This is a genomic window from Yersinia massiliensis CCUG 53443, assembly GCF_000312485.1.
Classification (GTDB): Bacteria; Pseudomonadota; Gammaproteobacteria; order Enterobacterales; family Enterobacteriaceae; genus Yersinia; species Yersinia massiliensis.
This window is the reverse complement of the sequence record NZ_HE997652.1, coordinates 1-57671: the sequence shown is the minus strand read 5'-3', so window position 1 is coordinate 57671 and position 57671 is coordinate 1. Positions and strand designations below refer to the sequence as shown.

Sequence of the window (57671 nt, the reverse complement as noted above, 5' to 3'; positions counted from 1 at the left end):
GTATTTACCGGTCAACGCATGCCCGCCAACGCCATTGGCAAAGCCACGCGCCAGCACTCGATCCAGCCACTCCTTCAGTAATGCAGGGCAACTGTAGGTATAAAGGGGGTGTTGGAAGACGATAATTTGATGCTCACGCAGCAATTCTTGCTCATGGTGAATATCAATAAAGAAATCCGGATAGTGTGCATAAAGATCGTGCACAGTGACATGCTCTAACTGCTGCACCGGTTGCAGCAAAACTCGGTTAGCGACCGAGTCCTGTGATTCCGGATGGGCATACAGCAGCAAAACCTTCGGTGGCTGCGACATCATTCCCCTCCAAAGCGTCGTCAGGGTCCGGTTTTTCCGTTACCATGCTTCGCAAAGACTAAAAAAGACTAAGATTTATACCCAAAGCGATTGGTGTTGCAGTCAGGCAAAACGCGCTAACCCCGATGAACAGTGGCTCGGGTGAATGAGCGCCGCGAATGCCCCTACAACGTCAAGGACGAAGGGGATAACAATTTAACATACTCTAAACATACGGCACTCTGATGATTGTTTTTTCTTCGCTTCAAATTCGACGTGGTACTCGCGTCTTGCTGGACAACGCCACTGCCACGATTAACCCTGGCCAAAAAGTTGGGTTAGTCGGCAAAAACGGTTGCGGTAAATCCACTCTGCTGTCGTTGCTCAAAGGCGAACTGAGCGCCGATGGGGGCAACGCTACTTTTCCTAGCAACTGGGCGCTGGCTTGGGTCAATCAAGAAACCCCCGCATTGGATATTCCGGCGATAGAGTATGTTATCGACGGTGACCGTGAGTATCGTCAATTGGAAGCTGAACTTCAGGTCGCCAATGAAAAAAATGACGGTCATGCCATTGCCACCGTCCACGGCAAGCTCGATGCCATCCATGCTTGGACTATCCAGCCACGCGCCGCCAGTTTGCTCAACGGGTTAGGCTTTTCTCAAGATCAATTGCAACAACCGGTGCGCTCATTTTCGGGTGGCTGGCGCATGCGCTTGAACTTGGCACAGGCGCTGCTTTGCCGTTCTGATCTACTGCTGCTCGATGAACCGACCAACCATTTAGATTTGGATGCCGTTATCTGGCTGGAAAAATGGCTGAAAAGTTACACCGGTACACTGGTGTTGATCTCCCATGACCGTGATTTCCTTGATCCTATTATTGATAAGATTTTACACATTGAACAGCAGACGCTGAATGAATATACCGGCAACTATTCATCCTTCGAACGCCAACGCGCCACTAAGCTGTCGCAACAACAATCGATGTATCAGCATCAACAAGAAAAAGTCGCGCATTTACAAAGTTATATCGACCGTTTCCGCGCACAGGCAACCAAAGCAAAACAGGCCCAGAGCCGAATCAAAATGCTTGAGCGCATGGAGCTTATCGCCCCTGCTCATGTGGATAACCCATTCCACTTCAGTTTCCGCACGCCTGAGAGTCTGCCAGACCCCTTATTGCGGATGGAAAAGGTCAGCGCAGGTTACGGCGATAAAACTATTTTACAGTCCATCAAGCTCAACTTGGTGCCAGGATCGCGTATCGGCCTGCTGGGCCGCAACGGTGCCGGTAAATCCACGCTGATCAAGTTACTCGCCGGCACGTTGGAACCACAAAGTGGCGAAATTGGACTATCCAAAGGCATTAAGCTGGGTTACTTCGCTCAGCATCAACTTGAATTCTTACGCGCAGATGAATCCCCGCTACAGCATATGAGTCGCTTAGCGCCTAAAGAGCCAGAACAGCAGTTGCGTGATTACTTAGGTGGCTACGGTTTTCAGGGCGATCAAGTAACCGATCCTACTGCTCGCTTCTCTGGCGGTGAAAAGGCGCGATTGGTCTTGGCACTGATTATCTGGCAGCGCCCTAATCTGCTGCTGCTGGATGAACCCACCAACCACCTTGACCTCGATATGCGTCAAGCCCTGACGGAGGCGCTGATTGATTTCGAAGGTGCCTTGGTGGTGGTTTCCCATGACCGTCATTTGCTGCGCTCTACCACCGATGATCTCTATTTGGTGCACGATGGCAAAGTGGAACAGTTCGATGGCGATCTAGAGGATTACCAGCAATTTTTGGTGGATGTACAACGCCAGCAAAGCCAGCAAGATAGCCCTGCCAAAGAGCTTTCGGGCAATAGCGCTCAGCAGCGTAAAGACCAAAAACGCCGTGAAGCTGAATTCCGCAGCCAGACCCAACCATTACGTAAGCAGATTATGACGCTGGAAAAGCAGATGGATAAGCTCAGCACAGAATTGGCTGCTATCGAAGAACAGCTAGCAGATTCTGCCTTGTACGACATTGCCCGTAAGGCCGATTTGACCCAATGTTTACAGCAGCAGCTACAGGTGAAGTCCAAACTGGAAGAGACAGAAATGCAGTGGTTGGACGCGCAGGAACAGCTGGAAAACATCACCAAGCTATTTGAGGCGGAGTAAAGCGCATGGCATCCATCGACGTCAGCATCATTGTTCCGGTTTATAACTGTGAAACGTATCTCGCCGAATTACTGGACTCATTGAGAAGCCAACAGGGCATTTCATTTGAAATCATCGCCGTCAATGATGGTTCGACCGACTCCAGTCCGGAGATGCTCGCCGACATTGCCCACGATGACAGCCGCTTGGTGATTATCAATCAGGTGAATCAAGGGTTATCAGCGGCACGTAACGCGGGTATTGCGCAAGCAAAGGGGCAATGGATTGCCTTTGTCGATGGCGATGACTGGCTCGCACCCGATGCGTTACACCGCTGGCTCACACAAGCCAAGGAGCAGTCGTTAGATTTGCTGATAGGCAATGGTTATCGATTCACCAGCAATCCTGCGGTACAAGCCGAGCCCCCATTGCTGCATAAGCAGCCTTGGGGCGAGGTATTGGACGGTCAACAGTGGGTTATTCGCAGTGTTGAGCAAGATGAGTGGCCTCATTTTGCCTGGCTACAACTGATTCGTCGTGATGTTATCGTGGATAATCACTTGGCCTTTATCCGCGATATGGTTCATGAGGACATTTTGTGGACCACCCAACTGGCACGAGTCGCCAAGCGGGTTGGATTCTGCCAGCAACCGTTTTATGGTTACCGCACCAATCCTGAATCCATCACCAATTCCCCATCGCCTCAAGCGTTACAGCGCCGCGCGAATAGTTATCTTGATATCATTCACGGGCTAGTTGAGATTGCGGCGAATAGCCCACCGGCGTTACGTAAAATACTGCTGCGCCATGCCAACCGCGAAAGTGGGCATCTGTTGGGGTTGATACGTAAAAAGATTACCGACCCTCTAGCCCGTCGCACATTAGCGAAGCGATTTTTTGCCCTTGGCTTACCTGCTGCGCTGTTCCAAGGTAGCACCACGTTCAGCGAGTATTGGCGAGCTTTGCGTTGCAATCTCACGTTGGGTCTTTACACCAAAAAGTAGTGCATCAAGGCCGATAAACGGGCTTATCACCTAAAATTGTCGCACGGTGCATCACCCGCCGCTGCGGCAAATAGTCGGCATTCGCATAGTGTTGGGTGACACGGTTATCCCAAATCGCCACATCATCTTGCTGCCAACGCCAGCGCACTTGAAACTCGGGCTTAGTGGCGTGAGCGAAAAGAAAACGCAGTAATGCATCGCTCTCTTTCGCACTCAGATCAACGATACGAGTGGTGAATCCTTCATTGACGAACAATGCCTGACGCCCAGAGACCGGATGCGTTCTCACCACGGGATGCAATAACGGCGGATTCTTCTCTTTTGCCAATAGCCAACGCTGATGCTCTTCCGGCGTCGCGCGATTTTTGTGTTCGGGGAAGGAGTGAGTGAAATCGTGCTCTGCCCGCAACCCTGCCAACAACTGCCTAAACGGCGCAGATAGCGCTTCATAAGCAGCAATACCGCTGCTCCACAAGGTATCCCCACCCGTAGCGGGTAACTGTTTAGCCGCCAATATCGCGCCCAATGGCGGGTTCTCGATAAAGGTCACATCGGTGTGCCAGTTGTCATTATCGGGCGGATTATTATCGTGGGTATCCAGCACGATAATCTCTTCGCACTCTTTGGTGTGCGGATAAACCGGATGAATATGCAAATCACCAAAACGCCCCGCCAACTCTCGCTGCTGTAATGGCGTGATAGGTTGATCGCGGAAAAAGAGCACTTGATGCTTGAGTAATGCGTGATAAAGCTGCTCAAACTGGCCATCGCCCAATGGGCGGGCAATATTGATATTTTCTACTCGCGCGCCAATATGCGGCCCTAATGGGGTGACGACCAAACGTTCATTCATTGCTGTGCTCCATACCAAGGGGTTAAGCGGCGCTGAATCGCCCGCAAACTTAATTCCATCCCAAAAGCAATTATGGCGATCACGCTAATACCGGCAATCACCACATCTGTCGCAAGAAACTCACCGGCAGATTGCACCATAAAGCCCAACCCGCGCGTGGCTGCGATTAACTCTGCTGCGACGAGGGTTGACCAGCCAACGCCCAGCCCGATGCGAATACCGGTTAAAATTTCAGGTAACGCGCTTGGCAATACCACAAAGCGTAAAACCTGCCAGCGGCTGGCCCCTAATGCGCGGGCTGCCCTAACGCGTACCTGCGCCACACTGCGAACGCCCGCCACGGCGGCCAATGTCACAGGGGCGAATATCGCGAGATAAATCAGTAAGATTTTTGAAGTTTCGCCGATGCCGAACCAGATAACCATCAGCGGTAAATAGGCTAACGGCGGTACGGGGCGATAGATTTCAATCAACGGGTCTAAGATGGCACGGACTCGGCGGCTGAGCCCCATCGCAATGCCAGTCGGCACACCGAGCGCCACGGCGGCGAATAAGGCAACCAGAATGCGCCCTAAGCTGGCGGATAGATGCTGCCATAGCGTGGCATCCATAAATCCTTGCGCGCTAGCAATCACCCGTAATTGATGTAATACCTGCTGCGGCGCGGGCAAGAACAGCGGACTAATCAGTTGTAATGCCGTAACCGCCCACCACACCGCGACTAAGATAATCACCGTGCCAATGCTGAGCCACAGTCCATTGACAGCTTGCCCATTGCCAGCCGCTCGCTTGACCGCTGCACTGCGATGGCGAAGCGGTTTCTTAGCGACTGAGTGCACCACTGATGCATCTGAGGCTGTTTGCTGCGGCAACGCGGGATCGCGTAAAGCACTGCCACCTAACGTACTGTCGCGTAATGTTCCGTGTAGACTCATACCAGCGCCTCCCGCTGTTGGAAGACTTTGCCCAACACGTATTCGCGGCGGGCGATAAACTCAGGATCAGATTTAATGCTGCGGCACGCTTCGCCTTCGGCATAGCGCTGACCAAAATTCAGGGATAATCGCTCAACTACCTGACCAGGCCCCGGTGACAGCAGTAATAGCTCGCTGGCCAAAAATACGGCTTCTTCAATATCGTGAGTAATCAGCAGGATTTGTTTACCGGTATCGCGCCAAATGGTCAGTAGCAGTTCTTGCATCTGCTCGCGGGTGAAGGCATCCAACGCCCCAAAGGGCTCATCCAACAGCAATAGGCGCGGATCGACAGCCAGCGCGCGGGCAATGCCCACCCGTTGACGCATACCACCAGACAACTGCCAAATGTGGTGATGTTCAAAACCCGCCAGCCCCACACGATGCAGCATTTTCAGGGCTGTGGCCCGTCGTGCAGACTGACTGACACCCGCTAATTGCAGGCCAAACTCCACATTGCTGACCACATCACGCCACGGCAACAACCCCTCATGCTGGAATACCACGCCCCGTTCCGCACTCGGGCCATCAACCGGTTGGCCATCTAGCGTGATGCTGCCCGCGGAAGGGGTCATAAACCCTGCAATCAAATTCAATAATGTGGTTTTGCCGCAGCCCGATGGCCCCAATACCACGACCAACTCTCCAGATGCGATTTGTAATGACACATCTTGTAAGGCAGGTTTGCCCTGATATTCGGCCCACAGGCCGCGCACGTTTAGCATGTTGGCTCCTAAGACTGTGGCGTAGCCTGAACATCTTTCACAAAGCGGTCCGTGACAAAAGCACGATAATCGCTGGCCACTTGCGGGATCTTGCCTTGCTGCTTGAGGAATTCGGCAGTGTCACGGATGGCCTGATCCACCGGCTGGCCCAGTTGCGTGACTTGTTCAGCCACCGGCAGATAAGTGTTGCCCTTCACCAGTTCAGGCACTTGATCAGCGGATACACCACTGAGGCGCGCTAACTGATTTAGATTCTGTTCGTTTTTAAGCCACTGTTCAGGTTGCGCCAAATAAGCACCCTGTGCGGCTAAAGCGCTGCGGGCAAAGGCGGTGACGACTTCAGGATGAGCTTGGGCGAAGTCTTTACGTACTACCCAGACATCCAGCGTTGGTGCGCCCCACTGGCCCACTTGCGCGGAATCCGTTAGCACCGTACCGGTTTTTGCGAGTTCGTTAACGGCAGGTGCCCACACATAAGCACCATCAATATCCCCACGCTGCCAAGCGGCGGCGATAGCCGGAGGTTGTAAGTTGAGAATGGTGACCTGATCCGGCTTGATGCCCCAATGTTTGAGGGCGGCCAGTAGGCTGTAATGGGTGGTGGAGATGAATGGCACGGCAATGCGTTTGCCGATGAGATCTTGTGGCGTCTTAATTTCTTTTTTCACTACCAGTGCTTCAGAGCTGCCTAACTGTGAGGCCAGCAGGAAGACTTCAATCGGGACATTTTGGCTTGCGGCCACCGCCAGCGGACTCGAACCGATATTACCAATTTGTACATCGCCGGACGCTAGCGCCCTAACCACGCTGGAACCGCTATCAAACTTGCGCCAATCGACCTTAGCACCAGACAGTTTAGCGAAACTGTTATCTGCCTGAGCGACTTTGGCCGGTTCAGCGGAGGTTTGGTATGCCACGGTCACATCGACGGCATGGGCACTGGTCGCGGTTAATGACAGTGCCAAGAGTGCGCCCGTGGGCCGTAAGAAACGACGAATTGCGGGGGCAAGACGCGTTGAAGAAAAGGTTATCGCCATGGGTTGACTCCGCTCAGTTGACTGTCTCATTCGCTGTTGTTGCGACCCGAAGCGCGCTCGGCGCGCTGAGATGACAGTGTTACCTGAAGGAGCAATATGACAAAAGGAATAAAAAAATCTTCTTTATTCCTTTTGGCGATAACAAATTGACCAATAAATGAATCCTTATTGGCAACAAACAGTTAACTAAAGTGTAATTTCCCCTTTGAGGAAAATATGGGATTCACCGGCGATTAAAGTGCGATCGCCCGCTAACGTGCAAAAAAGCTCGCCACCCCGCGCGGATATCTGGCGAGCATGCAGTGACGCTCTGCCCAGTCGAGCAACCCAATAGGGCATCAATGTGCAATGCGCCGAACCGGTAACCGGATCCTCCGTGCTATCGAGGGTAAAATAGCGCGAGACAAAATCCACATTATCACCGGGTGCCGTCACAATCACACCTCGGCCCGTATAGGCAATCAAAGCCGCGATATCGGGTTGTAACTGCCGTACCTGCTGTTCACTTTCCAATACCACCAGCAAGGATTTCGCCTGCCACACCTGCTGGATTTCAACGCCAAGCAAGCGATTCAACTCAGCCGGAATCGCGATTTGCTCAGGGGGCAATGAGGGAAAATTCAGCGCCAATCGGCCAAAGTTTTCGCTATCACGTTTGACGTACAAATCACCACTGGCGCTGCGAAAGCAAATATCCTGCAAACCCGGATTCACCATGCTGAACATGACATGTGCCGCAGCTAAGGTGCCGTGACCACATAAATCAACCTCACGTTCAGGTGTAAACCAGCGAATCGCCGACTTGTCCCCTTCATCCCAGACAAAACTGGTTTCCGGCAGATTGATCTCGGCGGCGATACGCTGCATTTGTTCAGCAGACAACGGTTGTTTCAGCAAATAAACGCCAGCGGGGTTACCGGAAAGCCCCGCCCCGACAAACGCATCAACATGAAAATAGTTATTGGACATCAATAAGCTCCGGTGATTGATTAATGCCAAATCAACAACACACAGGCCGCCGTCAGTAAGCCCATTGAGATGTTAAACGTAAACCAAGCACGGCGGCTGCGCAGCAAGCGGCCAATGAGGGTGCCGAATCCGAGCCAAATAATGCCCGCCACCAGATTCACCATAAACATCCCTAAACTTATCATGACGATAGAGTGGTTATAAGCGGCACCTGCCATGCTAAAACTGGCGACTGAACCTAACCCCATCAACCACGCTTTAGGGTTAAGAAATTGCAGTAACCAGCCTTGATACAAACGCAGCGGTTTTGGCGGCGCCACGTTAGTTTCTAATTTCTCGTAGGCAGAAGTGGCAATTTTCCATGCCAGCCACAGCAGATACAAGCTACCTAAAATTTTTAATATCAGGTGAAGAGAAGGGTAGACCAGAATCAGCCCGCCGACGCCAAAAGCGACCAGCAGCAGCATGCTCTGCATCCCTAACATAATACCCAACATCAGCCAGATAGAGCGCATAAAACCAAAGTTGGCCCCTGCGGAGGTGAGTAACATGTTATTCGGGCCAGGGGTAATAGCAGCAACCCAGAGAAAACCTACCATTGAAAGAAATAAACTCAGTTCCATGAGACGGGTGCCTCTCACCCAAAATGATGCGCGATATACCCACGAAGCTAACAGTGTGCTATTGATCAAACAAGAACAACAACATGATTTATATTCACCTTATGCATGAATCGTTCCGACCACTGGCTGGAGCCAGTAATCCACATCTACAAACGCTGCTGCCGAGGCTGGTCAGGCGGCGCGTACAACTGCAACCTTTTTGGCAACGGCTTGAGTTGCCCGATGGTGATTTTGTCGATTTAGCTTGGAGTGAAAATCCCGCGTTAGCACGAGAGAAGCCGCGAGTGGTGCTTTTCCATGGTCTGGAAGGAAACTTTTACAGCCCCTATGCACACGGCTTACTGCGCGCATGGCAAGCGGAAGGTTGGCTGGGCGTCGTCATGCATTTTCGTGGTTGCAGTGGAGAGCCGAATCGTAAATCGCGCATCTATCACTCCGGTGAAACCGAAGATGCACGATTTTTCCTGCGTTGGCTGCGTGAAACCTATGGCCAAGTGCCAACCGCGGCAGTAGGCGTCTCATTAGGCGGCAATATGTTGGCGATGTATTTAGCGGAGCAAGGGCAGTTAGCCCAAACAGGGCAGGACAGTTTATTGCAAGCCGCTGTGGTGGTGTCAGCCCCCTTGATGCTAGAGCCTTGCGCCAATCGGATGGAACACGGTTTTTCACGGGTTTATCAGCGCTATTTACTTGATCAACTCAAGTTAAATGCCACCCGTAAATTATTACGTTACCCCGGTAGTTTGCCATTGGCGCTGCCACAATTGAAAGCGTTGCGGCGCGTCAGGGAGTTCGACGATGCGATCACCGCGAAAATCCATGGCTTTAATGACGCGCAAGATTATTATCGCCGTTGCAGCGCCCTTCCCCTGTTGCCGCAGATTAAGATTCCACTACTGATCATTCATGCCAAAGATGATCCCTTTATGACCGACGAGGTTATTCCTAATCTCAATACATTACCGAGTAATATTCATTACCAGTTAACTCAGCATGGCGGCCATGTTGGCTTTGTCGGCGGCTCATTGAAGCACCCACAAATGTGGCTGGAACAACGCATTCCTGCCTGGCTCTCCCCTTATTTGGAACAACATTTATGATCATTCCTTGGCAACAAATCGACGCTGATACACTGGATAATTTGCTAGAAGCCTTCGTGCTACGTGAAGGCACGGATTACGGCGAGCATGAACGCTCATTGGCACAAAAAGTGGAGGATGTTCGCCGCCAGTTAGTGAGTGGTGACGTGGTTTTGGTGTGGTCCGAGTTACACGAAACCATCAATATTATGCCCCGTGGTTCATTCCGCGCGGATGCAGAAGAACACCTATAATCCTCGTCTGACGATGAGAATTTTTGATGAAAATCAAGATGACAAGCCAGACGATTTGCCCTAAAAATAACCATTGTCGATAAAAACACTGGCAAATGCCGCTCGGCCACTGAGGCGCTTACCCCATGGAGTTACCGTTAATATGTCAACTAAACATCCGGTTATAGCCGTTACCGGCTCAAGCGGCGCAGGGACGACCACCACCAGTTTGGCGTTTCGTAAAATATTCCAGCAGTTGAATATCCGCGCGGCAGAACTCGAAGGTGACAGCTTCCATCGCTATACTCGCCCTGAAATGGATGCCGCCATCCGTAAAGCGCGGGATCAAGGCCGGCATATTAGCTATTTTGGTCCAGAAGCCAATGATTTCGGTCAGTTGGAGCAGAGTGTGTCGGAATACGGCAAACACGGCACAGGCCGTTCACGGAAGTATTTACACACCTATGATGAAGCCGTGCCTTATAACCAGATTCCCGGCACATTTACGCCGTGGGAACCCTTACCTGAACCTACTGATGTACTGTTTTATGAAGGGCTACACGGCGGTGTCGTGACTGAACATCACGATGTGGCAAAGCATGTCGACTTATTGGTGGGTGTGGTGCCCATCGTCAACCTAGAATGGATTCAAAAACTGGTGCGCGATACCGGTGAGCGTGGCCATTCGCGTGAAGCGGTGATGGATTCCGTTGTGCGCTCCATGGATGATTACATCAACTACATTACGCCACAGTTCTCACGCACCCATATTAACTTCCAGCGCGTGCCGACCGTCGATACCTCCAACCCCTTTGCCGCGAAAGCCATCCCGTCGCTGGATGAAAGTTTTGTGGTTATTCATTTCCGTGGCTTGGATCAGATTGATTTCCCCTACTTGTTAGCAATGCTACAAGGCTCGTTTATTTCCAATATCAATACATTGGTGGTACCGGGCGGGAAGATGGGGTTAGCAATGGAGCTGATTATGGCCCCTTTGGTGCAGCAACTCCTGGAAGGCAAAAAAATCATTTAAGACTGTACGTAGACATCGTGGCTTTACGTATCAATAACGATTGGAACTGCAAGGCGGCGACAAGCAGACTTATCCCGATGAACTGACCTCAGTCAGTGATTGGGGTGAGCGGATGCAGCCCCTTGCAACTTCAAGGACGAAAATGACGTTTAAGCGACGTCACGAATTTCAAAACTGTGAGTAATGGTCGCGGCCTTGCCTAACATCAGAGAAACAGAACAATACTTCTCTGCTGATAATTCCACTGCACGCTCAACAATTTTGTCGGTGAGACCCTTACCGCTGACGATAAAGTGCAAATTAATTTGTGTAAACAGACGCGGCGCTTCTTCACGGCGCTGAGAGGTGAGTGTCACCTCACAATCGCGCACATCATTACGCCCTTTTTGCAAAATAGAGACCACATCTATCGCGCTACAGCCACCGGCTGACATCAGCAACATTTCCATCGGGCTGGGTGCCTTATCACCGGCATTACCGTCCATCAAAATCTGATGCCCTGACGCTGATTCACCCAAAAATGTCAGCCCCTCAACCCACTTTACACGTGCCTGCATAACGCTCGCTCCCAGTTAAATTTTCTGATCCAGACTACCCTTTCATTTATAAAGTCGCAATGTAACCCGATGTTCATCATGCTGAAGCGATACAACACAAGACACTGACCTCATCCTGTGCTACAAACAGAACCGAAAGTATTGTTTCTAGAATTAAATTGGGTAGTGATCGATACTCAGTGTAAGGTTTCTATCCAGTACGTATCTTGGCTATACCTTTCGGCAGTTGAGCAAATTAATATGCTATACCCAATAGACGTCAAGATGGTGGGTATAAAGAAAGTGTATTTTATAAGCACGCCGTACAGGGAACTCTGAGCCCTGTTTAGTTAGGCTGCGATAACAACAGAGGATAACAGCGAATGGTTCTCGGCAAGCCACAAACAGACCCGACTCTCGAATGGTTCCTGTCTCATTGCCATATTCACAAATACCCATCGAAGAGTACGCTGATTCACCAAGGTGAAAAGGCCGAAACGCTTTACTACATCGTGAAAGGCTCCGTTGCGGTGCTTATCAAAGATGAAGAAGGTAAAGAGATGATTCTCTCCTATCTAAACCAAGGGGATTTCATCGGTGAACTTGGATTATTTGAAGAAGGCCAAGAGCGTAGTGCTTGGGTTAGAGCAAAAACTGCCTGCGAAGTGGCTGAAATTTCTTACAAAAAATTCCGTCAGCTTATTCAGGTCAACCCAGATATCTTGATGCGCCTGTCTTCGCAAATGGCGAACCGCTTGCAGATTACATCCGAGAAAGTGGGTAACCTTGCTTTCCTTGATGTGACTGGGCGAATTGCACAAACACTGCTTAATCTGGCAAAACAACCTGATGCCATGACCCACCCCGATGGGATGCAGATTAAAATTACCCGCCAGGAAATTGGTCAAATCGTTGGCTGCTCCCGCGAAACTGTGGGGCGGATACTAAAAATGCTGGAAGATCAAAACCTGATCTCCGCACACGGTAAAACGATTGTCGTTTACGGCACTCGTTAATTCCCTCAAAACCGGTGCCGAAACCCTCGGCACTGGTTTTCTCACGCAGGTTTGTAAACCATAAATTTCTGGGGCCGACATGAAATGGCAACGGGTTATTTATCATCCTGAAGTGAACTACGCGTTACGCCAAACATTGGTGCTTTGTCTTCCCGCCGCCCTCGGGTTTGCCCTTGGCGATCTGCGGCTCGGATTGATGTTTGCTCTGATCCCTGCCTGCTGCAATATTGCGGCGCTGGATACCCCCCATCAACATTTTTTCCGCCGTCTGATTATTGGTGGCGCACTCTTCACGTTGACCAGCTTCCTGACACAGCAATTACTGCTGTGGCATATTCCCCTGCCGTGGATCATGTTAGGGCTGGCGCTGCTGCTCGGTGTTAATGGCGCGATCAGCCCCCTCCACGGCCGCTTATTACCTGCCGCGTTAATTGCCGCCATTTTCAGCCTCAGCATGGTGGACCGTGCACCTATCTGGCAAGCGCCACTCCTGTGCGCGGTAGGAACGCTCTGGTACGGCGTCTTTAATTGGTTGTGGTTTCGGCTCTGCAAAGACCAACCCATCCGCGAGCCCCTAAGCCAACTGTATGATTTACTGGCAGATTATTGCGAATCGAAATATAACTTTTTATCACAGCATCTCGAGCCAGAAAAAGCACTCCCGCCGCTGCTCGATCGACAGCAAAAGATAATGGATAAAATTAATCAGCTTTATCAACAATTTAATCTTATAAGCAATGCGACCAAGAAAGAGCAAAAACGACTGTTGGGGCTATTTCAGATGGCGCTCGATCTACAAGAACATATTACTGCGGCGCTGAATCAGCCGGAGAAAGTACAAGCGCTGGTGGAACACAGCCAAATTGAAGCCGTACTGAGCCGCAATGCCCAAGTTATCTCAACTCAGATGCGCACCATTGCTGATGACATTCTCTATCACCATCATGCGACAAACCATTTCACCACCGGCGATGCGCTCATTGAGCTAGAGGAGATCGCCCAGCAGCATCCCGATAATCCAGTGGCACAATTTTGCTACTACCATATCCGCCAAATTGACCAACTTCTGAGTAATCGACGCCCCCTGTACGATCGTGAGTTGATGTCAGGCCAACAGCAGCAACCCTTGTGGTCCGCGATCGTCAGCTATCTGTCGTTTAACTCCACAGCATTGCGCGATGCCGCCCGATTAGGCGTCACATTGGCAGCCGGCAGCTATATTGGGGCTTTGATACAGTTACCAAAACCTTACTGGATTTTACTTACTGTGATGCTGGTGACGCAAAACGGTTATAACGCCACAAGAGTCCGCATCCATCATCGTGCTCTCGGCACATTGGTCGGGCTGATCTTAGCCGCGGGCTTATTGCATTTGCGTATGCCGGAAGGGGCGACACTGAGTGTTATGCTGCTCATCACCTTGGCGGCGACGCTTGTTCAACGTAAGAACTACGGGCTTTCGGTCATCGGTAGAACCATCACTGCGGTATATATTTTGCAACTGCTAACGGGCGAGGGAGCTGACTTTTTAGTCCCGCGTCTACTGGATACGTTAATCGGGTGCGCACTGGCCTTTGCCAGCGCATTATGGCTGTGGCCTCAGTGGCAAAGTGGGTTGCTGCGCAAGAATGCCCATCAAGCACTGAGCGCTTATCAGAATATCCTACGTTTACTGCTGACGCCGACGCCGCCAGACGTTGCGCAGCTCTCTTATGATCGTATTCAGGTCAATAAAGCCAGTAATGCCGTGCTCAGCTCGCTGAGTCAGGCGATGCGAGAACCGGGGTTTAACTCTCAATATTTGGCTGATATGCAGCTATGGGCAACCCATAGTGAGCTGATTGCGGCCCATATCAATGAGATGACTATCTTGACGCGAAAACACCTCTCCATTGAATCCACGCCATCTGCTGGCACCCCTCATTTGATGATGAGCACCAAACAGGCCACGGATTATTTGCAGTTATGCGAGATGGCGATTCAGCAATGCCAGCAGCGGTTGGAATCTGACAGCCTGGGTGGAGACACTGACTTTGTTCAATTACCTGAAGTAGCTTCTGATACACAACTTACTGAAATGGAACGTAATTTGCGGCGGATACTCGTGCATCTCAGTGTCATGCATACGGTTTCAGCCATGGCTTGGCAGCGGCAACCGCATCATGGTATTTGGCGGAGTAAGAAGTTACGCGATACCGCGTGAGCAGAAAGAATGGGAGGCCAAATACCTCCCATTGATAGCCTGACTAAATAGTGAACTCAGCCCCCATTGACCAAACTCGCGATTGCTTTCTCTAAACGCGCCATGCCTTGCTGGATATCCTCCAGCTCAACCACCAGCGAGGGGGCTAACCGCAGCACATCTGGGCCGGCATTGAGGATCATCAGACCATTGGCTGCCGACGCCGTCAGGAATTCACGGGCACGACCACGGTATTGCGGCGTTAATTCCGCGCCAATCAGTAACCCCATGCCGCGGATATCACTGAACACCTTGTACTTGCGGTTAATCGCTTGTAATGCCTGCACAAACAACCCGTGGCGTTGTTCAATTCCATCAAGAACCTCGGGGGTATTAATCACATCTAACGCCGCCTCGGCGACGGCACAAGCCAGAGGATTACCGCCATAGGTAGTACCATGAGTCCCCACAGCCATCACCGAGGCAATTTCTTCGGTGGTCAGCATCGCGCTGATAGGGAAGCCTCCTCCTAATGCTTTCGCCGTGGTGAGAATATCCGGTGTCACGCCATAATGCATATAGGTAAACAGCTTGCCACTACGGCCCATCCCACTTTGCACTTCATCGAACACCAGCAGCGCCTTGTATTGGTCACAAAGCTCACGCACACCCTGCAAAAACTCTGGGGTCGCAGCAGTGATCCCACCTTCCCCTTGGATAGGTTCCAGTACGACGGCGCAGGTATGATCATCCATCACCGCTTTCACTGCGGCTAAATCATTAAATGGTACATGGATGATATCCGCCGGTTTCGGGCCAAAACCATCGGAATACTTGGGTTGCCCGCCCACCGAGACGGTAAACAAGGTCCGACCGTGGAAAGCATTGTGGAAAGCAATGATTTTGGTTTTATACGGACTATGGCGCTCAATGGCGTAATGACGGGCCAACTTAAAGGCAGCTTCGTTAGCTTCTCCGCCTGAATTGGCGAAAAACACCCGATCAGCAAATGTCGCCGCGATCAGTTTTTGTGCCAAACGCAGAGCGGGCTCGTTGGTAAAGACATTACTGGTATGCCATAACGTCTCACCTTGCTGATGCAACGCCGCGACCAACGCCGGATGGCAATGGCCTAGCGCAGTAACCGCAATACCCCCCGCAAAATCAATATATTCGGTCCCTTGCTGATCCCAAACACGGCTTCCTTTCCCTTTGACAGGAATGAATTGTGCTGGTGCATAAACAGGCAAAATAACCTGATCGAATGTACTGCGACTAACTGCTGGTTTATCTGCCATGACACTGCCCACCTTTAAAGACCCATTGAGCCGCCAACCATTGGCGAAGTGAAATTATAATCACAAAATATGCATAAAAAATCACAAGCAAGCAAACAAAAAGATCACATAATGGAGAGAGTCAGCTTAACGCATTAATTTTTAAGGAAATTCGCTAATAATTGATGGCCTTGCTCACTGAGGATACTCTCCGGATGAAACTGCACGCCCTCCAGCGGCAGTGTCCGATGGCGAATCCCCATGATCTCATCCATCTTCCCCGCTTGCTCAGTCCATGCGGTTAATTCAAAACACGCAGGCAGTGACTCTGCGTCAATGATTAATGAGTGATAGCGGGTCACCGTTAGCGGCTGATTAAGCCCTTGAAAAACCCCTTGATTGCTATGACAAATGGCCGTGGTCTTGCCATGCATGACTTGCCGCGCCCGCACAATGCGAGCACCAAAAGCCTGCCCAAGTGCTTGATGGCCCAAGCAAACCCCCAAGATCGGCAATTTGTCAGCAAAATGGCTGATCGCCGCCAAGGAAATCCCCGCTTCATTCGGTGTACAGGGGCCGGGGGAGATCACCAAATGTGAAGGCGATAATGCTTCAATATCAGTCAGTTGTATTTCATCATTACGCTTCACCACCACCTGCGTACCCAGCTCACAAAAATACTGATAGAGGTTGTAGGTAAATGAATCGTAATTATCAATTAATAACAGCATGGATAACCTAACTTACTCAATGAACAGATTGTCATAAACCTTAGTCACAAGATGATTTAACACAACACGGAGCATTAGCGCTTACGCCCACCGGTAATAGACCCCAGCACGCCACGTAGAATTTGTCGGCCGAGATCACGAGCCATACTTTTCGCGGCAGTTTGGACAATACCATCGCGTTTGCCGCCACGCGGGCCAGTAGAGCCAAACAGTAAATCATTTAGCCCGCCCATCAAGCCACCGCCGCCGTTATTGTGTTGTTCAGCGGGCTGCTCAGAGTCTTTTGCTTCCCCTGATGCAGCATCGCCTAGAGTGGTAAAGCCGCCTGCAGATAATTTCTCATAGGCCGATTCGCGATCGACCATCTCTTCATAGCGGCCATAGAGTGGGGAATGATTGATCGCATGATTACGCGCAGCCGCATCCAGTGCGCCCATTTTTGATTGCGGCGCGATAACCATGCCACGTTCCACCACATTTGGCCGCCCTTTCTCATCGAGGAAAGAGATCAGCGCTTCACCCACAGCCAATTCAGTAATCACTTGTTCAGCACTAAATGCCGGATTGGCTCGCATTGTTTGCGCTGCCGCTTTCACGGCTTTTTGGTCACGTGGCGTGAAGGCCCGTAACGCATGTTGCACGCGATTGCCTAATTGGCCGAGGATCTTATCGGGAATATCCAGCGGATTTTGCGTCACGAAATAAACACCGACCCCTTTTGAGCGGATCAGTCTGACCACTTGCTCAACTTTATCCACCAATGCCGTGGGCGCATCAGTGAAAAGCAAATGGGCTTCGTCAAAGAAAAACACCAGCTTAGGTTTATCGACATCACCCACTTCCGGCAGTTGCTCGAACAGCTCCGACAATAGCCAAAGCAAAAAAATGGCATATAACTTGGGTTGATTGATCAGCCGATCTGCCGCCAGCAGATTGATAATCCCCTGCCCGTGACGGTCAGTTTGCATTAAATCGTGGATATCCAGCATCGGCTCACCAAAGAATTGATTGGCACCCTGCTCTTCTAAGGTCAGCAAACCACGTTGAATGGCACCAATAGAGGCTGGCGTAATATTGCCGTATTGGGTGCGATACTGTTTAGCGTTGTCACCCACAAATTGCACGATGGCACGCAGGTCTTTCATGTCTAGCAGGAGTAGGCCGTTATCATCCGCAATTTTAAAAACGATCTGCAACACGCCGCTTTGTACGTCATTCAAATCAAGCAATCGACCCAGTAGCAAGGGACCAAGGTCAGAGATGGTCGCGCGGATCGGGTGACCTTTTTCGGCGAAAATATCCCAAGGAATAATCGGGCATGCTTGAGGTTGCCAATCAGTGACATTTATCGCCGCCAGACGGGCTTGCAGTTTCTCGGAAGTGACGCCTTCTGCACCAATGCCAGAGAGATCCCCTTTTACATCGGCCAAGAAAACCGGCACGCCAATGCGAGAGAATTGCTCAGCCATTTTTTGTAAGGTGACGGTCTTACCGGTTCCCGTTGCACCAGTAATCAAGCCATGGCGGTTTGCCAGTGCCGATAAAATCACCAAATCTTGCGCTGGCAATGCTTTCCCGATCAGTAATGTTTCGCTCATAAACCACTCACCTCAACGTCGCTAGATAATTGATTATAAGCTTGCTCTTTGGGGGCACGGATTAATTTATGACAGAAATGGGATTTTAGAGGCGTTAATCAGCCCTCAAGAAAGAAGGCTGATCGTTCGGCGATTAAGGCAACACTTTCGCGGACAAGATAGTGATGGGTTTGACTGGCACGTTTTGATACGGCCCAACATTTTCGGTTTGGACTTGGGAGATTTTATCCACCACATCCATGCCTTTGACCACTTTACCGAACACGGCATAACCGAAGTCACGCTGACCATGATCGAGGAAAGCGTTATCTGCCACATTAAGGAAGAATTGGCTGGTGGCGCTATCTTTATCTGCGGTACGGGCCATCGAGATGGTGCCACGCAGGTTACGCAAGCCGTTATCCGCTTCGTTTTTGATTGGCGTTTTAGCGGTCTTTTGTTTGAAATCAGCGGTGAAACCACCACCTTGCACCATAAAGCCCGGAATGACACGGTGGAATATGGTGTTGTTGTAGTAGCCGTTGTTGACGTAATCAACGAAGTTTTGTGTTGAGACTGGGGCCTTCTGACTATTGAGTTCCAACTCAATATTCCCAGCAGACGTCGTTAACAACACATGAGGCTCACCCGCCGCTAAAGCAGCAGGTACCACGGCGCTAAGAGAGCAAAGTGCGACGAAGGTCACTAAAGTACGTTTAAACATTAACGGTTCCTTTCTGTAGGGTGCAAACAGCGGAAAAGCGCTTCGATTCTAGAGAGCTAACCCACGCAATGCCACCCATTTACGGATATTTACGTAACAAAATGCGCATTTTCGATGAAAACCCGCCGCCCCTGTGATCTGGCAGCATAATCGCAACTAATTAATCAAATTAACCCATCAAGACATGCCAGTTCAACAATGGAATTCTGTAAGCGAGATCACGTCTTACAGATCTTCTTATCCATGACCTGCCATTTTTGCGAGAAATATCCCACTTTGTTTTTGGTTTAGCGTTAATCTGCCTACAAATGAGAGCGCTCTCATTTCTAATTCACCCATTTTGAGGCCAGATGATGAAATCCTTTAAAATTGCCATTATTGGTGGCGGTAGTAGTTACACCCCTGAGTTGGTTGACGGTCTGATTCAGCGCATTGACCAGTTACCCGTCACTGAGTTGGCATTGGCAGATGTAGAATTAGGGCGCCAAAAAGTAGAGATTATTGCCGCGCTAACGCGAAGAATGCTGGATCGACATGGGTTGGAGCAAGTCAAAGTAAGTGTTCACTTCTCGCTGGAAAGTGCTATCGAAGGGGCTAGCTTTGTTCTCACTCAATTCCGCGTCGGCCAGCTCCCTGCACGGGCGGCTGATGAACGTCTGGGGCTGAAATATCAGATGCTAGGGCAGGAAACAACAGGGGTTGGTGGCTTTGCTAAAGCCTTACGTACCATTCCTGTCATGCTAGATATCGCCGCAAAAGTTGAACAACTGGCGCCTGACGCTTGGATCATTAACTTCACCAATCCCGCGGGGATCGTCACTGAAGCGGTGACTCGTTATAGCAAAGCAAAAATTATTGGCTTGTGTAACGTTCCTATCAGCATGCACCATATGATCGCCAATTTACTGCAAGCGCCGTATGAAGATATCCAACTGCGCTTTGCTGGCCTAAACCACATGGTGTGGGTGCATGAAGTCTTACAGCGTGGTAAAAATGTCACCGGCGACGTGATGGATATGCTGTGTAACGGTGCATCGCTGACCATGAACAATATTAAAGAAGCACCATGGCCGCCTGAGTTCTTGCGAGCAATGGGAGCGATTCCTTGCCCGTACCACCGCTATTTCTACCAGACGCAAGATATGCTGGCTGAAGAAATGGCCGCCGCTGCCGAGCGCGGCACACGCGCAGAACAGGTGATGCAGGTCGAAAAAGAGTTATTTGATTTGTATGCTGACCCACACCTCGACAGCAAACCCGAGCAGCTCAGCTTCCGTGGTGGATCATTTTATTCTGAAGTTGCATTAGAACTTATTCGTGCTATTTATAATAATTTGGGCACTCAATTAGTTGTGAATACGACAAATCGCGGGGCGATTCGCGGTTTATCTGACAACTCTGTGGTAGAAACCAACTGTATTGTTGATGCACAAGGTGCTCATCCACTCACTTTCGGCCCCCTACCCGTGTCAATGCATGGGTTGACGCAGCAAGTAAAAGCCTATGAACGTCTGACCATTGAAGCGGCAGTCCACGGTGACCGTCAGAGTGCCTTGTTGGCATTAGTGACTAACCCGCTAATTGCAAATGCCAGCGTCGCTGAGTCATTGCTGGAAGAGGTTTTACAGGTCAATAAGCCTTACTTGCCTCAGTTCGCGGATTTGTAGTATTAACAAATTTTATCTCCCAATTGATTGGCGTTGCAGGTCGGTAACAAGCAGCGGCCTCGAAGAGGCAAGGCCCATGGATGGGGCCAAATAACGCGTGTAACCAACACAAACTGTAATTTGAAAGACTGATGGGTATAGGGGAATCAGAAATGGTCACACTGGAAGATGTCGCGGTATTAGCCGGGGTTTCTCGCGCTACGGTTTCCCGCGTGGTCAACGGTGATACCAATGTCAAACCCCTCACGCGCGAGAAAGTCGAACAAGCGGTGGCGGTGTTAGGTTACACCCCAAACCCAGCCGCGCGCGCCCTGGCTTCCAGCCAAAGTAATACCCTCGGGCTAGTCACGACCTCCTATCGCGGCGGTTTCTTTGGTGCGCTAATGGATTTTGTGCAAACAGAAACTGAGTCTCAGGGTAAGCAGCTATTAGTCACTCAAGGGCGGGATAATGCAGAGAAAGAGTGGCAAGCCATTCAGCGCCTATATAACTTACGTTGTGACGGGTTAATCCTCCACGTCCGATTTCTCAGTGACGAAAAGCTGCGTCAATTGGCTGCCGCAGGGCGTTCATTCGTCTTACTTGACCGATTAGTCCCTGGCCTCGAAGCGCGTTGCGTGACCTTCGATCACCGCCGTGCTAGCCAAATGGCAACTCAGGTGCTTATCGATGCGGGCCACCGACGTATTGCCTGCATCAGTGGCGCGGCGCAACGTCATTCCAGCGGGTTACGCCGAGAAGGGTTTATCGATGCCATGCAATCGGCGGGGTTAGACCCTGTCGCCTGCGTGGAAGGTGTGTATGATCTGGAAAGCGGTTACCAACGCGCTGACGAGATCCTCAATCTAGCGCAGTTACCGACCGCCATCTATTGTTGCAATGAAGAGATGGCCATTGGTGCGCTGCTCGCGATCAACAAGCATCACTTACAGGTACCGCAAGATATTTCGTTGATTTGCTACGACAGTGGAGAGCGCGCGCCTTTTGTGTCCCCTGCGCTCACAAGCCTACATTTCCCCATCGTAGAAATGGCGCAATACGCCACACAATTATTGATTAACCCGCAGACTCCCCCTGCTAGCTTCTCACCGTCAATTATCATGCGTGAATCGGTGATGCCGCCACGTGAGCGCGATTAATCGCAATAATGATTAATCGCCATAATAATAAGTGGGCAAGTAATAGGTTTGGTAAGTAATAGGTTTGGTAAAGAATAAATGTGGCAAGCGACCGCCTACCACAGTGTTTTATGCCTGAAGTTTAATGTCATTAGCATTGCCGAGCGAGATAGTGGCAATGCCATGAGAGGCTCGCTTAGAACGTCACATTTAATTTGGCCCACAATGTGCGGCCCGGCTCATTCAGCGGTGTATTCACGGAATAGCCAAATCCACTATTACCGGCCAGATTGAGATGCTCGCTGTAGGTTTTGTTCAGCAAATTATCGATGCCACCACTGACTTTCACTTGCTTAGTCACTTTGTAGGCCACATTGGCTGACAGCACACCGAAGCCCGCGCTGTCGGCAAAATCTTTACCCACCACGTTCCCCTCGTTGATCGCCACCCGATGCTGGCTACTGACCAATCGCCATAATGCCGTGCTGCTCCAGTCACCCGCTTCAAAGGTCAACCCTAACCGTGCTTCAAGAGGGGGTATTTGTGGCAGAGGGCGGTGGTTACTGGTGTTCTCGCCCCAAGCGTAAGCTAGGCTAGCATCGGCTTTCCAGTGGTCATTGAAGGCATAACCTGCCCCCATTTCGCCCCCCATAATGGTCGCATTGATATTATCGGCCTGACTGATACGTAAGTTATTGGGATCATATTTGAACAGAATAAAGTCATTCACTCGGCCCAAATATGCGGATACCCAGCTATTTAACTGCTTGCCGCTGTATTGCGCGCCAATATCAATTTGGGTGGTTTTTTCACTCTTCACCCCATCAAAAGCACTGGTAGACCCCGTTGGCCCGAATGTTGGTGAAAATAGCTCCCAGTAATCAGGGAAACGTTCAGTATGGCCTAATCCGGCATACCACATCACAGGTGCATCGGCCAAATTATGCTCAAAACGCATGAAACCTGCGGGGAGAGTGGCAGAACGGCTGGGTTCATCGGCGCGAGTGTAATTAGTCACCTGATTATGGTCCAAACGGGTGCCGGTAATCAGTTTATCCTGTTCACTCATCGTCCACGTCAGTTCACCAAAGAGGCCATAATTCGCAAAGCTGGCGTCTTTTTGCCACGTATTTTGTTTGTTCTTACGATGGGTATTGGTTTGCAGGTCAGTGCCGGCCTCTAACTTCAGATCCTCCCACAACCACGTCCCCATCACTCGGCCCCCAATGGTGCGCCGATCGAGATTGCTGGACATCGGCATCATTGGTGGGGTGCGTAACGTATTGTTATCCATAATATGGTTGACGTAATTGTAGTAAACCTTAGCTTCAATTTTATCCAGCACCTCACCAATATTGGTTTTCTGAAACCGCGCGCCCAAGCTTTCTCGTAAAAACTGAGAGCCGTCCATGCCGCGGCCAGCATAACTCGCCTCGCCATCGCCCTTACCTGCCGTGAATTCAAGTAAGGTATCGGTATCTGGTGTCCAACCTAACGCAATATCGGCATTCCATTTGTCCCATTTTGAAGGGACGCGTGTGCCGTTGCCATCTTTATAATTACCGGCTTGAGACTGGTTCCCCATCATGCGCAAATAGCCTTGTTCGTTACCTAGACTGGTATCGAGGTTTTTGTCCCAACGCCCGTTGGAACCCACCAGCAAGCTGGCATTCCCTTTCACCCCCGCTTGTTCAAAACGGGGTTGTTCGCGTTCAAATAAAATCGTCCCCGCAGAAGCCCCCGGTCCCCATAATACGGATTGCGGCCCCTTCACGACTGTCAGCAGATCAAAACTCTCCGGCGAAATATAAGAGGTCGGTGCATCCATCCGTGATGGGCACGTCCCCAGCGTTTCGGCACCATCCGTCAGAATCTTGATTCGTGAGCCAAACATGCCACGGAAAACCACATCACCATTAGTACCGCCATTACGGATTTGCGAAAAACCGGGGATAGTTTTCAGGTAGTCCGCGCCATCACTGGCAGGGACGGGTTGGCGCGGCGTTTTAGGCGAGGTGACGATGGTGAGTGGCGAATGCTGTGGGGCGGTAACCGTAATCACTTCGGCATCATGGGTTTTTTTATCACTGTTATTAACCGTGCTGCTATTTACCGCAGGATTAGCCACTGCCGAATGATCATGCTCCGCTGCTGAAGCATTTAAGGCTATAACAGAAAATGCAGATGTGATGGCGCACGCTAATAATGTTTTTTTACAGCCGTTATTCTTCCCAGACATATTTATTCCTTGGGCAATAGAAAATACTCCGGTGATTAATACGTCACACCGGATAATTCACATTAAAAAATCCATACCAAATAAATGGTTATTATTGAATTTCAGGAATAAAAGGTCGGGGGGGCACGAGGTTGGTATTCGCAATAACGGTCATTAACAACTTGTGTTGGAATCAGTCGCGGTGGTGAGGGTTCAGCGAGCAGGAGTGCAGAACGGATATCCGCTTTAAATGCAGTATTGAGCAGGGGAAGATGTGTCAGCAAAACACAGTATCCGCAGGCGGCATGATTCATCATCATGCTGTCATGGTGGCTCCCATGCTCATCAGTATTCGTGGTTTTAGCCTGACTATGCGCGCCATCAGGAGGGCCATCATGCCCACCACCGTGATGACTATACGTAGCCATCTCATGATCAGCCACGACGCGATCAGTTTTGATGTCATCAGTCATCACACCGTCAGCCATCGCGCAATCCACCATCGTGATAGCCGACGTATTTTGCTCGTTAGAAATCGCCAGCGAAACTGAAATCACCGGGGCGATAAATAACATGAGAATTGCAGCTATTCCGAGCCAAGCCGAATAGTGCCTTCTGCGATGAATAAGCTGACTCAGTGGCACCAGCGTACCAAGAGTATTAACGCCGTCGCAGGATGACTCATCACGATAGTTTCCCTTTATCTTAATGACTGAAAAATAAAAAATTATTTATAATTATCTGTTTTTAATTATGCTTCACTATTGCCTGCGATTTCTGCCAAGCGTACTGATCGATTTTTCACCAAAAAAAACGGTGAGAATTATACCTCGAGCACCTTAAATCCAGCCTAAATTTAATTGAATTAAGAATCTTTATCATTTGCTTCAAGTCGCAATATGTGACGGCTCACTATTAATCTCTATCAGATTTCATGCATTGCATTAAAAATTGAATGTAAGTCACAAAAACCCTCAATGCCTGTGCTAGGATCCGCCGCCTGAGTACTGAAGGGTTTTGAACCCTTTTCGATGTTCTTACTTTCGATGTTCTTACTATGGTTACATTAACTATGGTTATATTAACGCTATGCTGAAACAGGCCCCATCTATGAATAACAGCAATCGCCTCCGGCTCACTTGGATAAGTTACTTTTCTTACGCGCTTACGGGTGCGCTAGTTATTGTCACCGGGATGGTGATGGGGAATATCGCGGAGTATTTCAATCTGCCTATTGCCAGTATGAGTAATACATTTACCTTCCTTAACGCTGGTATTTTGATCTCCATTTTCCTGAATGCTTGGTTGATGGAAATCATTCCATTAAAACGTCAGTTAGTATTTGGTTTTATTCTGATGCTAATTGCGATTGCTGGATTGATGGTGGGCCACAATCTGATGGTCTTCTCCATCAGCATGTTTATTCTCGGCGTGGTCAGCGGGATCACCATGTCGATAGGGACCTTCTTGGTTACCCACATGTATGAAGGGCGTCAGCGTGGTTCGCGCCTGCTGTTTACCGACTCATTTTTCAGTATGGCGGGGATGATTTTCCCGATTGTCGCGGCGATGCTGCTGGCACGTCATATTGAGTGGTACTGGGTTTATGCCTGCATCGGTCTGTTATATTTAGGTATTTTCGTATTAACGCTGATGTCTGACTTCCCCATTTTGGGCCACAAAGCCACCGATGAAAACAAGCCTGTCGCGAAAGAAAAATGGGGTGTCGGCGTGCTGTTCCTCTCGATTGCAGCGCTGTGCTATATCTTGGGTCAACTCGGTTTCATCCAGTGGGTACCTGAATACGCGACTAAAAACTTCAATATGGATATCAGCCAAGCGGGCCAGCTAGTCAGTAACTTCTGGATCTCCTACATGATTGGGATGTGGGTATTCAGCTTTATCCTGCGCTTCTTTGATCTGCAACGTATCGTCACCGTCTTGGCTGCGCTGGCAACACTGGCGATGTACCTGTTCGTTAGCACGGATAACCCTGCTTATCTGAGCTACTACATCCTGACATTGGGCTTTGTCTCCAGTGCCATTTACACCACACTGATCACCCTCGGCTCACTGCAAACCAAAGTCTCTTCACCAAAACTGGTGAACTTCATTTTGACCTGCGGCACCGTGGGAACCATGTTGACCTTCGTGGTCACTGGCCCGATTGTGGCAAACAGTGGTGTTCATGCCGCGCTGGCAACGGCCAACGGTTTGTATCTGGTGGTATTTGTGATGTGCCTGATTCTGGGCTTCTTCACCAAACACCGCAGCCACGGCCACGTTACACATTGATGATTTGAAGCGTTAATGTTTAGATGTTTGAAGCGTTAATGTTTGAAAGTATTGACGGTTTTATTGCCCTGCTGCTATGACGCTAGCAGGGCAACTTATCCACTCAGCCACTCACCGTTTTCACAAGCGATCTCTTTCCCCACTCGCTTACTTAAAGTTAATCACTTCCTCTTGCCCCAAATAGATCCGGCTTTGCGCAGGTTGCGTTTGGGCAATCATCACCCCATGGCGGATGGAATAGCGCACCGGTACCTGCCGTCGCACTGCATCAAAACCATTCTCCGCAGGCAAAATAATCAGATTGGCGCTATTACCCAGTTGCAACCCATAATCGGATAAATTCAGCGTTTTAGCACTGTTGTGGGTGATCAAATTCAGCCCGTCATTGATTTGGCCGTATCCCATTAACTGGCAAATATGCAACCCCATATGCAGCACTTGCAACATATTGGCGGTCCCTAGCGGATACCAAGGGTCAAAGACATCATCATGACCAAAGCAGACATTGATATCTGCCGCTAGCATCTCTTTGACACGCGTAATGCCACGTCGCTTCGGATAAGTATCAAAGCGCCCTTGCAGGTGGATATTCACCAACGGATTAGCGACAAAATGAATACCGGACATTTTTAGCAGCCGGAATAAACGCGAGGCATAAGCGCCGTTGTAGGAGTGCATCGCCGTGGTATGGCTGGCGGTGACGCGCGCGCCCATATTTTCTCGATGCGCCAAAGCGGCCACTGTTTCGACAAAACGCGACTGTTCGTCATCGATTTCATCGCAATGCACATCCACCAGCCGCTGATATTTCTGTGCCAGCGCAAAGGCAATGTGTAGCGATTCAACGCCATATTCACGGGTAAACTCAAAGTGTGGGATAGCCCCCACCACATCTGCGCCCAGTCTCAGTGCTTCTTCTAACAGCGCAGCCCCGTCGGGATAGGAGAGAATACCTTCTTGGGGAAAGGCCACAATCTGCATATCCACCCAAGGGCTGACCTCTTCTTTGACTTCCAGCATGGCACTCAAGGCCGTCAGGCTAGGGTCGGAAACATCGACATGAGTACGAACATGCTGAATCCCATTGGCTATCTGCCATTTCAACGTCTGCCATGCCCGCTGCTTCACATCCTCACGGGTCAATAATGCTTTACGCTCAGCCCAGCGCTCGATGCCCTCAAACAGGGTTCCAGACTGGTTCCAATTCGGTTGCCCCGCCGTTTGGGTGGTATCTAAATGAATATGTGGCTCAACAAAGGGCGGCAAGGCCAACCCTCCCTGCGCATCGAGCACGCCAGCCCCCGATGGCAGCGATGAAGGTTGCGGCGAAATCGCACTGATCTTTCCCTCATCTATCGTGAGCTGCCAAAGCCCCGTTTGCCCGACAAGGCGCACATTATTGATGCTCACCAGTAAATGATTCGTTGAGGATTGCGCTGACATTGATACCTCCCTATTCCCTTTGCCACTTTCGATGTTATGGGTTCTTAGCTTATCCGATCAGCCGTCACACACCCGATTTTCTTTTTATTGCATCCATTTTTCTTTTCGTGAAAAAAAAGCCAAAACTGAATCCTTTCAGCTAAAGATGAATGAAATCCGCAACTTATCAAAAATCGTTAAAAATCATCCATCTACCACCTTAGAGGTATATGAAACGCTAATTGATTTACATCAATAAATGCGATGTACGGAGGATTAAGGTAAGCATAGAAAATTAAAAATTGAGGCAAAAATGAGCAAAGTCAAACTTGCCATCATTGGCAACGGCATGGTCGGCCACCGCTTTATTGAAGACTTACTGGATAAAGCAGAAAAAGACCAATTTGAGATAACTGTATTATGCGAAGAGCCTCGTATCGCCTATGACCGAGTTCATCTTTCTTCTTACTTCTCCCACCATACTGCCGAAGAACTGTCACTGGTTCGCGAAGGCTTTTATGAGAAACACGGTGTCAAAGTGTTGGTTGGCGAACGTGCCATTACCATCAATCGCACCGAGAAAGTGATTCACTCTAACAGCGGCCGTACCCTGTATTACGACAAGCTGATTATGGCGACCGGCTCCTATCCGTGGATCCCTCCCATTAAAGGCAGCGAAGGACAAGATTGCTTTGTGTATCGCACCATTGAAGATTTGAATGCGATTGAAGCCTGTACACGTCGCAGTAAACGCGGGGCGGTCATCGGTGGTGGACTACTTGGGTTAGAAGCCGCAGGGGCGTTAAAAAACCTCGGCGTTGAAACTCATGTTATTGAATTTGCACCGGTGTTAATGGCTGAACAGCTTGATCCTATGGGCGGTGATCAACTGCGTCAGAAGATTGAGCGGATGGGCGTGAGAGTTCATACCGGTAAAAACACGCAGGAAATCATTCATACGGGCCAAAACAGTCGTAAAACCATGCTATTTGCCGATGGTTCGCAACTGGAAGTCGATTTTATCGTCTTTTCCACCGGTATTCGCCCGCAAGATAAGCTGGCTCATCAATGCGGTTTAGCCACAGGTCGCCGTGGTGGTATTGCTATTAATGATTATTGCCAAACATCTGATCCCGATGTGTATGCCATCGGCGAGTGCGCATCTTGGCAAGAACGGACGTTTGGCCTCGTCGCGCCGGGTTATAAAATGGCGCAGGTCACCGCCGACCACCTATTAAGTCGCGAAAACGCCTTCCAAGGTGCGGATATGAGCGCCAAGCTGAAGTTGCTGGGGGTTGATGTCGGTGGGATTGGCGATGCACATGGCCGGACAGAGGGTGCACGTAGCTACGTTTATCTGGATGAAAATAAAGAAATTTATAAGCGTCTGGTGGTCAGTGCTGACAACAAAACGCTGCTGGGTGCCGTTTTAGTCGGGGATACCTCGGATTATGGCAACTTACTGCAACTGGCACTGAACAATATCACGCTGCCCGATAATCCAGATAGCCTGATCCTGCCTGCCCACGCCGGCAGTAAACCCGCGATGGGTGTCGATTCGCTGCCTGATAGCGCGCAAATATGCTCCTGTTTTGATGTCACCAAAGGCGACATTATTCAGGCTATCGGCCAAGGCTGCCATACCGTCGCCGCACTGAAGTCAGCCACCAAAGCAGGTACCGGTTGCGGTGGGTGTATTCCGCTGGTCACGCAAGTGCTCAATGCTGAACTCAGCAAGCAAGGCATTGAAGTTAATCATCATCTCTGCGAGCACTTCGCCTACTCACGCCAAGAGCTGTACCACTTAATCCGCGTAGAAGGGATCAAATCTTTCGATGCCCTGCGGGAGAAATACGGTAAAGGCTACGGCTGCGAAGTCTGTAAACCGACAGTAGGGTCGCTGCTGGCATCGTGCTGGAATGACTATATCTTGGCCCCCGAGCACACGCCATTGCAGGATACCAATGACAACTTCCTCGGTAATATTCAAAAAGACGGAACTTACTCGATTATCCCTCGTTCGCCAGGCGGTGAAATCACACCAGACGGTTTGCTGACCATCGGTCGTATCGCCAAAGAATATCATTTGTACACCAAACTGACGGGCTCACAGCGAGTGGGGATGTTTGGCGCGCAAAAAGATGATCTACCGGCTATCTGGGCGCAACTGATTGAGGCGGGCTTTGAAACCGGCCACGCTTATGCCAAAGCGCTGCGTATGGCAAAAACCTGCGTCGGCAGCACCTGGTGCCGTTTTGGTGTGGGTGACAGCGTGGGCTTTGGTGTGGCATTAGAGCATCGCTTCAAAGGCATCCGAACGCCACACAAAATGAAGTTTGGCGTTTCAGGCTGCACACGCGAGTGCTCCGAAGCACAGGGTAAAGACGTGGGGATTATCGCCACGGAAAACGGCTGGAACCTCTATGTTTGCGGTAATGGTGGCATGAAACCCCGTCATGCCGATTTACTGGCGGCGGATCTGGATGAAGATACCCTGATGCGCTACCTCGACCGCTTTATGATGTTTTACATCCGCACGGCCGATAAGTTGCAACGAACATCAGTGTGGCTGGAAAGTTTGGAAGGCGGTATCGACTACTTACGGGCGGTTATTCTCGACGACAAACTGGGTATCAATGATCAGTTGGAAACCGATATCGCTCGCTTGCGCGATAAAGTGACCTGCGAGTGGAAAGCCACCGTCGAAAACCCTGCGGCACAAGTTCGTTTTGCCCACTTTATCAACAGCCCACTGCGTGACACTAACGTACAAGTGGTGCCTGAACGCGATCAACATCGCCCAGCCCGCCCAGATGAACGCATTCCGATTCGGGTATTAGAACTGGAGGAAAACCCATGAGCCAGTGGATCCCACTTTGTCAATTAGACGATATTTTACCCGGTAGCGGTGTCTGCGGCCTGATTGGCGAGCATCATATCGCCGTTTTTCGCCCCTACACTGACGAACAGGTTTTCGCCATCAGTAACATCGACCCCTTCGCGCAGGCCAGTGTGCTGTCGCGCGGATTAGTGGCTGAGCATCAAGGTGACCTGTGGGTGGCTAGCCCACTGAAAAAACAGCATTTCCGCCTACATGATGGTTTCTGCCTAGAAGATGAAACGCATTCAGTTGCCCATTATGACGTGCGGGTACGTGAAAACATCGTGCAAGTCAAAGCTTGATAGATAACTGGAATCTGGTGCGTACCGGATTCCCCCCTTTTTTTATCATCCCCAGCATGTGTGATGTTGGGGATCGAGGATGAACGATGTATAGCGACACGATTAACAAATGCGCAGCTAACGCCGCAAGGATCGTCAAACTGGCCAAAGAAAGCCCGATGGGTTTCTGGATTGGTTCAGCCATGGCCGGAGCCTATGTTGGCCTTGGCATTATCCTGATTTTCACGTTAGGCAATCTGATTGACCCAGCGTATCGCCCATTAGTAATGGGAGCTACTTTTGGTCTGGCACTGACCTTAGTGATTATCGCCGGTTCTGAGCTGTTTACCGGACACACCATGTTTCTCACCTTTGGTGTAAAAGCAGGCACCATCAAATCCAGCCAAATGTGGGCAGTATTGCCGCAAACTTGGTTAGGGAATCTGCTAGGTTCAGTTTTTGTCGCCCTGCTCTATTACTACGGCGGCGGTAGCTTGCTCACGGTCGATACCAGCTTGGTTCACACGGCAGCACTAGCAAAAACCTCTGCGCCAGCTATGACCTTATTCTTCAAGGGTGTACTATGTAACTGGCTGGTTTGTCTGGCGATCTGGATGGCAATTCGTGTAGAGGGCGCGGCAAAATTCATCGCTATCTGGTGGTGTTTACTGGCCTTTATTGCTTCGGGCTACGAGCACTCAGTGGCCAATATGACGCTGTTCGCGCTGTCGTGGTTCGGCCATCACAGCGAGGCCTACACCCTGAGCGGCATTGGTCACAACCTGTTATGGGTCACGCTAGGCAATACCCTGTCCGGTGCCGTCTTTATGGGCTTGGGTTACTGGTATGCCACACCACGGGATCAACGCCCACAGCCTGCGGCAGTCCTTGCGTCACAAGCAGTGAAAGAGTAACCGTTACCCGCGTTCACCCGCCTGTCAGGGCGGGTTTTATCACCGCTACCTATATCTGAAGGATTGCCGATGGACTACTTCCCGATTTTCTGCCAACTGCAAAACAAAGCCTGCCTGCTAGTCGGTGGTGGTGAAGTGGCCGAACGCAAAGCGCGACTGCTACTCGATGCTGGCGCGCTGGTCACCGTCAATGCCTGCGAATTCACCCCGCAGTTCCATGACTGGGCCGAGCAGGGGCGGCTTTCCTTAGTCAGCCGCGAGTTTGTTCCAGAACTACTGGCAGAAAAGTGGTTAGTGATTGCCGCAACAGATCAGGTCGCAGTGAATGCATTGGTGTATCAAAGCGCCAACCAACAGCGTGTGTTCTGCAATGTGGTGGATGATCCGAAGCGAACCAGTTTCATCATGCCATCTATCATTGACCGCTCGCCCATCATGATTGCTATCTCTTCCGGCGGCAAAGCACCGGTATTGGCACGGTTGTTACGGGAAAAACTGGAAGCGATGTTGCCGCTGCATTTGGGGCAGTTGGCGCAGTTGGCGGGCAATTTACGCCAACGAGTGAAGCAACATTTTGCCGCCATGCCCGACCGCCGCCGCTTTTGGGAAAAACTGTTGACCCACGATCGTTTGGCGCAATCACTGGCGAATGACGATCAGGTACAAGCGGAACAGCATATTGAGCAGTTATTTAATGCGCCACTCTCTGACCGCGGTGAAGTGGTGTTAGTGGGTGCAGGCCCTGGCGATGCAGGTTTACTGACATTGAAAGGGTTACAGCAAATTCAGCAGGCCGATGTGGTGGTTTATGACCGACTCGTCTCCGATGAGGTGATGAATCTGGTGAGGCGCGATGCCGAGCGGATTTTTGTCGGTAAAGAGTCGGGCCGCCACAGTGTTCCGCAGGATCAAATCAATCAGATTTTGTTGCAACAAGCGCAGCAAGGTAAGCGCGTGGTACGTTTGAAAGGTGGCGATCCCTTTATCTTTGGCCGAGGCGGCGAAGAGTTGGAAACACTGGCAGCATACGACATTCCTTTCTCAGTGGTACCGGGGATTACAGCGGCATCGGGCTGTTCAGCCTACAGCGGCATTCCTCTCACGCACCGTGACCATGCGCAAAGCGTGCGGTTGATTACGGGCCACGCCAAAAAAGACAGCCAACTGGATTGGGCCAATCTGGCAGCAGAGAAACAAACCTTGGTGTTCTACATGGGATTATCCCAAGCCGCTGAGATCCAGCAACAGTTGATCCAGCATGGCATGCCAGCCACGACGCCTGTTGCGTTGGTTGAGAACGGCACTTCACGGCACCAACGAGTCGTCAGCGGCGAACTGAGCCAGTTAGCGCTGCTCTCTCAGCAAGTCTGTAGCCCCAGCCTGATTATCGTCGGCAGCGTAGTGAGCTTGCGCGAAAAACTGAATTGGTTTTCCAGTGCTGAGCATGGCAACGCCAAGCAGCAGATCGAAAAAGTCAGTTAAATAGAGGTACTTGGGGAGCGAGGAAAGCGTTTCAATATCCGCAGAGAAAACAAGCAGACAGTATTAATACCACTGCTTGTCTTCTCTACGTTGAAATCGCTATTGGCGACTTTTTACGGCAGTTGGAACCAAAGTCATCACTTACGGATGAGCAACAAAACCGATGGCTTCGTACACTTTTGATAATGTCTCTTGAGCACGAGCTCGGGCCTTGGCTGCCCCTTCACGCATCACTTCTTGCAAGAAAGCCTCATCTTCGCGATAGGTGTGATAACGCGCCTGTAGCTCAGTCAGCATGCCAGAAACGGCATCGGCAACCGCGCCTTTCAGATGACCATACATTTGGCCTTCAAACTGAGCTTCCAGCTCGGCAATGGATTGTCCAGTGACACCAGAGAGAATATCCAACAGGTTAGAGACACCAGCTTTCTTTTCAGTGTCATAACGGATAACTGCTGGCTCATCAGAGTCAGTCATCGCGCGCTTAATCTTTTTAACCACTGATTTTGGATCTTCCAGCAACTCAATGACGTTGTTACGGTTGTCATCAGATTTTGACATCTTTTTGGTGGGATCTTGCAGCGACATGACCCGCGCACCCGCTTTAGGAATAAAGGGTTCTGGGATCTTAAAGATATCGCCATACAGATTGTTGAAGCGGCTGGCAACATCACGGCTCAGCTCCAAATGTTGTTTCTGGTCTTCACCCACTGGCACCTGATTGGTCTGATACAGCAAGATATCAGCCACCATCAACACCGGGTAATCAAACAAGCCGGCGTTAATGTTTTCTGCATAACGGGCTGATTTCTCTTTGAACTGAGTCATGCGGCTCAATTCGCCGAAATAGGTGTAGCAGTTCAGTGCCCAGCTCAATTGGGTGTGTTCTGGCACATGAGACTGAACAAATATGGTGCTTTTCTTCGGATCAATGCCACAGGCCAAATACAGCGCCAGTGTATCCAACGTTCTTTTTCTTAACAGCGCAGGATCCTGACGAGCAGTAATAGCATGCAGGTCAACAATGCAATAGATGCAATCATAGTCATCTTGCATCTGTACCCACTGACGCAGCGCACCCATATAATTACCAATGGTTAATTCGCCGGACGGTTGCGCACCGCTGAATACGATAGGTTTATTGGAGCTTATTTCAGTGGGTTGACTCATTTTATACGTCCTGATCTTTTAAAGAAGGTAGCCCGATGGCGGGCAACAAATCGGCAAAGCGCGCTAATACACAGTCAGGGTGACTGGATGCAATCGCTTCACCGTAGTTATATCCATAGGTCAGCCCAACACTCGGGCAACCAGCGGCCTGCGCGGCCATAATGTCATTACGCGAATCACCAACAAACAGCATTTCGTGGGCATGCAAACCGAGTTTTGCCAACAGTAAATAAAGCGGGGCTGGATGGGGCTTTTTCACCACCACATCATCACCGCCAATGATGACAGAGAAATACTCAGCGATACCGAGCGATGCGAGCAAAGGCGCAACAAAAGGGGTGGGCTTATTGGTAATCAGCCCCATGGGTAAACCACTGGCGGCCAGTTGTGCCAAGGTCGCTTTTACTTGCGGGAACAACTGACTCCCCTGCTCAACGGTTTTGGCGTAGTAGTGGTCAAACAACTCACGGGTATGGGCAACCGCTTGAGCATCTGGCTCACGGCCAGCCCAACGTAATGCGCGTTCGACCAAAACATCCGCGCCGTTACCAATCCAAGTGGACACCCTTTCTTGGCCAGCAGTAGGCAAACCTTCATGTGCCAACGCCATATCTATCGCGCTGGCAAGCCCGGGGGCGCTATCCACTAATGTGCCATCCAGATCGAAAGCCACACCGCGAATAGCCTCAAATTTAGTCATGAGCAGACATCGCCAGTTCGCTACGCATCGCATCGATGACCGCAGCATAATCCGGTTGATTGAAGATAGCGGAACCCGCCACAAACATATCGGCACCCGCCGCCGCAATTTGGCGAATATTATCCACTTTTACGCCGCCATCGACTTCCAGACGAATGTCATAACCGCTGTCATCGATAAGCTTACGCACTTGACGCAACTTATTTAGCGTCTCAGGAATAAAGGATTGCCCACCAAAACCAGGGTTCACCGACATCAGCAAAATCACATCCAGCTTATCCATCACATAATCAAGATAGCTAAGCGGTGTGGCTGGGTTAAACACCAGACCCGCTTTACAACCACTCTCTTTGATAAGTTGCAGTGTGCGATCAACATGTTCTGAGGCTTCAGGATGGAAAGAAATGTAAGTTGCACCGGCTTTAGCGAAATCCGGCACGATGCGATCAACGGGCTTCACCATCAAGTGCACATCAATCGGGGCAGTAATACCATAGTCGCGTAGCGCTTGGCACACCATTGGCCCGATGGTCAGATTAGGCACGTAATGATTGTCCATCACATCAAAATGCACGACATCTGCACCCGCCGCGAGCACCTTCGCGGTATCTTCACCCAAACGGGCAAAATCGGCTGACAGAATAGACGGGGCAATTAAAAACTTTTTCATCCGCTTCTCCAAACGTCTCTCTTTGTTTTATGCAGTCGTCAGTTGGCAGATTTTGTTCTGCCTCAAACTGCGACACCATAAAACGCCAGGTTTGAATCATTTCTAAGCGGGCGCTCCCGCTTAGCTATACAGCGCCAAAAGCTCGTTCACTTTACTACGGCCAAGGATATTACGGCTAATAGTTCGGCGCGCTTTCACTACATGCAGCGATGCTTGATGATACCAATCACGCGTCAGTTCTGTATCGTGATTAGAAATCAAAACTGGAATCTGGTTTTCGACCGAAAGTTGATAAGCCAGACGCGCCAGATTCTGTTGATCCGCAATGCCGAAATTATTGGTGTGGTAGGCCGTAAAATTCGCGGTCGCAGAGAGTGGCGCATACGGAGGATCGCAGTAAACCACGGCCCCATGCACGGCTTTTAATAACGTTTCCTGATAGTGCTCACAAACAAAAACAGCATGTTGCGACTTTTCAGCAAACCAATACAGTTCATCTTCTGGGAAATACGGCTTTTTATAGCGGCCAAAAGGCACATTGAATTCACCGCTCAAATTATAGCGGCACAGACCGTTATAGCAGTGACGATTCAGATAGAGAAACAATAATGCACGGCGATAGGTATCAGTGCTGCAATTGAACTCGTGCCGCAAAAGATAAAAGTGTTCAGAATTATTGAAACTACCGGTGAATAATACACGGGCATCACGCACGAAATCGTCAGTGCGTTCCTTCACAATATTATAGAGATTGATGAGGTCACTGTTGATGTCGGCCAGTATGTAAGACTCATACTCAGTGTTCAAGAACACCGACCCCGCACCGACGAATGGCTCTATCAAGCAGTCTCCCGCTGGTAGATGGCGTCGTATGTCATCAACCAGCGGATACTTCCCACCAGCCCATTTTAAAAAAGCGCGGTTTTTCTTCATGCCGTCAGTTAGCTACTTAATAATTCAGAGCCGCAGATTGTACTCTGTTTCAAACAGCACATCAGCGCACAAATAAGAATGATTTATTTTTTAAGGTCTTGCTGTACTTGTTGTACAGGTTTAACCCACGGTTTCTTCGCCTGAACATCGGCGGGTAGTGTCGTAATTGCCCTTTTCGCATCAGCGGAAGAGGCGTAATTGCCGGTCACTAATACATACCAAGGCTTACCATCACGTTTCGTTTCATAGACATGATAGTCAGTTAATTTTTGCTGTTTGGCGTAGGCATTCAGCGTGTCTGAGCGCGATGCACTGCTCAACTGTATTGTGAAATGACTACTTGGCGCATTTTTCAATGTGCTGCTGCTACCATTAGCCGAACCGGATTTAGCCACCGCAGACGCTGCAGGGGTGACTGCTGTAGTTGGTTTTTTATGGTTGGCCGCTTGATTTGCCGCTGGCTGTTTGGTTGCAACTGAACCTGGTTTCTGTGACGGATGAGTAATAGATTCACCTGACGTGGAGACTTTGCCCCCTTTGGTACCTGAAACCGTAGCCGGCGCTGTCGGTAAGGTGGATGTCTGACCGTCATTCATATTTTGAGACAGCGTATCAACTTGCCCTTGAGTTTGGGAAAGCGCATCAGACATATTGCCCGGCAACTCGACACGTTGCGTTGGGCCGTTCGCTGACGGCTGAGCCGCGGCCTCAGTCGGGGTCGGCGAAATTGGCGGAACACTGATATCTTGCGGTTGCGCGGTGTTTCTCACGCCGTTGGCGTCATGACCATCACTGCTATTATTTGCAACACTCGGTTGAGTGTTATTGCCACTAGTGAGTGAAGATGAATCAGACAGATTGATATTTCTCGCGGCATCAACATTCGGATTCTGTTGAGAGGCTTCATGCTCTGTTGGGGCTTTCAGGGCTGAACCAATAGCAATAATGATCAATAGCAGCACTAAGATGCCGATACCAATCATCATATGTTGGCGTGAAACAGCAAGCTTCGGCCCCGTAGAAGCCTTACGTGGGCGTGTAGGACGACGGTCACTACTATCTGGTTTCAGATCGTCTTCCGGCTTTAAATCATCCATCTAAACCCTCCAACTAGAGGCAAACGCCGACCGCATTTATCGCTGCGATCTGGCTGATTGAATTTACTGACTGCAAACAGGCTAAACCGCCCGCAGCAAAGGAATATGATGTTCTTATGATACAACATCATAGTGCTTATGAGCATAGTTCTTCTGAATATTCTATTTCCTAGGAATATTCCACTTCTTGGGAATAAGGCACTTATACCATTCTCGATGACTGGCAGTCCGCGATCGACGCTAATACTATGTCGTGCTCAACACCGCTACGGATTTCTGACTGACCAATTGCGGTTGGCAATACTAAACGAAGCGCGCCTGCCAACACTTTTTTATCTCGCATCATATGCGGCAGATAAGACTCTGGTGTCATTTCTTTCGGCCCACAGACTGGCAGACCGGCACGTAAAAGTAGTTTCTTGATACGCTCGACATCACTCACCGAGAGTTGGCCTAAACGACGGGCGGTGTGCGCGGCCATCATCATACCAGCAGCAACCGCTTCTCCATGCAGCCAGACGCCATACCCCATTTCAGCCTCAATGGCATGACCATAAGTATGACCCAAATTAAGTAAAGCGCGCATCCCGCTCTCTTCACGTTCATCGGCAGCAACAACATCGGCCTTTAATTCACAGCAACGACGGATACAGTAAGCTAACGCTGACATATCCAGTGCGAGTAATGCGTCGATATTATCTTCTAGCCAATCGAAGAAAGCAGCATCCAGAATAATGCCGTATTTGATAACTTCAGCCAGCCCAGAAGCAAGCTCGCGTGGAGGGAGAGTTTTCAGGCAATTGAGGTCAACTACCACCGATGCAGGTTGGTAGAAAGCACCAATCATGTTTTTGCCCAATGGATGATTCACGGCGGTTTTGCCACCGACAGATGAGTCCACTTGGGAAAGTAAGGTGGTTGGAACTTGGATAAAGCGAACACCACGTTGATAGCAAGCTGCGGCAAAACCGGTCAGGTCGCCTACTACACCGCCACCTAAGGCGACAAGGGTAGTATCACGACCGTGCGGTTTTTCCAGAAGGGCAGAAAATACCTGCTCCAAAACGCTGAGAGATTTGTACTGCTCACCATCAGGTAAAATCACCTGATCCACTTTAATGCCACTGCGTTCCAGCACTGCCCGGAGCGCGTCCAGATAGAGTGGTGCCAGCGTTTCGTTGGTGACCAGCATGACCTGATCGCCCGCCTTTAGCGGCATAAAAGAAACCGGATCATCGAACAATCCAGCGGCAATCGTAATAGGGTAGCTACGCTCCCCTAACGTGACAGTAATCTTCTCCATGTCGCGCTCAGTAACCTTCTTAACTTACGCCCGTGGGCATTAGTAAAATGCTAAAATCAGTTACTTTCCAGCATGTTGATAATCTGGTTAGCAACAACTTTTGCGCTTTGATCGTCAGTGCGGATGGTGACATCTGCAATTTCTTCGTACAACGGATTACGTTCTCTTGCCAGTGCTTCTAACACTTCACGCGGAGGCGAATCGACCTGCAACAACGGACGTTTTTTGTCACGCTGAGTGCGGGCTAACTGCTTTTCGATTGTAGTTTCTAAATACACCACAACGCCACGGGCTGACAAACGGTTACGGGTTTCTCTGGATTTAACAGAGCCACCACCGGTTGCCAGAACAATGCCTTGCTTTTCCGTCAGTTCATTAATAACTTTTTCTTCGCGATCGCGGAAACCTTCTTCGCCTTCCACGTCGAATACCCAGCCCACGTCAGCTCCGGTACGTCGCTCAATTTCTTGATCAGAGTCGAAAAACTCCATATTGAGTTGCTGAGCTAACTGACGACCAATAGTGCTTTTGCCGGCACCCATAGGCCCAACCAGAAAGATATTGCGTTTCTCTGCCATGTTTTTGGTATTACTAAGACTATTCGTTAATGATAACCCGCCCCGCCAATCAAACTAGCGGCGGGACCTAAACTGAAACCTCATGAGCGATAGTGCGAGATCAGACTGAAAATTATCTCAGCACATCTGGTAGTTTGGCAACCGAATAAATCGTTGTACACGTCGTGGGAGGGAAACCATACGTTTTTATCGGCGTATCAACGTTATTAAAAACCTCGGTGCTCAATTCGGTAACCCTTGTAAGCTAAATCTGGCGCAGCGTCAAATTTAGAAGCTTTCTAGCACACAAAAAGTTGTAGAAAGTCACCAAGATTGATCTATTTTCACGAAACAGCACCTCATAGGGTTCAAGCACTGATGAGCTTTGGCGTGATGAAAATCACCAGTTCTCGTCGGTTTTGTTGTTGGGTATCTTGTTTAAACAATGCACCGAGCCAAGGAATATCGGCCAAAAAGGGGACTTTATTAACAACCTGACTGTTTTTTTGTTGGAAAATCCCCCCTAGCACAATCGTTTCGCCGTTACTGACCGTGATTTGAGTTTTTATTTCCTGCTTATCAATTAGCAGAGCTTCACTATCACCACGTTTAATCTTCATTCCGAGCATATTCTGGCTAATTTTCAAGTTTAGAGTAATTTTGTCATTGCGCAGTATTTTAGGTGTCACCTCCATGCCTAATACAGCTTCCTTAAACTCAATAGATGAAGCACCTTTTTCGCCGCGTGAAACAGTATAAGGAATGTCAGAACCTTGCTTGATGCTGGCTGTTTGCTGATGCGAGGTCACTAGACGTGGGCTGGCGATAATATCGATCTGATTTTCTTGTTCTAATGCGCTTAACTCGAGCTCCAGCAAGCGACCACCAATACGAGCGACATTAAATCCTGCGCTAACAGTACTATTTGGGAGCGGCAGATTGACGTTGAAATCATTTATTCTCAGTGGCATGGCTTGAGGCGTTTCCCCCATTCCCCAACGTACACCCAACTCCTGCAAATTTTCACGGCTCATCGTCACAATATGTGCGGCAAGCTGGACTTGCTGGAGAGGGGAATCCATTTCAGTTAGCCACCCCTTCAATAAAGTTAATGAAGCGGAAGTGTCGCGAATAAGTAATGTATTCGTGCGTTTATCGACCACCACACTGCCCCGAGGTGAGAGTAAGTCCCCTTCTTCCAAACTTTCAGCAAGCTGTTCAGCATCCGCATGTTGCAAGGCCAGTGTGAGATTGATGAGGGTATCTGGCTCTGCTGTTTTCTTAGCGCGTTGTTGCCTCTCCTGTATGTCGTGTTCAGTGAAGACCATCATCACAGTACCTTCACGCTCCTCTTTTAGGTGGCCCATGCGCAAAATAATTGCCAGCGCTTGTTCCCAAGGAACATCGACCAATCGGAGGCTGATATTGCCACTCACCCCTGACGCAACCACCAAATTCAATTGCTGATAATCAGCCAGTGCCTGTAACACCATAGAAATGGGGGCATCTTGAAAGTCGAGTGTGACGGGGGGGTTCTTCTTTGCACTAAAAGCAGAAGCGCTTACGAACAATAGACTCAGCAGCAATAGGATTGGCCGAGCCGCCTGTAACAAGTTGCGTGATCGTATTAGCCAATCTTCTGTTTTCGTTTTATTACTGGGTTGATTTCCCGTTGTTTCAAGATCCATCAGATCAATTCCTTTTAATGCTGATTATTATCACAAGCGTGGGGAGCTCAACGCATCGACAGCACCTGCGTGGAGGACTGCCCCGCACACGCTATATTTGGATTTAGCTGCTGTAAATTCACCTGCCGTGAATTAATGTGGGTCACTTGCCAATTTGGCAGCAACTGTTGTCCAACGACCAGCTTCTGCCGGTTCCCATTAGGCCATTGCCCCCAACCGGATTGGTATTCCACACCACTCACAATGCCTTGTAGTTGCCAACTGGCTAGCCGTTCTCGATCAAGGTGACAAGATTCTGTCGACACTTTTTGAAAAGGATCACGCTCGGCAGCCTCGGTAGACACCGCTGTTTCGGCATAAACAGTAGCAACCAAAGTAGAAACTAATAAGATGATCACCCTTAACCCCAGCACCCTGCTGTCCTTATTCATGGGCGCTCCCCACAAGGTATTCTTTCAAACTCATTGTCACGATAAGTTCAGTGTTCGTGCTTTTAACTTCCACCCGTTCGACTTGAATAGGGGCCGAGCTCTGCGATAAATGATGAAATAAATGAAGCAGCCCATGGAAATTGACGCGCAAGGTCGCATGCCATTGACGAAGCTGGAATAAATCCGGCTCTACACCAGTACGCGGTTCAGATTGACGTTGCCACGCCACGACCTGCCCACCAAAGGGCGCTATTAATTGACCGACGAGATGGGCCAACGAGCGGTCATTTTGCTGCCATGCGCTTTCTTCCTCAGCGGCAGCCGCTATTTGTTGGCGAATGAGTGAAAGTGCAGGTAATGCAGCCAAAATAGATTGTTGGTGCTCAATCTGCTGCTGAGCCTGAATAAGGTTACTCTCAGCCATCCTCTGTTGCTGCCATGCGGGGCGCAGCAACATGCCATAAGCGATTGTGCTAAATAGCCCCAATAACCCCCATTGCCATAAACAGAGTTGCCAGCCGGGCCTATCCATCCAATGCTGTAATGTCTTATTCATGGTTATCTTCCCCCTGCTGCCGATCCGCCCACACACTGAAGCGAAAAGTACCGTCATCCTGCTGAACAATTTTTTGTAAGCGCACATTAGTCAGTGAGGACTGACGACTTAATTGCACTAAGAAAATATCAATGGCGGCATAGTCCTGACTGATAGCCTCAAAAATGAAGCCATTATCTTGCGGTAACAAGTTGACCAGCCAACAGCTTGATGGGATGTGTTGTGATAGCTGCTGCAATAACCTGGTGTAACGGTAAGTTGATTGCTGTGCCTGACGATAAACCTGAGCACGCTGCTCTGCCTGCTGTAATTGAGTCATTCCCTGTTGCACAGCCTGATGCTGCTGGCTTAATACCATTTGTTGTTGTGTTAACGCCGCCAAATTAGCCTGCTGGTCGACTTGCACCGCCCGTGATTGCCCCTGAACGATCAACAGTGCCATAAGCCAAAGCGTGCACTGGCACACACCCGCATTACGCCAAAAACGGTAGCGGGTGAGTCGGCGCTCAACGCGCCATAATGAAAAATTAACCTGATACATCACACATCCGCTGGTCGTAATGCCAGCCCTCCCGCCAGAGTATAAGCTGATGGTAAAGAAGGGAGAGGTGGCTGGTACTGGCTAAATGCCTTAAAAGTTGACCAACGAAGCGTATTTTCAGGGAAATGTTCATCTATTGTGCTGCTGTAGTACACCCTCATCGGTACAGTGCCTTGATCGATAGAACGGGCCTGAAGCTGTGCCACCAATGCAGATAGCGGATCGAGTACCCTAGAGCAATGGGTATACGGCACGCTACTATTAGCATCAATCACAGGGTCAGTATTAATCACACGACTAGTATCATTCGCATGATAAGTACCTACCCCATCATCTGTATCAATGGCGACCACACCAAACTCAAATGGCATCTCATGAGAAGAAACCCATAGCCACTCATTTGCCAAGCGGTGAATCAACCAATATGGCCCCGTTAACCCTGCCGCAACCGCCATATAGCGTAAAGCACAAGGCGTAATATCAATAACCTGTGAGGGCAAACCCGCTTGATGTAAACACCGTTGCCATTGCTGGATTTCTGACTGGCGAGCTGCGGTAATCAGTAACTCGTTCGTATGTGATCTGTGATGAGCAGTACCAGATACATTGTTATTAGCAGATGCATTGTTATTGCCAGATGAATGATTATGACTAGATGCGGCTTCACGATTCGATGAAGTATCAATGCGATAATCCAGTGCCAGCCCTTCACTGCTCACAGGAAACGCTCTGTTGGCTGCAGCTTGTACATAGCCCTCGCATTCTGACTCCCGTAGACGCCGCTCTGGCGCAAACATCGAATGTTGCAATATCCTCTGTGCGGGCAATGCAATACGTAATGAAATATGTCTCGGTAATTGTTTACGTAATAATTTGAGTGTGTCGCTAACGATTGCTGGCTGATGTAAAATGCCGTCGCGCAACGTTCCGGCAGGTAAGGTTTGAGCCCACCAGTAACGCAGTTGCCAACCATGACGGCGTTTGACAACTGCCAAGGCGCGTATTGCCTCCATTTGAATATCCAGCCCAACCTGCCAATATTGTGAGTACATCTTTGTCGACCTCCTTGTCGAGAGAGAATAAAAGAACGTATCCATGTTAAGGGCTTGCCTTTATACTACGGCGCGGTTGTTTATAAACTGCCCAATTGACATTGAATGGGAAATCTCAGGTGAAGTTCGTAAAGTATTTTTTGATCCTTGTGGTGTGTTGCATTTTACTGGGAGCAGCCTCGATATTTGGTCTCTACAAATATATTGAGCCTCAGCTACCTGATGTTGCCACACTGAAAGATGTCCGGCTGCAAACCCCTATGTTGGTGTATAGCGCCGAAGGCGAATTGATCGCTCAATACGGTGAGAAACGCCGTATTCCGTTAACGCTAAAACAAATTCCACCAGAGATGGTGCATGCGTTTATTGCGACGGAAGATAGCCGGTTCTACGACCATCATGGTGTGGATCCCGTCGGTATCCTACGTGCCGCCTCTATTGCCATGGTTTCTGGTCGAGCCTCCCAAGGGGCGAGTACCATTACCCAACAATTGGCGAGAAACTTTTTCTTAAGCCCAGAGCGGACCTTGATGCGTAAAATCAAGGAAGCATTTCTGGCCATTCGCATCGAACAGTTACTTACCAAAGATGAAATTCTTGAGTTGTATCTGAACAAGATTTATCTCGGTTACCGTGCCTATGGTGTCGGTGCGGCCGCGCAGGTGTATTTCGGTAAAGATGTCAACGAATTGACCCTTAGCCAGATGGCGATGATTGCCGGTTTGCCCAAAGCGCCATCAACCTTCAATCCGCTTTATTCACATGATAGAGCTGTCGCACGTCGTAATGTCGTGCTATCGCGCATGTTGGATGAAAAGTACATCACCCAAGCGCAATATGATCAGGCACGTAGCGAAGATATTGTCGCTAACTACCATGCACCGCAAATTGCCTTCTCTGCACCCTATTTGTCTGAAATGGTGCGTCAAGAGATGATCAAGCGTTACGGTGAGAATGCCTATACCGACGGCTATCAGGTCTATACCACCATTACACGCAAACTCCAGTTGGCGGCGGTTGAATCCTTACGCGCCAATGTGTTGGCTTATGATATGCGCCATGGCTATCGTGGCCCATCCAATGTGTTGTGGAAGGTTGGTGAGAGTGCGTGGAGCCGCGAACAGATTCTTGATTCGCTGAAAACGCTGCCAGTCTATGGCCCGTTGCTCCCCGCCGTAGTCACCGAAGCGAATGCAACACAAGCCACCGCCATGCTGGCCGATGGCAGTAATGTCACGCTGCCAATGTCAGGTATGCGTTGGGCACGCCCGTTTAAGTCAGACAATGCTCAAGGGCCGACACCAAAACAAGTGACTGATGTGGTGCAACCCGGCCAGCAAATTTGGGTGAGGAAAGTCGAGGATAACTGGTGGCTAGCACAGGTGCCGGACGTCAACTCAGCCTTGGTTTCCATCGATCCGAATAACGGTGCGATTAAAGCCTTGGTTGGTGGTTTTGACTTTAACCAAAGTAAATTCAACCGTGCCACACAAGCACTGCGTCAGGTTGGTTCAAATATCAAACCTTTCCTGTATACCGCAGCGATGGATAAAGGACTGACACTCGCTACTATCCTCAACGACTTACCTATCACCCGTTGGGATGCCGGTGCCGGTACCGATTGGCGGCCAAAAAACTCACCGCCCACTTACGATGGTCCAATTCGTTTGCGTCAAGGTTTAGGCCAGTCGAAGAACGTGGTGATGGTGCGGGCAATGCGTGCGATGGGTGTGGATTATGCCGCTGAATATCTGCAACGCTTTGGCTTCCCTGCGCAGAATATTGTGCATTCGGAATCACTGGCTTTAGGTTCAGCATCATTTACACCATTGCAGTTAGTGCGTGGTTACGCGGTGCTGGCAAATGGGGGTTATTTAGTTGACCCTTATTTCATCACCAAAATCACCGATGATGTCGGCAATGTGCTATTCGAAGCGAAGCCTAAAATTGTCTGCGAAGACTGTAACTTGCCGGTTATTTATGGCGACACTCAGCGCTCAGTTGTGCTGTCAGATGATAACGTCGAAAACGTCGTGACATCCCAGAACAACGCAGCCAACAATGTTCCCGTGCCTGAACTGGAACAAGTTACGCCTGATCAGGCTAGGCTCAATAGCGATGAACAATATGCGCCACATGTGATCAGTACACCGTTAGCCTTCCTGATGCGCGATGCGCTGAATTCCAACATCTTTGGGGAACCGGGTTGGATGGGAACAGGTTGGCGTGCAGGGCGTGATTTAAAACGTAAAGATATTGGTGGCAAAACCGGTACTACTAACAACTCGAAAGATGCTTGGTTCTCTGGCTATGGCCCAGATACTGTCACCTCAGTTTGGATTGGTTTTGATGACCATCGCCGCGACTTAGGCCGTAGTTCAGCATCAGGGGCGATACCTGACCAGATCTCGGGGGCCGAAGGTGGAGCGAAAACGGCTCAACCCGCATGGGATGACTTTATGAAAGCAGCCCTCGCAGGTTTGCCGGAAAAAACCGTCTCGCCACCGCCGGGTATCGTTAGCGTCGTGATTGATAAACAAACTGGCAAGCTCTCTAGCGGTGGGCCGGGGAGTCGCCCTGAGTTCTTTATCGAGGGTACTCAGCCAACCGAGTATTCGGTGCATGAGGCAGGGACGACGCTAATGGATAACGGTCAAACCCACGAGTTGTTCTGATATCACTGTCATTCAGTCTAACGAAGTTATTAGCGTGAATGAAAAAGTGAATAAAAATGAAAAAGCCGGGAGATCGCAAGATCATCCCGGCTTTTCTGTCTCTCTATTTTTCTGGCTTTATATTGGATAGCCAGCAACACCCATTTCTGATGCGGAGAATTAATCGATATCGGTGCGGTTAAGAAATGCCTGTGCCAAAAACAGTGCGCTAACATTACGGGCCTCACAGAAATCTGGCTCATCAAGCAATGCCATCATATTCGCAATCGGCCAACGTACTTGCGGCAACGGCTCTGGCTCATCACCTTCCAAACTTTGCGGATAGAGGTTATGGGCAATCACAATATTCATTTTGCTGGAGAAATAGGACGGTGCCATGGTCAGTTTCGTGAGGTAGTCAAAACGTTCAGCACCAAATCCCACTTCCTCCATCAGCTCGCGATTCGCGGCCTCCAACACGTCTTCTCCAGGATCAATCAACCCTTTAGGGAAGCCTAACTCATACGCTTCAATACCAACCGCATACTCACGAATCAGTAATAGATCATCGCCGATAATCGGCACAATCATCACGGCTTCACGATTAGATGGACGCATACGCTCATAAACACGTTGTGCCCCATTACTAAATGCCAAATCCACCGCTTCGACAGTAAATAAGCGAGAGCGGGCAATCGTTTCTATTTTAAGAATTTTTGGTTTTTGCAGGTGTTTCATGATGGCCCCAAAATTAAAAACTCACTGCCAAATGGACTCATATCGCGATAATCAGGACTTTTATAGTGACTTAACGCGCTATTTTTTGCCGATAATGATTACCTAGATAAGTTGTCCTGAGATTTATTAGAACTTGATCACATTGTGCGTTAATGAGAACCTTTATCGCAATGTCAGTTAGATATAATTTACCTGTTTTTAACATGAAGGCGAGCTTAGTCAATATTCAATCGGTGAAATTTCACTCAATCCCCGCTGAATGCACGTAAAAAGTTGCGTTTGAAAATAAGATTATGCTGATATTAGCGATGTATTAGCCTTGCTACCCTGATCAGTCTACAGGCAGTTAAAGAGCACTATATTAGTTATCTTGATGGATAATTGCGTGTAGCATATGTCTACTGAATAACGCTGCTATGTACCTCTGCACTGTATTTACGTATAAACTGTGTTTACGAATTATATGCTTTTTTTCATAGAGTTGACGTAAGTCAGGGGCGCTCAGATGGGGATGGGATGAGCACAATAGTTTTAATATTGGCCTTACTGTTGACCAGTCTGATCGCAGTAGGTTTACTTTGGTGGTTCAAATTCCGCCCTCGCCTTCCCGTAGCCGCAATACAGCCATTTGTGAAACCCACGTACCGCACACTGACACCGGAAGAACGCGTTAATATTGAGAATTATCTCCTCAGCCAGCAAGACGAGAAGACCGGCTTCAAAACGCTAACAACCTTTGATCCCAACACCCTAGCCAATCGCGATCTGACGCCCACAAAACTGGTTCTCACCCCCCAAAGTGACAAGGTTTACTCCGTATCGCGTGCGATTACTCGCTACGGTGTGGCAAGCGATGAACCCAATAAATGGCGCTATTACCTTGATTCGATTGAAGTCCATTTGCCGGTGTCATGGGAGCAATACATTACTCAGGATAATGATGTCGAATTTATCCAAACTCAGACCATTCCGTTGGTGATTTCCCTTAACGGCCACACGTTGAAAGATCATCAACCCGAAAGCCCTTATCAGCCTATTTTGCCCTCTACCGCGCAAAATGCCTCCATCCGAAAAGCGGACAGTGAACATATTGAGCTACTGAATATTCGTAAGGAAACAGCAGAAGAATATGCGCTGCATAGTGCGAATGGTTTAAAAGAAGCCTTAGCCATTTGTCTGGCACTGCTTTTGCTATTTTTCGCCCTGATTGGGCCAGCCGTCATTCTGCCGTGGCTAGTGATTATCGCGGCAACATTAACGGGCTGGGCATGCTGGAATATGTTTCGACCGGTATCAGAAAAAGATTTGCGCGAAGTCCATTGCTTGAGTGGGACGCCCAAACGCTGGGGACTCTTTGGTGAATCCAATCAGGGGCAGATGAGTAATATCTCTCTCGGGATTGTCGACCTGATTTATCCGGCCCATTGGGGGCCTTATTTCGCCCATGACTTGGGTAAAAAAACCAATATTGATATCTACCTCAACCGCCAGGTGATTCGCCAAGGACGCTTTTTATCCTTGCACGATGAAATGAAACATTTCCCGCTGCAACGCTGGGGGAAAAATCTGGCGCTAATGGCAGGCTCCTTGCTGGTAATGGCACTCTTACTTATCTATGTCCCCCTTGGTTTACCACTAAAATTGAGCGTCGCTTGGCTACAAGGGGCGCAAAGCCAGCAGGTCACCAGTGTTGAAGCCCTAGAAAAAATGCCATTGCATATTGGCGATATGCTAAAAGCACAGGGAACAGGCATGTGCTATGTACCGCCAAATTCACAGAACCCACATAGCTTCGCATTTACCCCCTTTGATTGCTCCGGAATCTATTGGAATAACGCGGCTCCTCTGCCATTACCTGAGTCTGAGACGATTGAAAAAGCCGCCGCATTGATGACAACCGTTAATCATCAGTTACATCCCCAAGGCACCGACGCCAATGTTAACCCGCAGTTGGCAACCGCGATTGAAAAATCCGGTATGATTTTGTTGGATGACTTCGCAGATATTGTCTTAAAAACGCAGACGTTATGTGGTGCAGATAGCGATTGTATACGCCTGAAAAATGCATTAGTGAATTTGGGTAACGCGAAGAATTGGTCAGCCTTGGTCAAACGAGCGCAATCAGGCACCTTGAAAGGCATGAACGTTTTGTTACGCCCCGTGAGCGCCGACACGCTAGAAAATCTGGTTAAAACCGCCACCTCATCCTTTGTTTACCGTGAAACACATCTAGCGACTGAGGCATTAAACAGCCCGCCGCCAGGAGGGTTCCTCATCACCAGCGATGAAGGTAAACAGTTGGTGAATCACCCGACGCCTGCTGTCCCACTGTTTGATTTCACGGCCCTAGAACAATGGCGTGAATTGCAGCGACTTTCAGGGCTGCTGCTGAATACCCCATTCAAGGCCGAGGGTATCATTACCAATATTACCGTCGATGCCAATGGCACGCGGCATATCTCATTGCATAGCGAACCGGATATGATGATGCTCAGCCGTTATTTGGGGACCAGCCTATTGCTGTTAGCACTGATTGTCTGCTTAGTGGTGAATACCACCTTATTAATTCAGCGCATCCTGAAGAACCGTAGCCGCATGGATAATATTCAGAGCTATTATGACAACTGCTTTAACCAAACCCTCACGCCTCCACCTTTCCTGCGTTAGCCCTTTTGCCTTTATTGCGCGTATAATTTATCACCACTATTTGTGATCGTGGAGTCGCTATGCCCCCTGAGTTCAACTGGCAAGAAATTGATACCGTGCTGCTCGATATGGACGGCACTCTGCTCGATTTAGAGTTCGACAGCCATTTCTGGCTAAAACAGGTACCGGAGACACTCAGCCAGCGCCGAGGGATCCCGCTCGAGTCAGCACACAAAATTATTCACGATGAATATCTGTCCGTGCAGCACACGCTGAATTGGTACTGTTTTGATTACTGGAGCGAACGGCTGGATCTGGATATTTATGCCATGACGACACAAGCGGGTAACCGAGTGCGGCTGCGCCAAGATACTGAGCCCTTTTTAGCCAGTCTTCGCGAGTGCGGGTTGCAAACAATTTTGCTCACCAACGCCCACCCACATAGCCTTGCGGTAAAAGTGGAGCATACTGCACTCGATCAACACCTTGATTTATTACTTTCCACCCATACATTTGGTTATCCAAAAGAAGATCAACGTCTGTGGCAGGCCGTTGCGCAGCATACGGGGTTAAACCCGGCCAGAACGTTATTTGTCGATGACAGTGAAACCATGTTGGACGCTGCGCGCAGCTTCGGTATTCGCTACTGTTTGGGGATTGAAAATCCAGATTCTAGTTGTGCCGACAAAGTTTTTCATGGTCATCCCGCTATCAATGACTATCGTAAGTTATTGCCAGCATTGCATTTACGTCACGAGTAACGTTACGCAGCGAATAAGCTGACACGAAGAATAAATCAGCCCAATGGCAGGAGCCTTCATGAAGGATAAAACGGCCGTGGACGAATCGGTTCGGCTGGACAAATGGCTGTGGGCGGCTCGGTTTTATAAAACCAGAGCTATCGCTCGGGACATGGTGGATGGCGGTAAAGTCCACTACAACGGCCAGCGTGGAAAACCGAGTAAACTGGTTGAGATTAATGCTGAAATTCGGCTACGTCAGGGCAATGACGAACGCACAGTCCGAGTACTGGCACTCAATGCTCAGCGTCGAGGTGCCAGCGAAGCGCAGGCATTGTATGAAGAAACTGAGGCCAGTATCGCCAACCGCGAAAAAGTCGCACAAGCGCGTAAATTGAATGCGCTGACCATGCCACACCCTGATCGGCGGCCCGATAAAAAAGAGCGCCGTCATCTAATCAAATTTAAACAAGGCGAGTCTGAGTAAGCGGCAGCCAGAATGAGAGAAACCTATGTCTAATCACGACCAATTACATCGCTATCTGTTTGCTAACCATGCTGTGCGCGGTGAGCTGGTTTCAGTCAATGAAACCTACCAGCAGGTATTAGCTAACCACGATTACCCACCTGCGGTACAAAAACTGTTAGGTGAAATGTTGGTCGCGACCAGCTTACTGACCGCTACTCTTAAGTTTGACGGTGATATCACCGTGCAATTGCAGAGTACCGATGGCCCGCTGACCTTGGCGGTGATTAACGGCAATAACCAGCAAGAAATGCGTGGTGTCGCCCGCTTTAAAGGCGAGATAAGCGATGACAGCACGCTAAAAGAGATGGTCGGTAACGGTTATTTGGTGATCACCATTACGCCAGAAAAAGGCGAACGCTATCAGGGCGTAGTGGCCTTGGAAGGTGAAACCATCGCAGCCTGTCTTGAAAATTACTTTATGCAGTCCGAGCAATTACCCACTCGCCTGTTTATTCGTACGGGTGACGTAGAGGGCAAAGCTGCTGCTGGCGGTATGCTACTGCAAGTCATGCCTGCGCAAGAGCGCAATGAAGATGAATTTGATCATCTCGCGCAATTGACCGCGACCGTCAAAGCAGAGGAGTTATTCACGCTGCCGGCCAACGAGGTGCTGTATCGTTTATACCATCAGGAAGAAGTGACGCTCTATGAACCGCAAAACGTCAACTTCCGTTGCACCTGTTCGCGCGAACGTTGTGCAGATGCATTAGTAACATTGTCTGAAGATGACATCACCGAAATGCTGGAGCAAGACGGCAATATTGATATGCATTGTGAATATTGTGGCAGCCACTACCTTTTTGATGCCGTCGATATCGCTTCGCTCAAGAATGGTAACAGCGCATCATCTGAACAAATTCATTAATTTCCATAACATTTTGCTGGGTGCTGACTCGTGCCCAGCACTTCTGCCGTTTCATGCTTGCGATATTCCGTGTTCTATCTCTCATAACCCAGCGAAATGTAGGTCATATATTTAAATATTTGAACGCTATCGCTGTTAATCGGTGCTGAGGATTTACAATCGCTGGTAGAAAATTGACGATCCAGGAGTTATGACATGAGTGTTAAAGGAATTACCCCGCAGGAGCTCGCCGCCTATGGCATCCATAACGTCAGCGAGATTGTTTACAACCCAAGCTATGATTTACTGTTCCAGGAAGAGACGAAGCCCACGCTTGAAGGATACGAGCGAGGAACCCTCACCACCACAGGAGCAATAGCGGTCGATACCGGTATCTTTACCGGCCGCTCCCCCAAAGATAAATACATTGTCCGCGATGCTATCACACAGGATACCGTGTGGTGGGCTGATCAGGGCAAAGGTAAGAATGATAACAAACCGCTAAGCCAAGAGACTTGGAGCCACCTGAAAGGGCTGGTGACTCAACAATTGTCTGGTAAACGCCTGTTTGTCGTAGATACCTTCTGCGGAGCTAATGCCGATACTCGTTTGCAAGTTCGCTTCGTCACCGAAGTGGCTTGGCAGGCACACTTTGTCAAAAACATGTTTATTCGCCCAACAGATGAAGAACTGGCCCAGTTTGAGCCTGATTTTATCGTCATGAATGGCGCTAAATGCACTAATCCAGATTGGAAAGAGCAGGGCCTGAACTCCGAAAACTTTGTTGCCTTTAACCTGACGGAACGTATGCAGCTCATTGGCGGCACATGGTACGGCGGCGAAATGAAAAAAGGCATGTTCTCGATGATGAACTACCTGTTGCCGTTGAAAGGCATTGCATCCATGCACTGTTCAGCCAACGTCGGTGAGAAAGGCGATGTCGCAATCTTCTTCGGTTTGTCTGGAACAGGAAAAACCACACTCTCTACTGACCCGAAACGTAAATTGATCGGTGATGATGAGCACGGCTGGGATGATGATGGCGTCTTTAACTTTGAAGGCGGCTGCTACGCCAAAACCATCAAGTTATCCGAAGAAGCCGAGCCAGATATTTATCACGCGATTAAGCGCGATGCTTTGCTGGAAAACGTGGTCGTACTGGCAGATGGGACCGTTGATTTTAATGACAGTTCCAAAACAGAAAACACCCGTGTTTCTTACCCGATCTACCACATCGAAAACATCGTTAAGCCGGTTTCTAAAGCGGGCCATGCCACTAAGGTTATTTTCCTGACGGCAGATGCCTTTGGCGTATTGCCTCCGGTATCACGGTTGACCGCGAATCAGACCCAGTATCACTTCCTGTCTGGCTTTACGGCTAAGTTGGCCGGAACTGAGCGTGGTGTGACTGAGCCGACCCCAACCTTCTCTGCCTGTTTTGGCGCAGCCTTCCTATCGCTGCATCCAACGCAATATGCTGAAGTGCTGGTGAAGCGTATGCAAGCGGTAGGCGCACAAGCTTATCTGGTTAACACCGGCTGGAATGGGACAGGCAAGCGTATCTCCATCAAGGATACGCGTGGCATCATTGACGCCATTCTGAGCGGTGAAATCGATAAGGCTGAAACCTTCACTCTGCCTATCTTCGATCTGGCAGTACCAACTGCGCTACCGGGTGTCGACCCAGCCATTCTCGACCCGCGTGACACCTACGCGGATGTCGCACAGTGGCAAGAGAAAGCAGAAGATTTGGCGCAGCGCTTTGTCACTAACTTTGACAAATATACCGATACCCCAGCAGGGGCAGCGTTAGTGAGTGCAGGGCCAAAAATCTGATTTAGAAGAATAAGACCGTTTTAGTACGACACCAAGAGGGGCACATTGTGTCCCTCTTGTAGTTTTAGCCCACGAGACATTATTCCTCGATATATTCAACTCTATAAAAAATTATTCTGTAAGAATATTCTCACATAAAGTCCGCTTCCATTCCGATATACGCCCACATCTGATTATTGTTTAATCACTCCAACGAAATAAATCGATCTGGATCACATATTAGTGAAACTCGAAATAGAGATTACACCAACATGCTGACAGACAAATCTTCATTTACCCTACATTTTAAGTTTGGATATCTTACACATGAAAAAGCAACTGATTGGTCTGACAGTTTTATCTTCTCTGGTTTTGGGCATGACGGCAGCACACGCGGCAGCACCAACGGCTGAACTGAAAGTCACTGGTACACTGACTGTTCCAAGCTGCACCGTCGCTTCTCCAGATGAAGGTGTTTATGATTTCGGTAAATTGTCCTCATCTTTAGTGAAATCAGGGACAGCCACGACCGCGCTGACGCCAATGACGAAAACCTGGACGGTGACCTGTGATGCCGATACTTATCTGAACTTCACACCAGTCGATAACCGCGCAGCGACATCTAGTGCCGTTGCCACCACTAACTTCGGTCTGGGTAACGTGAACACTACCGGCAAAATCGGTTACTACACTGCACTGATTAAGAACGGCACTGTAGACGGAAAAGCGTCTAACTTGTTCTCTTCTGCATCATCAACGTTTGCAGCAGCAACGACAGCTAGCCTGACAACAGGTCAGCATACCGGTTGGTCATCTGCGGCTAACACCCAGAGCACCGGTAAAGTGTTTGTGGCTGATATCACAGTGAGCCCAATTTTGGCTGGCACCACTACCATGGCCGGTCCAATCACTGACGATGCAGAGCTTGACGGCTCAATGACCATGAACTTCGCTTTCGGTATCTAATCACCGCGAAGACAAATTAATAGTGAATACACATTAATAGTAAATAAGGGCTGGAATATTATTTCCGGCCCTTATTTTTTTATTTTATTGATGTCCTGCACTCCGCTTTCATCAATAAAATAGAACGCGCCAAATACACATTGGCGTTAATAAACCCCTAATACTGACGATAACTGAGTTGCGATGGTTTTTAGGCAGGCAGAAATCTGATTCCTATTATTTTTATCAATAGGATTATTCAAAAAAAAGATGACATCCAACGGCTTTCAATCGCAACGCAACCTATTGATTAAATTAATTTAAATTAACAAAAATAACCAGTAGGAATATTCTTACATCAAGTTCACTTCCATTCCGATATACGCCCATGCCTTATTAAGGTTTAATCACTCCAACGAAATAAATTGACCTAGATCATGTTTTAATGAAACTCAACATAGAGCTTATATTGACATGCTGACAGACCAATTATTACTGACCCCTACATTATAATTTTGGATATCTTACACATGAAAAAGCAACTGATTGGTCTGACTATTTTATCTTCTCTGGTTTTGGGCATGACTGCAGCGCACGCCGCACCACCAACAGCTGAACTGAAAGTCACTGGTACACTGACTGTTCCAAGCTGCACCGTCGCTTCTCCAGATGAAGGTGTTTATGATTTCGGTAAATTGTCTTCATCTTTAGTCAAATCAGGGACGGCCACGACCGCGCTGACGCCAATGACGAAAACCTGGACGGTGACCTGTGATGCTGATACTTATCTGAACTTCACACCAGTCGATAACCGCGCAGCATCTGCCAGTGCCGTTGCCACCACTAACTTCGGTCTGGGTAACGTGAACACTACCGGCAAAATCGGTTACTACACTGCGTTGATTAAGAACGGCACTGTAGACGGCAAAGCGTCTAACTTGTTCTCTTCTGCAACATCAACGTTCACGGCGACAACGACAGCTAACCTGACCACAGGTCTGCGCACCGGTTGGTCATCTGCGGCTAACACCCAGAGCACCGGTAAAGTGTTTGTGGCTGATATCACAGTGAGCCCAATGTTGGCTGGCACCACCACGATGGGCGGTCCAATCACTGACGATGCAGAGCTTGACGGTTCAATGACCATGAATTTCGCTTTCGGTATCTAATTACCGCGAAGACAAATGAAATGAATTGAAAGCAAGGGCCGGAATGTTATTTCGGCCCTTGTTATCGCTTCCCTGAAGATACTTTTTACCTTTCCACGTTATATGATAAACGGGGTAAATTTAATTTTATGAAAATGCAATTTGTTAATTTAACGATTTTCAGCTCGTTATTTTTATCTCTGGTAGTACAAGCGGCGACACCGACTTCTGAATTAAAAGTCAAAGGCTCAATAGGAGTCCCAACTTGTACTATCAATGTCCCTGATGGCGGCGTTTATAACGTGGGCAATATTTCAGCCGCAACAATACAACCTACGGCCTCAGTGATATTACCCACAATCACTAAAACCTGGACTATCTCCTGCGATGGCTCGACTTATCTCAGTTTCACACCCACGGATAATCGAAAATCATCTGTTAGCAATACCACGGCAATCCATAATTTTGGGTTGGGTTTTGTCAATGGCACAGGGAAGATTGGTTACTTTAGAACAGGATTGAGCAACGCCAAGGTTGATGGTGAAAGTAGCTTTTTTTATTACGTAGAAAACGGATTCCAGGGAGGCCATACGACAGAAACACTGACGAATAATTTGCCTTTTGGTTGGGCGCAAAACGCAACGACGGCAAAAGCTGGTAAAGTCTTCAGTGCTGATTTAACTGTCTCACCAGTACTGGCAAGTTCAGCCACGATGGGTGGTGCTATTACTGAAAATATCAATATTGATGGGTCGGTGACTTTGAGCTTCGCTTACGGTATTTAGGCCATAAAATGCCTAGCCTTATGTGATTTATTTAGTGTCAGAATCACATAAAACAATTTCTTCAAAGTGAAACACTTCATCGGACTAGCGCAATTTACTATCAAGTTGTGCTTTCTTAAGAGTGATGGCTCAGAACATCATCTGATGACAGTAATCCACTGATAAATATCATTTAAATAACACAGTATTTCGTAAGAATATTCTTACATTAAGTCCGCTTCCATTCCGATATACGCCCATGTCTGATTGCGGTCTAATCATCCCAACGAAATAAATAGACTCAGCTCATGTTTCAGTGAAACAAAAAATAAATCTTACATCGGCATACTGAGGCTAATCATTACTTAACCCTACATTTTAATTTTGGATATCTTACACATGAAAAAGCCACTGATTGGCGTGACGGTTTTATCTTCTCTGATTTTGGGTATGGCTGTAGCACACGTCGCACCGTCGCTTCCCTAAGTTCACATTTTTTAGCCAACAAGGCTTCAGTTGTCTTGATCACACACTATCGCTAATAAGTATTTCAGCCTCTCACTACGCTTATTATTTTATAAATAAAGCATCAAGATGCACTATTATCGATAAATAATTGCTCACTCTATTTAGGATATCCTTGTGGTCAGTCGCCAGTGTTCATTCCTTTATACCTTATGTCTGCTTTCCCTTTTTCCTGTGGCAGGATTCTCTGCGACAAAAGAAGGCGCGGCGGCATTTGATATAAAAACACTGGAAGGTTTAGGCTATTCAGCAGAATTAGCTGATTTCTTTAGCGGAGCTGATAAATTCTTACCGGGTCAGCATGATGTCACCATTATTATCAATGCCAGTAAAACCTACCGC

Annotated in this window: 51 protein-coding genes and 1 pseudogene (1 of these 52 running past the window's edge); 24 read left to right on the top strand and 28 right to left on the bottom strand. The window is 49.1% G+C overall.

The genetic code is table 11. The annotated features are described in order from the left end of the window. Nucleotides 1-312, bottom strand: the 5' portion of a protein-coding gene (gene kefG, locus BN68_RS21700) for a glutathione-regulated potassium-efflux system ancillary protein KefG (RefSeq protein ID WP_019213286.1). 240 nt of this gene lie to the left of the window's left edge; only the first 312 of its 552 coding nucleotides appear in the window; it begins with the start codon at nucleotides 310-312; its stop codon lies off the left edge, out of view. A gap of 224 nt (nucleotides 313-536) precedes the next feature. Here kefG and BN68_RS21695 point away from each other — a divergent pair, with 224 nt between their 5' ends. Together BN68_RS21695 and BN68_RS21690 are read left to right on the top strand one after the other, a co-directional pair. Further along, nucleotides 537-2453, top strand: coding sequence for an ABC transporter ATP-binding protein (locus BN68_RS21695; RefSeq protein WP_019213285.1), 1917 nt, complete (start codon nucleotides 537-539; stop codon nucleotides 2451-2453). Between the two features lie 5 nt (nucleotides 2454-2458). Beyond that, nucleotides 2459-3436 (top strand): glycosyltransferase, encoded by a 978-nt coding sequence (locus tag BN68_RS21690; RefSeq protein WP_019213284.1) that lies wholly within the window; start codon nucleotides 2459-2461, stop codon nucleotides 3434-3436. A 4-nt stretch (nucleotides 3437-3440) separates the two neighbouring features. Here BN68_RS21690 and tauD read toward each other — a convergent pair whose 3' ends face one another. From tauD to BN68_RS21660, 6 genes are all read right to left on the bottom strand, one after another. Continuing rightward, a complete protein-coding gene (gene tauD / locus BN68_RS21685) occupies nucleotides 3441-4289 on the bottom strand; it encodes a taurine dioxygenase (protein ID WP_019213283.1) in 849 nt (282 codons plus the stop codon). After that, complete coding sequence (gene tauC / locus BN68_RS21680) at nucleotides 4286-5044, bottom strand: taurine ABC transporter permease TauC (protein ID WP_072102595.1); 759 nt, start codon at nucleotides 5042-5044, stop codon at nucleotides 4286-4288. The genes tauD and tauC overlap by 4 nt, the downstream gene beginning before the upstream one ends. A 176-nt stretch (nucleotides 5045-5220) precedes the next feature. Then, nucleotides 5221-5988 carry a taurine ABC transporter ATP-binding subunit gene (gene tauB, locus BN68_RS21675; RefSeq protein ID WP_019213281.1) on the bottom strand — a complete coding sequence of 256 codons (768 nt, stop codon included), beginning with the start codon at nucleotides 5986-5988 and terminating at the stop codon, nucleotides 5221-5223. Nucleotides 5989-5996: 8 nt separating this feature from the next. After that, a complete protein-coding gene (gene tauA, locus BN68_RS21670; RefSeq protein ID WP_019213280.1) occupies nucleotides 5997-7025 on the bottom strand; it encodes a taurine ABC transporter substrate-binding protein in 1029 nt (342 codons plus the stop codon). 186 nt (nucleotides 7026-7211) lie between these two features. Then, nucleotides 7212-7994, bottom strand: a complete 783-nt coding sequence (locus BN68_RS21665) for a PhzF family phenazine biosynthesis protein (RefSeq protein WP_019213279.1) — start codon at nucleotides 7992-7994, stop codon at nucleotides 7212-7214. A gap of 20 nt (nucleotides 7995-8014) precedes the next feature. Beyond that, entirely contained in the window at nucleotides 8015-8617 is a 603-nt protein-coding gene (locus tag BN68_RS21660) for a LysE family translocator (RefSeq protein ID WP_019213278.1), read from the bottom strand. A gap of 101 nt (nucleotides 8618-8718) precedes the next feature. Here BN68_RS21660 and BN68_RS21655 point away from each other — a divergent pair, with 101 nt between their 5' ends. From BN68_RS21655 to BN68_RS21645, 3 genes are all read left to right on the top strand, one after another. Further along, nucleotides 8719-9717: a hydrolase gene (locus BN68_RS21655; protein WP_042807091.1), complete on the top strand. Its 999-nt coding sequence runs from the start codon at nucleotides 8719-8721 to the stop codon at nucleotides 9715-9717. Continuing rightward, on the top strand, nucleotides 9714-9950 hold the full coding sequence (locus BN68_RS21650; protein ID WP_019213276.1) for a YheU family protein: 237 nt from the start codon (nucleotides 9714-9716) through the stop codon (nucleotides 9948-9950). The genes BN68_RS21655 and BN68_RS21650 overlap by 4 nt, the downstream gene beginning before the upstream one ends. A gap of 142 nt (nucleotides 9951-10092) precedes the next feature. Next, nucleotides 10093-10962, top strand: a complete 870-nt coding sequence (locus BN68_RS21645) for a phosphoribulokinase (protein WP_019213275.1) — start codon at nucleotides 10093-10095, stop codon at nucleotides 10960-10962. A 149-nt stretch (nucleotides 10963-11111) separates the two neighbouring features. Here BN68_RS21645 and BN68_RS21640 read toward each other — a convergent pair whose 3' ends face one another. Next, nucleotides 11112-11519, bottom strand: coding sequence for an OsmC family protein (locus BN68_RS21640; protein ID WP_019213274.1), 408 nt, complete (start codon nucleotides 11517-11519; stop codon nucleotides 11112-11114). Between the two features lie 362 nt (nucleotides 11520-11881). Here BN68_RS21640 and crp point away from each other — a divergent pair, with 362 nt between their 5' ends. Further along, nucleotides 11882-12514: a cAMP-activated global transcriptional regulator CRP gene (crp, locus tag BN68_RS21635; RefSeq protein ID WP_002212297.1), complete on the top strand. Its 633-nt coding sequence runs from the start codon at nucleotides 11882-11884 to the stop codon at nucleotides 12512-12514. Nucleotides 12515-12593: 79 nt separating this feature from the next. Next, nucleotides 12594-14717, top strand: coding sequence for a YccS/YhfK family putative transporter (locus BN68_RS21630; RefSeq protein ID WP_019213273.1), 2124 nt, complete (start codon nucleotides 12594-12596; stop codon nucleotides 14715-14717). A gap of 56 nt (nucleotides 14718-14773) precedes the next feature. On the opposite strand, the gene argD is transcribed toward BN68_RS21630, so the two are convergent. The 4 genes from argD to ppiA form a co-directional block, all read right to left on the bottom strand. Further along, nucleotides 14774-15994 (bottom strand): bifunctional acetylornithine/succinyldiaminopimelate transaminase, encoded by a 1221-nt coding sequence (gene argD, locus BN68_RS21625; protein ID WP_019213272.1) that lies wholly within the window; start codon nucleotides 15992-15994, stop codon nucleotides 14774-14776. A 134-nt stretch (nucleotides 15995-16128) separates the two neighbouring features. Further along, nucleotides 16129-16704, bottom strand: a complete 576-nt coding sequence (locus BN68_RS21620) for an aminodeoxychorismate synthase component II (RefSeq protein WP_019213271.1) — start codon at nucleotides 16702-16704, stop codon at nucleotides 16129-16131. Nucleotides 16705-16778: 74 nt separating this feature from the next. Beyond that, nucleotides 16779-18302, bottom strand: a complete 1524-nt coding sequence (locus BN68_RS21615) for a helicase HerA-like domain-containing protein (protein ID WP_019213270.1) — start codon at nucleotides 18300-18302, stop codon at nucleotides 16779-16781. A 133-nt stretch (nucleotides 18303-18435) separates the two neighbouring features. Further along, entirely contained in the window at nucleotides 18436-19005 is a 570-nt protein-coding gene (ppiA, locus tag BN68_RS21610) for a peptidylprolyl isomerase A (RefSeq protein ID WP_019213269.1), read from the bottom strand. A 353-nt stretch (nucleotides 19006-19358) separates the two neighbouring features. Here ppiA and BN68_RS21605 point away from each other — a divergent pair, with 353 nt between their 5' ends. Further along, nucleotides 19359-20672 carry a 6-phospho-beta-glucosidase gene (locus BN68_RS21605; protein WP_042807090.1) on the top strand — a complete coding sequence of 438 codons (1314 nt, stop codon included), beginning with the start codon at nucleotides 19359-19361 and terminating at the stop codon, nucleotides 20670-20672. 152 nt (nucleotides 20673-20824) lie between these two features. Continuing rightward, nucleotides 20825-21811, top strand: coding sequence for a LacI family DNA-binding transcriptional regulator (locus BN68_RS21600; protein ID WP_019213267.1), 987 nt, complete (start codon nucleotides 20825-20827; stop codon nucleotides 21809-21811). 175 nt (nucleotides 21812-21986) lie between these two features. On the opposite strand, the gene BN68_RS21595 is transcribed toward BN68_RS21600, so the two are convergent. Next, on the bottom strand, nucleotides 21987-24029 hold the full coding sequence (locus BN68_RS21595) for a TonB-dependent copper receptor (protein WP_019213266.1): 2043 nt from the start codon (nucleotides 24027-24029) through the stop codon (nucleotides 21987-21989). Nucleotides 24030-24130: 101 nt separating this feature from the next. Then, nucleotides 24131-24583 (bottom strand): DUF2946 domain-containing protein, encoded by a 453-nt coding sequence (locus tag BN68_RS21590; protein WP_019213265.1) that lies wholly within the window; start codon nucleotides 24581-24583, stop codon nucleotides 24131-24133. A 535-nt stretch (nucleotides 24584-25118) separates the two neighbouring features. Here BN68_RS21590 and tsgA point away from each other — a divergent pair. Further along, nucleotides 25119-26303, top strand: a complete 1185-nt coding sequence (gene tsgA, locus BN68_RS21585; protein ID WP_042807089.1) for an MFS transporter TsgA — start codon at nucleotides 25119-25121, stop codon at nucleotides 26301-26303. A gap of 147 nt (nucleotides 26304-26450) precedes the next feature. Here the strand turns inward: tsgA and BN68_RS21580 are convergent, their stop codons facing one another. Further along, entirely contained in the window at nucleotides 26451-27746 is a 1296-nt protein-coding gene (locus tag BN68_RS21580; RefSeq protein ID WP_019213263.1) for a cytosine deaminase, read from the bottom strand. Between the two features lie 292 nt (nucleotides 27747-28038). On the opposite strand from BN68_RS21580, the gene nirB reads away from it, so the two are divergent. The 4 genes from nirB to cysG all read left to right on the top strand — a co-directional run bounded on the left by nirB (nucleotide 28039) and on the right by cysG (nucleotide 33283). Further along, nucleotides 28039-30585, top strand: a complete 2547-nt coding sequence (nirB, locus tag BN68_RS21575) for a nitrite reductase large subunit NirB (RefSeq protein WP_019213262.1) — start codon at nucleotides 28039-28041, stop codon at nucleotides 30583-30585. After that, entirely contained in the window at nucleotides 30582-30908 is a 327-nt protein-coding gene (nirD, locus tag BN68_RS21570; RefSeq protein WP_019213261.1) for a nitrite reductase small subunit NirD, read from the top strand. The genes nirB and nirD overlap by 4 nt, the downstream gene beginning before the upstream one ends. An 86-nt stretch (nucleotides 30909-30994) precedes the next feature. Next, nucleotides 30995-31801, top strand: a complete 807-nt coding sequence (gene nirC / locus BN68_RS21565) for a nitrite transporter NirC (RefSeq protein ID WP_019213260.1) — start codon at nucleotides 30995-30997, stop codon at nucleotides 31799-31801. 69 nt (nucleotides 31802-31870) lie between these two features. Further along, the gene (cysG, locus tag BN68_RS21560; protein ID WP_019213259.1) at nucleotides 31871-33283 is read left to right on the top strand and encodes a siroheme synthase CysG; all 1413 of its coding nucleotides are present in this window, start codon (nucleotides 31871-31873) and stop codon (nucleotides 33281-33283) included. Between the two features lie 141 nt (nucleotides 33284-33424). Here the strand turns inward: cysG and trpS are convergent, their stop codons facing one another. From trpS to pilM, 12 genes are all read right to left on the bottom strand, one after another. Continuing rightward, the gene (gene trpS, locus BN68_RS21555) at nucleotides 33425-34453 is read right to left on the bottom strand and encodes a tryptophan--tRNA ligase (protein ID WP_019213258.1); all 1029 of its coding nucleotides are present in this window, start codon (nucleotides 34451-34453) and stop codon (nucleotides 33425-33427) included. Between the two features lies 1 nt (nucleotide 34454). Then, nucleotides 34455-35153, bottom strand: a complete 699-nt coding sequence (locus tag BN68_RS21550) for a phosphoglycolate phosphatase (protein WP_019213257.1) — start codon at nucleotides 35151-35153, stop codon at nucleotides 34455-34457. Next, nucleotides 35146-35823, bottom strand: a complete 678-nt coding sequence (gene rpe, locus BN68_RS21545) for a ribulose-phosphate 3-epimerase (RefSeq protein ID WP_019213256.1) — start codon at nucleotides 35821-35823, stop codon at nucleotides 35146-35148. Before rpe ends, BN68_RS21550 begins: the two co-directional genes overlap by 8 nt. A gap of 120 nt (nucleotides 35824-35943) precedes the next feature. Further along, entirely contained in the window at nucleotides 35944-36756 is an 813-nt protein-coding gene (gene dam, locus BN68_RS21540; RefSeq protein WP_019213255.1) for an adenine-specific DNA-methyltransferase, read from the bottom strand. 83 nt (nucleotides 36757-36839) lie between these two features. Continuing rightward, nucleotides 36840-37853, bottom strand: a complete 1014-nt coding sequence (locus BN68_RS21535; protein WP_019213254.1) for an SPOR domain-containing protein — start codon at nucleotides 37851-37853, stop codon at nucleotides 36840-36842. 202 nt (nucleotides 37854-38055) lie between these two features. Continuing rightward, entirely contained in the window at nucleotides 38056-39156 is a 1101-nt protein-coding gene (aroB, locus tag BN68_RS21530) for a 3-dehydroquinate synthase (RefSeq protein ID WP_019213253.1), read from the bottom strand. Between the two features lie 56 nt (nucleotides 39157-39212). Continuing rightward, nucleotides 39213-39734 carry a shikimate kinase AroK gene (gene aroK / locus BN68_RS21525; protein ID WP_005271698.1) on the bottom strand — a complete coding sequence of 174 codons (522 nt, stop codon included), beginning with the start codon at nucleotides 39732-39734 and terminating at the stop codon, nucleotides 39213-39215. A gap of 347 nt (nucleotides 39735-40081) precedes the next feature. Further along, complete coding sequence (hofQ, locus tag BN68_RS21520; protein ID WP_019213252.1) at nucleotides 40082-41401, bottom strand: DNA uptake porin HofQ; 1320 nt, start codon at nucleotides 41399-41401, stop codon at nucleotides 40082-40084. A 47-nt stretch (nucleotides 41402-41448) separates the two neighbouring features. After that, nucleotides 41449-41832 carry a type IV pilus biogenesis protein PilP gene (locus tag BN68_RS21515; protein WP_019213251.1) on the bottom strand — a complete coding sequence of 128 codons (384 nt, stop codon included), beginning with the start codon at nucleotides 41830-41832 and terminating at the stop codon, nucleotides 41449-41451. Continuing rightward, complete coding sequence (locus BN68_RS21510) at nucleotides 41825-42388, bottom strand: hypothetical protein (protein WP_019213250.1); 564 nt, start codon at nucleotides 42386-42388, stop codon at nucleotides 41825-41827. Before BN68_RS21510 ends, BN68_RS21515 begins: the two co-directional genes overlap by 8 nt. After that, the gene (locus BN68_RS21505; protein WP_019213249.1) at nucleotides 42381-42929 is read right to left on the bottom strand and encodes a PilN domain-containing protein; all 549 of its coding nucleotides are present in this window, start codon (nucleotides 42927-42929) and stop codon (nucleotides 42381-42383) included. Before BN68_RS21505 ends, BN68_RS21510 begins: the two co-directional genes overlap by 8 nt. Then, nucleotides 42929-43981 (bottom strand): pilus assembly protein PilM, encoded by a 1053-nt coding sequence (gene pilM, locus BN68_RS21500; protein ID WP_019213248.1) that lies wholly within the window; start codon nucleotides 43979-43981, stop codon nucleotides 42929-42931. Before pilM ends, BN68_RS21505 begins: the two co-directional genes overlap by 1 nt. A gap of 119 nt (nucleotides 43982-44100) precedes the next feature. Here pilM and mrcA point away from each other — a divergent pair, with 119 nt between their 5' ends. After that, nucleotides 44101-46656: a peptidoglycan glycosyltransferase/peptidoglycan DD-transpeptidase MrcA gene (gene mrcA / locus BN68_RS21495; protein WP_019213247.1), complete on the top strand. Its 2556-nt coding sequence runs from the start codon at nucleotides 44101-44103 to the stop codon at nucleotides 46654-46656. A 159-nt stretch (nucleotides 46657-46815) separates the two neighbouring features. Here mrcA and nudE read toward each other — a convergent pair whose 3' ends face one another. Further along, nucleotides 46816-47373 carry an ADP compounds hydrolase NudE gene (gene nudE / locus BN68_RS21490; RefSeq protein WP_019213246.1) on the bottom strand — a complete coding sequence of 186 codons (558 nt, stop codon included), beginning with the start codon at nucleotides 47371-47373 and terminating at the stop codon, nucleotides 46816-46818. A gap of 516 nt (nucleotides 47374-47889) precedes the next feature. Between nudE and BN68_RS21485 the strand changes: the two genes are divergently transcribed. The 9 genes and pseudogenes from BN68_RS21485 to BN68_RS21445 all read left to right on the top strand — a co-directional run. Further along, nucleotides 47890-50040: an intracellular growth attenuator family protein gene (locus BN68_RS21485; RefSeq protein WP_019213245.1), complete on the top strand. Its 2151-nt coding sequence runs from the start codon at nucleotides 47890-47892 to the stop codon at nucleotides 50038-50040. A 59-nt stretch (nucleotides 50041-50099) separates the two neighbouring features. Beyond that, nucleotides 50100-50780: a GMP/IMP nucleotidase gene (gene yrfG, locus BN68_RS21480; RefSeq protein WP_019213244.1), complete on the top strand. Its 681-nt coding sequence runs from the start codon at nucleotides 50100-50102 to the stop codon at nucleotides 50778-50780. Nucleotides 50781-50838: 58 nt separating this feature from the next. Next, entirely contained in the window at nucleotides 50839-51246 is a 408-nt protein-coding gene (gene hslR, locus BN68_RS21475) for a ribosome-associated heat shock protein Hsp15 (RefSeq protein ID WP_019213243.1), read from the top strand. A gap of 25 nt (nucleotides 51247-51271) precedes the next feature. Then, nucleotides 51272-52153, top strand: a complete 882-nt coding sequence (hslO, locus tag BN68_RS21470) for an Hsp33 family molecular chaperone HslO (protein WP_019213242.1) — start codon at nucleotides 51272-51274, stop codon at nucleotides 52151-52153. 195 nt (nucleotides 52154-52348) lie between these two features. Further along, nucleotides 52349-53968: a phosphoenolpyruvate carboxykinase (ATP) gene (gene pckA, locus BN68_RS21465; protein ID WP_019213241.1), complete on the top strand. Its 1620-nt coding sequence runs from the start codon at nucleotides 52349-52351 to the stop codon at nucleotides 53966-53968. Nucleotides 53969-54274: 306 nt separating this feature from the next. After that, nucleotides 54275-54913 (top strand): DUF1120 domain-containing protein, encoded by a 639-nt coding sequence (locus tag BN68_RS21460; protein ID WP_019213240.1) that lies wholly within the window; start codon nucleotides 54275-54277, stop codon nucleotides 54911-54913. A 509-nt stretch (nucleotides 54914-55422) separates the two neighbouring features. Continuing rightward, the gene (locus tag BN68_RS21455) at nucleotides 55423-56061 is read left to right on the top strand and encodes a DUF1120 domain-containing protein (protein WP_019213239.1); all 639 of its coding nucleotides are present in this window, start codon (nucleotides 55423-55425) and stop codon (nucleotides 56059-56061) included. A gap of 128 nt (nucleotides 56062-56189) precedes the next feature. Continuing rightward, on the top strand, nucleotides 56190-56825 hold the full coding sequence (locus BN68_RS21450) for a DUF1120 domain-containing protein (RefSeq protein ID WP_019213238.1): 636 nt from the start codon (nucleotides 56190-56192) through the stop codon (nucleotides 56823-56825). Nucleotides 56826-57446: 621 nt separating this feature from the next. Continuing rightward, nucleotides 57447-57671, top strand: a pseudogene (locus BN68_RS21445) (hypothetical protein); the annotation flags it as partial.

Excerpts from the sequence above, each read along its gene's own strand:
- BN68_RS21695 (WP_019213285.1), top strand. The coding sequence starts at position 537 with ATGATTGTTTTTTCTTCGCTTCAAATTCGACGTGGTACTCGCGTCTTG.
- BN68_RS21690 (WP_019213284.1), top strand. The coding sequence starts at position 2,459 with ATGGCATCCATCGACGTCAGCATCATTGTTCCGGTTTATAACTGTGAA.
- tauD (WP_019213283.1), bottom strand. The coding sequence starts at position 4,289 with ATGAATGAACGTTTGGTCGTCACCCCATTAGGGCCGCATATTGGCGCG.
- tauB (WP_019213281.1), bottom strand. The coding sequence starts at position 5,988 with ATGCTAAACGTGCGCGGCCTGTGGGCCGAATATCAGGGCAAACCTGCC.
- tauA (WP_019213280.1), bottom strand. The coding sequence starts at position 7,025 with ATGGCGATAACCTTTTCTTCAACGCGTCTTGCCCCCGCAATTCGTCGT.
- BN68_RS21665 (WP_019213279.1), bottom strand. The coding sequence starts at position 7,994 with ATGTCCAATAACTATTTTCATGTTGATGCGTTTGTCGGGGCGGGGCTT.
- BN68_RS21660 (WP_019213278.1), bottom strand. The coding sequence starts at position 8,617 with ATGGAACTGAGTTTATTTCTTTCAATGGTAGGTTTTCTCTGGGTTGCT.
- BN68_RS21655 (WP_042807091.1), top strand. The coding sequence starts at position 8,719 with ATGCATGAATCGTTCCGACCACTGGCTGGAGCCAGTAATCCACATCTA.
- BN68_RS21650 (WP_019213276.1), top strand. The coding sequence starts at position 9,714 with ATGATCATTCCTTGGCAACAAATCGACGCTGATACACTGGATAATTTG.
- BN68_RS21645 (WP_019213275.1), top strand. The coding sequence starts at position 10,093 with ATGTCAACTAAACATCCGGTTATAGCCGTTACCGGCTCAAGCGGCGCA.
- BN68_RS21640 (WP_019213274.1), bottom strand. The coding sequence starts at position 11,519 with ATGCAGGCACGTGTAAAGTGGGTTGAGGGGCTGACATTTTTGGGTGAA.
- crp (WP_002212297.1), top strand. The coding sequence starts at position 11,882 with ATGGTTCTCGGCAAGCCACAAACAGACCCGACTCTCGAATGGTTCCTG.
- BN68_RS21630 (WP_019213273.1), top strand. The coding sequence starts at position 12,594 with ATGAAATGGCAACGGGTTATTTATCATCCTGAAGTGAACTACGCGTTA.
- argD (WP_019213272.1), bottom strand. The coding sequence starts at position 15,994 with ATGGCAGATAAACCAGCAGTTAGTCGCAGTACATTCGATCAGGTTATT.
- BN68_RS21620 (WP_019213271.1), bottom strand. The coding sequence starts at position 16,704 with ATGCTGTTATTAATTGATAATTACGATTCATTTACCTACAACCTCTAT.
- BN68_RS21615 (WP_019213270.1), bottom strand. The coding sequence starts at position 18,302 with ATGAGCGAAACATTACTGATCGGGAAAGCATTGCCAGCGCAAGATTTG.
- ppiA (WP_019213269.1), bottom strand. The coding sequence starts at position 19,005 with ATGTTTAAACGTACTTTAGTGACCTTCGTCGCACTTTGCTCTCTTAGC.
- BN68_RS21605 (WP_042807090.1), top strand. The coding sequence starts at position 19,359 with ATGAAATCCTTTAAAATTGCCATTATTGGTGGCGGTAGTAGTTACACC.
- BN68_RS21600 (WP_019213267.1), top strand. The coding sequence starts at position 20,825 with ATGGTCACACTGGAAGATGTCGCGGTATTAGCCGGGGTTTCTCGCGCT.
- BN68_RS21595 (WP_019213266.1), bottom strand. The coding sequence starts at position 24,029 with ATGTCTGGGAAGAATAACGGCTGTAAAAAAACATTATTAGCGTGCGCC.
- BN68_RS21590 (WP_019213265.1), bottom strand. The coding sequence starts at position 24,583 with ATGTTATTTATCGCCCCGGTGATTTCAGTTTCGCTGGCGATTTCTAAC.
- tsgA (WP_042807089.1), top strand. The coding sequence starts at position 25,119 with ATGAATAACAGCAATCGCCTCCGGCTCACTTGGATAAGTTACTTTTCT.
- BN68_RS21580 (WP_019213263.1), bottom strand. The coding sequence starts at position 27,746 with ATGTCAGCGCAATCCTCAACGAATCATTTACTGGTGAGCATCAATAAT.
- nirB (WP_019213262.1), top strand. The coding sequence starts at position 28,039 with ATGAGCAAAGTCAAACTTGCCATCATTGGCAACGGCATGGTCGGCCAC.
- nirD (WP_019213261.1), top strand. The coding sequence starts at position 30,582 with ATGAGCCAGTGGATCCCACTTTGTCAATTAGACGATATTTTACCCGGT.
- nirC (WP_019213260.1), top strand. The coding sequence starts at position 30,995 with ATGTATAGCGACACGATTAACAAATGCGCAGCTAACGCCGCAAGGATC.
- cysG (WP_019213259.1), top strand. The coding sequence starts at position 31,871 with ATGGACTACTTCCCGATTTTCTGCCAACTGCAAAACAAAGCCTGCCTG.
- trpS (WP_019213258.1), bottom strand. The coding sequence starts at position 34,453 with ATGAGTCAACCCACTGAAATAAGCTCCAATAAACCTATCGTATTCAGC.
- BN68_RS21550 (WP_019213257.1), bottom strand. The coding sequence starts at position 35,153 with ATGACTAAATTTGAGGCTATTCGCGGTGTGGCTTTCGATCTGGATGGC.
- rpe (WP_019213256.1), bottom strand. The coding sequence starts at position 35,823 with ATGAAAAAGTTTTTAATTGCCCCGTCTATTCTGTCAGCCGATTTTGCC.
- dam (WP_019213255.1), bottom strand. The coding sequence starts at position 36,756 with ATGAAGAAAAACCGCGCTTTTTTAAAATGGGCTGGTGGGAAGTATCCG.
- BN68_RS21535 (WP_019213254.1), bottom strand. The coding sequence starts at position 37,853 with ATGGATGATTTAAAGCCGGAAGACGATCTGAAACCAGATAGTAGTGAC.
- aroB (WP_019213253.1), bottom strand. The coding sequence starts at position 39,156 with ATGGAGAAGATTACTGTCACGTTAGGGGAGCGTAGCTACCCTATTACG.
- aroK (WP_005271698.1), bottom strand. The coding sequence starts at position 39,734 with ATGGCAGAGAAACGCAATATCTTTCTGGTTGGGCCTATGGGTGCCGGC.
- hofQ (WP_019213252.1), bottom strand. The coding sequence starts at position 41,401 with ATGGATCTTGAAACAACGGGAAATCAACCCAGTAATAAAACGAAAACA.
- BN68_RS21515 (WP_019213251.1), bottom strand. The coding sequence starts at position 41,832 with ATGAATAAGGACAGCAGGGTGCTGGGGTTAAGGGTGATCATCTTATTA.
- BN68_RS21510 (WP_019213250.1), bottom strand. The coding sequence starts at position 42,388 with ATGAATAAGACATTACAGCATTGGATGGATAGGCCCGGCTGGCAACTC.
- BN68_RS21505 (WP_019213249.1), bottom strand. The coding sequence starts at position 42,929 with ATGTATCAGGTTAATTTTTCATTATGGCGCGTTGAGCGCCGACTCACC.
- pilM (WP_019213248.1), bottom strand. The coding sequence starts at position 43,981 with ATGTACTCACAATATTGGCAGGTTGGGCTGGATATTCAAATGGAGGCA.
- nudE (WP_019213246.1), bottom strand. The coding sequence starts at position 47,373 with ATGAAACACCTGCAAAAACCAAAAATTCTTAAAATAGAAACGATTGCC.
- BN68_RS21485 (WP_019213245.1), top strand. The coding sequence starts at position 47,890 with ATGAGCACAATAGTTTTAATATTGGCCTTACTGTTGACCAGTCTGATC.
- yrfG (WP_019213244.1), top strand. The coding sequence starts at position 50,100 with ATGCCCCCTGAGTTCAACTGGCAAGAAATTGATACCGTGCTGCTCGAT.
- hslR (WP_019213243.1), top strand. The coding sequence starts at position 50,839 with ATGAAGGATAAAACGGCCGTGGACGAATCGGTTCGGCTGGACAAATGG.
- hslO (WP_019213242.1), top strand. The coding sequence starts at position 51,272 with ATGTCTAATCACGACCAATTACATCGCTATCTGTTTGCTAACCATGCT.
- pckA (WP_019213241.1), top strand. The coding sequence starts at position 52,349 with ATGAGTGTTAAAGGAATTACCCCGCAGGAGCTCGCCGCCTATGGCATC.
- BN68_RS21460 (WP_019213240.1), top strand. The coding sequence starts at position 54,275 with ATGAAAAAGCAACTGATTGGTCTGACAGTTTTATCTTCTCTGGTTTTG.
- BN68_RS21455 (WP_019213239.1), top strand. The coding sequence starts at position 55,423 with ATGAAAAAGCAACTGATTGGTCTGACTATTTTATCTTCTCTGGTTTTG.
- BN68_RS21450 (WP_019213238.1), top strand. The coding sequence starts at position 56,190 with ATGAAAATGCAATTTGTTAATTTAACGATTTTCAGCTCGTTATTTTTA.